This window comes from Pontibacter aquaedesilientis, assembly GCF_014773225.1.
Classification (GTDB): domain Bacteria; phylum Bacteroidota; class Bacteroidia; order Cytophagales; family Hymenobacteraceae; genus Pontibacter; species Pontibacter aquaedesilientis.
This window is the reverse complement of the sequence record NZ_JACXAJ010000001.1, coordinates 230,442-287,474: the sequence shown is the minus strand read 5'-3', so window position 1 is coordinate 287,474 and position 57,033 is coordinate 230,442. Positions and strand designations below refer to the sequence as shown.

Sequence of the window (57,033 nt, the reverse complement as noted above, 5' to 3'; positions counted from 1 at the left end):
TATACCTCCGGCACCACCGGCACTCCCAAAGGGGTTATGCTCTCGCACTTCAACATGCTCAGCAATGTGTTCAGCAGCGCCCTGGTCATACAGGAGATCGGCGTTTTCAAAAAGCGGGCGATCAGCTTCCTGCCCCTCAACCATGCCTTCGAGCGTATGGCCACCTACTGTTATTTCTACTCCGGTGTGTCTATTTACTATGCCGAGAGCATGGAAGGTATAGCCGGGAATTTGCGCGAAGTAAAGCCTACCCTGTTTACCACCGTGCCGCGCCTGCTCGAGAAAATCTACGAAGGCATCGTGGCCAAAGGATCACAGCTGAAAGGCAACAAAAAGCGTCTGTTTTTCTGGGCGCTGGAACTGGCAGAAAAGTTCGAGATCAACAAACCCATGCCGCTCAGCTACAAATTACAGCTGGCGGTGGCCGACCGGCTGGTTTTCAGTAAGTGGCGGCAGGCATTGGGCGGCAACGTAAAAGCAATTATCACCGGGGCCGCCGCCTGCCAGGTACGTCTGTTGCGCGTCTTCACCGCTGCCAAAATCATCATCATGGAAGGCTATGGATTGACTGAGGCATCCCCGATCATCAGCGGTAACCGTTATTCAGAACAGAACCGCATGTTCGGCACGGTGGGGCCGCTGCTGGAGGGCGTGGAAGTGAGAATTTCGGAAGACGGTGAGATTCTTTGCAAAGGCCCTAACGTGATGGTAGGCTACTACAAGCGACCTGACCTGACGGCTGAGGCCATCCGGGACGGCTGGCTGCACACCGGCGATATCGGCACACTGGTAGACGGCAAGTTCCTGAAGATAACCGACCGGAAAAAGGAGCTCTTTAAGACAAGCGGCGGCAAGTACGTGGCCCCGCAACCGATTGAAAACAAGATGGTGGAGAGCAACTGGATCGAGCAGATCATGGTCGTGGGCGAATCGCAGAAGTATGTGGGGGCGCTCATCGTGCCGGCTTTCAGCAAACTCCGGGCTTGGTATACCCAGCAGGGCAAAACCTACCCCGGCAACCAGGCTGTGGTAGAAGACAAGGACGCCTACTCCCTGATAAAGGAATCGGTTAACGAATTCAACCAGCTTTTTAACCCGGTGGAGCAGATCAAGAAGTTTGTGCTTATACCTGCCGAGTGGACCACCGAAGGCGGTGAACTGACCCCTACCCTGAAGCTGAAACGAAAGGTAATACTGGAGAAGTATGGTGCATTCGTGCAATCGCTTTATAACTAAACTTTCAAACAACTTAAGCCCATGGACAAAGACCAGGTACTGCGCGACCAGTTAGTCAAGCTTTTGCAGGGCGGACAAGCCTACCAGCCGCTGGAGGTATACCTGTCAGGTATAAGCGCCGAAGTGGCCGGCAAGACTGCTGCTGATCTACCCTATACCATCTGGCAACTGATCGACCACATGCGCTTTACGCTGCACGACATCCTGGACTTCAGCCGCAACCCCGGCTATGTGGAACCCAACTGGCCCGATGACTACTGGCCAAAGGAGAAGTCCCCGAAAAGCCAGCAGGCCCTGGACGAATGTATCAAAGACTTGAAGGAAGGTATGCAGGAAATGATCCGGCTGGTGCAAGACCAGAATCACAACCTGTATGAACCTTTTCCGCATGGCAGTGGCCAGAACCTGCTTCGAGAAGCCATGCTGGTTGCCGAGCATAATGCCTATCACCTGGGCCAGATCATGGTGTTGAGAAGGTTGCTGGGAGATTGGGAAGTTTAAGAGTTTAGGAGTTAGAAAGTTTGGAAGTTAGGAAGTTATACTTGCTGTGGACAGTTGTTTTCTGTCTTGTATAACTCTTATAACTCGCATAAAACAGTCTCGTTTCGGAGGCCTTTTTTAGAGTGTACCACCTCATCTGCTCTAACTGTACAACCCCCTTCCCTGCGCTGAAGTATTATAATTATGGAACACCCTGAAAAAACGCTGGAAGAAACCGGCACCGTCATGCCTGACCCCAAAACCCTGGTACCGAATACTCTAAAGAAAGACAATGTTTTGTTTATGGGCGCCGTCGAAGACGGCTATTTTATGCCCGTACCCGACATCAAGCACAGTCCGCCCCGCTGGGAACCGGGCAGCTACCGCATTGCCGCCGGCAAGTGGCCTTCGCCTAACCTAAGCGCCGACCTGGTGGACCTCACGCATTATAACGGACAATCGATCATGCTCATCGCTTCGAACTGGAACGAAGAAGTGATCAGTGAGGCGCGCATTTTTGGTGTGCTGGACAGGGTTAGTTGCGATGTGCTCCAGAAGTTTGCCTACGAACACATGCAGGAGACGGAAGAAGAAATTGCCTCTTACATCTCAGGTATAAGCAACTAGGAATGCTTCGGCTGTATAGGGCAATTTTTAAATGACCAATAGGCTGTTAGTGCCTCCGTATTCATTGGACGTCTCCCCGTCGGCGTCTGGGTCGTTGCGCCATTCCGAACCATTTACAAGGTATTTAAACTCGTGCTGGCTATTCTTGGGCAAGGTCTTCACACATTCAAAGATGTCGCCTTTCTTTTTGCCCATGGCCACCGGATTTGACCAATCGTCATTCAGCCCCACAAGCTCGATTTTTTCTGCATTTTCCATGCTGATGGTAAACTTCACCTTGCACTGGTCCTTGGTTTTCAGGTAGGTTTTCTGAATCATAATCCTCAGTTTTAAATACTTAGCATTCTATTAATGCTAAGTATTTCTTTTTCTCCAGAAGGCGGGATTTTGTTAACACTTCTTATTCATTTTGTCTGAGTCAGGGTGTGTTGCTGTACCAAGTCCAACCACCCCTAGCCCCTCCTTGTCTAAGGAGGGGAATTTTTGTTTCGGAGCCGTTGTCTATAAATAGCAAAATCTATTGAACAATGAAGCTGCACAACAGGCAATACCTAAAGGATTTTAGAAGGGGGTTACGCAACAATTCTACTAGTGCTGAAAGCGAACTTTGGAAATATTTGAAAGGTGCTCAACTTATGGGCCGCAAGTTCAGGAGGCAGCACAGTATCGGAAACTTTATCCTTGATTTTTACTGCCCTTCTGAAAGGTTAGCTGTAGAATTAGACGGACAAGTTCATAACCATGCAGCGGCAGAATTAGCAGACCAGGAACGCGAACAAGCGCTATATAGCCTAGGCATTAAAGTCATTCGTTTCGAGAACAAAGAGGTATTCCAACAATTAGAAGCCGTTTTGCATGAGATCAGCGATAACTTTAGTAAGTAAGAAAAACTCCCCTCCTTGGACAAGGAGGGGCTGGGGGTGGTTGGACCCGGCACTGCCTAACTAAACACCAAAAGCCAGACACTCACAGGCATAAAAGACGCTGTGAGGTCTGACTTTCTAACTTTCTAACTTAAAGGCCCCTCTCCCACTCCACTTCCGGAAACACCACTTCCAGTTGCCTTTTGATAACCCTATAATTCCCCTTCCAGAAGCTAGCCAGGTCTGATACAGTTGTGATAGGCTTTAGCTCTGGGGTTAATAAAGCCAGCTCTACGGTCATTTCGCCTTCGTCTACGGTTGGGCTTTGCTCCCAGCTTAGCACATCTTGCAGGCGAATTTCCAGCTTTGGCTGTGCGCCATCGGGTTTATACTCCAGTTCTATACTTGAGCCATCAGGCAAGGTCAGAAAAGCCGGGGCCAGTACGTCCAGCCTGGTGCGTTGCTCTTCATTCAGGTATTTGGCTTCCAGAATCGGTTGGAGGTCCAGCTTCATCAGGTCGTCGGGGTGCTCTATGTCGTAGAGGTGTGGGGTTAGCCAATCGGCATTGGTCATGAGCAGCGTGGAGGTGCTAACATCGGGCCAGAACTCGGAAGGGCGCCACTTACGCAGACTCAGCACGCGGTTTTGCCATTGGCTTAGGTCGTGGTTGAAGTCCAGGAGGTGCTCGCCTTCGTGCTTGATGGCTTCGATCATAGCCGGCACGCGGTGCTTCTCGTCGGGGGCTGGTAGCGGTTTGCTTTGCAGCACAATGCTTCCAATCCGAGTGTCCATGGAGGCGGTAAGCTCTCCGTCGTTCACATCCCAATGGTAGCTTACCTGCTGTTTTACGAGCGGGGCCAGGTCTTTGGGGTTAAGCGGTGATGCCATAAAAATACGGCCCGGATTATCCTCTCCTCCGGCATGCAGGTGCGCGATGGCCAGCCAGGGCTCGTAAGCCAAATCATCGCGGTGGCCTGCAGAGGCATACTTGCCGTTTGCCAACTGGAACTGCGCGTTGTTTCCGGGGCGTGCATAGGCAATGCGCTCGGGGTAGCAATGCGTTAGCAGCACACCAGTTTCATACTCATCAAAAGTACTGTTATCGGCCTCTATGCTAAACATGCTGCGGTACGAGCGGGCTACCTTCTCTATCTTCCCGAAACGCTTGCCCTGCCCCTGCTCTTTTCTATACCTGCGAAGGGCTTCTATTCTTAGATTAATGTCGATGCCGGCGTTGCGGTCCAGGGGGTCGCGCTCTTCCAGGATAGCGGCAATATCGGAGGCCAGGGCCACCTGATCGGTTTCCTCGGCTTTGAGCAACATGTGGGCAATACGCGGGTGACATGGTAGGGCGTGCATTTTTTTTCCATGCTCGGTAATACGGCCATGCTCCAGTGCCTGCAGTTGGTGCAGCATTTCGGTGGCAGACTGCAGGGCCGCTCTCGGAGGAGGATTCAGCCAGGTAAGGCCACGGATATCCATAATGCCCCATTGCGCCATATCCAGCACCAACGACGACAGGTCTGCTTCCAGAATTTCGGGGGTGCGGTGGGGGGCCATGCGCTCGTGCGTGGTTTTGCTCCACATGCGGTAAGCCGTACCTGGGCCTAAACGCCCTGCACGACCTGCACGCTGGTCGGCTGCGTCTTTGGAGATGCGCACGGTTTCGAGCCGAGACAAACCGGACTTCGGATCGAAGCGGGAGGTTTTGCCAAAGCCTGTATCCACTACCACCGTAATGCCTTCTATGGTTAAGCTGGTCTCGGCAATGCTGGTGGCCAGCACCACTTTGCGTTTGCCTTCGCGGTTGGGCATAATGGCTGCGTACTGCTTATTAAAAGGCAGCATACCAAACAGCGGATGTATCTTAAAATCGCGCAGTTGCCTGCGGAGCAGTTCTTCTACTTTCCGGATGTCGTTTTCGCCGGGAAGGAACACGAGGATATCCCCTTCCCGCTCCTTTGCTGCCTGCTGCACAATACGGGCCGTCATTTCGGGCAGCATTCTGTCGTCGGCATCGCCGGTGTAAATGGTCTCGACGGGGTATTGCCTGCCCATACTTTGCGCCACCGGTGCCTGCAGCAGTTTGGTAAGCTGGGGCATATCCAACGTGGCCGACATCACCATAATGCGCAGGTCCGGGCGAAGTGCGTGCTGCGCCTCCCGGCTCAGGGCCATGGCTACATCTGCATGGATGCTGCGCTCATGAAACTCATCAAAAATCACAATGCCCACGCCCGTAAGTGCCCTGTCGCTGTGGATCATGCGGGTAAGGATGCCTTCGGTTACAACCTCGATGCGGGTTTGCTCCGAAATGCGCGTCTCGAAACGGATGCGGTACCCCACGGTCTGGCCTACCTCCTCGCCCAGCAGTTGCGCCAGGCGCTCGGCAATGGTTTTGGCTGCCAGGCGCCGTGGCTCCAGCATGATGATCTTCTGGCCCGAAAGCCAGGCCTCGTCCATGATAGCCAGCGGCAGCAAGGTGCTTTTACCAGCTCCGGGAGGGGCGTTCACGATCAGCGTGTTCTGTGCCGAAAGGTGCTCCCTAACGGCAGGTATGATTTCCCTAACGGGAAGGTCTATGTTAAATGGGTTGAAGGGCAAAATTCAGTTGAGAATTAAGAATTAATAATTAGGAATTAAGGGTTTGGCCTTATGGTATCAATGCCCTATAGGAATAGTTAAGTGCCCTGAGGTTCGCCTGATACTGCTCGAGGTATAGGGCTTTTGTTTCGTTATCCAGAAAACAACGCGACACCAGATCACTGATGGCTTCCTTTTCTTCCCGATATGAATTTAAAAGCTTGCTGACTCTTGATTCCCTGATGCCGATTCGCATCCCGAACTCATAAAAGTCGTCGTAGGCATAGTAACCGTTCGCTGCAAAGCTAGCGGTTTCATACTCGTCTTGAAACAAGCCTCCCTTCAGAGCCAGGTACGAATCATCTACGTGAATCCGGGTGTTGATGAGATCATAGGCAGGGCTCAGCATAAAGTCGCCATTTGGTGTTTCGATGATGCTGAAGTTTTTCAGGTGTGCATCTCCGTTCGAGAACAGATAATTGAACACGACCAGCGAAAACAGCTTTTCCAATTCTACGACAGCCGCCGCTATGTAACGTTTGACCAAGGCGGCCAGGGCTTCGTAGGTATAATCGTACTTAAAATCCGGGCCGGCTGTTTCGGAGGTTCTGCCGGCCAGCGAGGCGAAATCTTCTACGGCATACTTACTTCCGCCCGGCTTCACATCGAAGCGTTTGGTCAGGTAAGCAGGCTCTCCGTTCTTGAAAAAAATGAGTGCATTCTCCGCTGTCTGTATACCGTATACCTGCCGCGCGATCTGCATGGTCAGGTGCTCGTTGGCAGGCACTTGATTCACTTTTCTGAGGTCGCGGGGAATGGGTTTTAAAATATAAGTGCCCTGCTCGCCTGGCTGCGTCAGCCGCAGTTTATTTTTGTCCAGCACCAGCGATAGTTTCTCCTGCACACCCGAAATGGAGATACGCTTTCGGTTCTCTATAAACTTCTGCGCGTCTTCTTCGCTCGTCTGCGGCGCGTTGTAAGGTAGCACATGACTTACCTTTTTGCCGTCGAAAACGCGTACCAGACAGGTGCGGCTGTAGGTATGGAAACCCGCTGCCAAAGTACCCGGACATGTATTTATTTCAGGAAAGGCCATAGGGGTTTAAGAAAGTGGTTTTACGGTAACCGCCCCGATGGTATCGGCCCCGGCGGTGGCTAACAGCAGTCCGAAATAGTCCTTCTCATCGATCTTCAGCTGGCGGGCCTGCAGTTGCCGGTTGACACCCTCCGACAGCATGTTGAAGAAGAAAGGAAACAAGTGATCGGACAGGTATACCTGCTCCGTTTTAGGCAGCGTCAGGCTGATGGCAGGCAAGGCACTGTTCTGAAACCACTCATCGGTATACCTGAACTCATATCGCCTGTCTGGGTACTGGGTGAGTAATCCGGCTAAGGTCCCATTTCTATAAACTCCCGCTTGCCGCATCGCTTAAAAGTTTGGTTTCTTTACCTCCAACTTCAGCTCCATACCGAGCACTTCTGCCAGCTTATGCAAGACCTTGAGCGTCGGATTGGCTTTGCCCGTTTCAATCCGATACAGCGTATTGACGTTGATATCGGCTAATTCTGCCAGATCGGGCTGTGTAATGTGCAGCATGTCGCGCCGGCGTTTGATCTGTTCCCCAAGTTCCTGAGCTAACATTATAATGTGATTTAGTGTGTATAGCTTTACAAAAATAGTAGATTTTAATTAATTATCACATTATAATGTGATTTCAATAAAATTAAAGCAATACATCTGATGAAATATACTTAATATCACACTATAATGTGGAACAAATATTAGTTTACTACATCTTGCAGGTATGCCACGCTATAGATCGAATTGCATCGTGCAGTTTTAGCAAGTGGTTTGCAAAGGTATAGCAGCATGAGAAAGTATAGCTTGGGTATAGGTATAGCGCCGGAAATCTGCCTATACCTCCTCGCCCAGCAGTTGCGCCAGGCGTTCGGCAATGGTTTTAGCTGCCAGGCGCCGTGGCTCCAACATGACAATCTTCTGGCCCGAAAGCCAGGCCTCGTCCAGCAAAGCCAGCGGCAGCAAGGTGCTTTTACCGGCTCCGGGAGGGGCATTTACGATCAGCGTATTCTGGGCCGCAATGTATTCCCTAACAGCAGCTATGATTTCCCTAACGGGAAGGTCTATTGTAAATGGGTTGAAGGGCAAGGGGATATCCTACTTGATGTATATGAAATTTTAGCTATAATGAGTTACATTATAAAATATTACTTATACAAAGGTAGGTGAAAAGTATAATGTAAAGGGTATAGATCAGGTTAAACGTAAGAAATGAAATCATTAATGCTTCGAAAAACCTTTTTATATAATATATGTAACTAATAAAATTATATTAGATTTGAGGGCTAAATGAAAACCGAAATTAACATAAATACGGATATTCTTGTCTGGGCTATAACTCGGGCGGGATATCAGTTGCATGAATTTGCCCCAAAATTTCCTAGAATTTTAGATTGGCTTGATAATAAAAAAACACCAACGGTTAAGCAGCTTCAAGATTTTTCTAATAAGGTTCATATACCTTTTGGTTATTTATTCTTAAAGGAACCGCCTAAGGAAGATATTCCGTTTCCTTTTTTTCGTACTGGAAATACTGAGACCACTAAAGTTAGTCTCAATGTATATGAGACAATATTAATTGTTCAGAGACGACAAGATTGGTTGAAAGAATATTTGCAAGAACATGACTTCAAAGCCTTACCATTTGTTGGAAAGTTTGAAGAGGTCAATGATTATTTAAAAATTGTAGAAGACATAAGATCTACACTGGGCTTAGAGAACGATTGGGCAAGTAATTTTAAAAGGTATGAAGATACCTTAGAATTCATTACTCAAGCCATTGAAGAAATTGGCATTATTGTAAATTTCAATAGCATTGTTGAGAATAATACAAGCAGGCCAATCAAAGTTGAAGAATGTAGGGGCTTTGTTTTAGTTGATGACATAGCTCCTTTTATGTTTATAAATTCTGCCGATGGCAAAGCTGCTCAGCTTTTTACCATCATTCATGAATTGGCACATATATGGACAGGTAAAAGTGCCGGTTTCGACTTCCGACAGCTTTTACCAGCAAATGATCCCATAGAGCAATTATGTGACAAAGTTGCCGCTGAATTTTTAGTACCAGCCGAATCTTTTAATGCTATTTGGCAAGTAAAACCAGATATAATATATATAGCAAAACATTTCAAAGTAAGTCCTATAGTAGTTGCAAGAAGAGCTTTAGATTTAAGCAAGATTACAAAACCTGCTTTCTTTCAATTTTACAACTCTTATGTTAGTGAGGTGAAGTTTAGAAAAGAAAACCAAAAAGGAGGTGGTGACTTTTATGCAACACAAAAGAAAAGATTAAGTCTGAGTTTTGCTGCTCACGTAGATCGAGCAGTAAAAGAACAATCTCTTTTATATAGAGATGCATATAAAATAACTGGACTTAGAGGCGAAACTTATCAAAATTTCATTAACCAAAAGCTTTATTCTAACTGATGAGTGTTTTTGTAGTAGATAGCAATTTCTTTATTCAAGCTCATCGGGCTGCATATCCCTTTGATATATTCACAAGCTTTTGGGAAAAAATTAGACAACTAGCTGTAGAAGGTAAGATTATCAGTATAGATAAAGTTAAAAGCGAGCTTTTTCAAAATGAAGATGCTTTAAAACAATGGTGTGAGCAAAATTTACCTGATAGCTTCTTTGAAAATACTGAAACTATTATTACATCATATTCAGATATAGTCAATTGGGCAGCCTCTAAGAGTACCCATTACTTACAAAAAGCACTAGATGAATTTTTAGATGCTGACGAAGCAGATGCTTGGCTAGTTTCATATGCACTTGCAAAAAATGTGACTATTATAACTCATGAACTGAGCCAACCAAATAGGAAGAATAAAATTAAAATACCTGATGTATGTGAACCATTTGGAATACGCTACACCAATACAATTGAAATGCTTAGACATTTAGGTGCACAACTATAAATTACAATTTAACCACAATCACACTTACACTTTTAGCCCAGACTTCCTAACTTATCAAAGTATTTGACTTATTATAAACAAAGTTAAAATGCAATTCAGTTATCCTCAGAATATTAATGAATAAATCAGAACATCAGCAAGAAATTGCTGAAAAGATGAAAAGTACAGCTTCAATCGGATTACTAATTACAACTTTAATTCTTTTTTGTACTTTTTGGGTTTGGCTATGGTATAAAGATGCTCCTATAGATAAATTGGGTGATTATATGGGTAATGCTGGCCCGATTGGCGACGCAGTTGGAGGATTAACAGCTCCTATAATAAATCTTACAGCAGCAGTACTAGTATATTTATCATTTCAAGAACAACTAAGGGCCAACAACATTCAAATTAGGAACTTCAGAAAAGACCACCAACAAGCGCAACTAGCCTTTATTAGCCCTCAGATTTCTGAGATATTATCCGAAATCAATTCTTTATTGGATACTATTAGTTTCACCGCTAGCTTAAAAGAGAAATTTGATGACAAAGCTATTGGGAAAACCTTTGATAAGGAAATTGAAAACTACTCTGATAAAAAAGAATTCGCAATAAGTATTGCTGCAAAAGTCCTGACTCCACTTGCTAAAAAATCATACTACCATAGAGGTAAGCTTTACGTGAGGTACTACAGTTATGATGAAAAAAAGCTGTATAAGATTTATCTTAATACTACTTATGTACTAAGTCTGCTTGAAGTTCTAGTAGAGTTAACAAAAGTAAACTCTGATGCAGATTTCAACTTACATAAAATTAGAGTTAAAATCTTTTATGAATCTAAATTACAAAATCAGTTATTCCACTTTCAAAGAGCACTAACAAGTACTGAAAATCCTCTTTTTAAACCTTTTGCTGAGGACTTCAAAGTAAAGTTCGATAAAATAGAAATGTATCTAAATCCTAATAAAGCAACCGTTTAGCCTCCCCCCGCTGGCGCGAGCTTGTAGCTCGTGCCTTTTCTTTTCCACGCAGCTATACCTTCAGCTAAAGTAACAGTACGAGCTGCAAGCTCGCACTAGCAATTTTTACTTGCACTAGCGTACAAATACCTACATCTGCAAACTGCTATTTAAAGTATAAACCTTACATGAGCAGGAAATATAAATTCCATAACAAGGAAGGGCTATACTTTGTGAGTTTTGCCGTGGTGTACTGGATAGACGTATTCACGCATGAAGAGTACTTTGCCATACTTACAGACAGCCTGGACTATTGCCGCAAAAACAAAGGGATGGAGATATATGCCTGGTGTATTATGCCCAGCCACGTGCAACTCATCTTCCGGGCCAGCGATAAAAACCCGAGCGCGCTGCTGAAGGAGCTGAAGACTTATACTTCAAAGCAAAACATCCCCCTACCCCCTTCAAAGGGGGACTGAGTATTGCCGAACACAATCAGGAGAGCCGGAAGGAATGGATGCTATGGCTGATGGAACGGGCTGGCCTGAAGAACAGCAACGTAAAGCACCGGCAGTTTTGGCAGCAGCACAACAAGCCTATCGTGCTTTGGAGCGCTGCCGTGATAAATCAGAAAATCGACTACGTCCATAACAACCCTGTAGAAGCTGGCTTTGTATCGGAGCCGGAGCATTGGAAGTATAGCAGCGCGATAGATTTTAGTGGCGGAAAGGGTTTGCTGGAAATTGCTATTGCTTAATAGTGGAGATACGAGCTACAAGCTCGCACCAGCATGTGCTTGCACTAGCATGCGTTTACTTGAGTTTGATATTACCTGAAAGAGAAGATACGAGCTACAAGCTCACACCAGCATGCTTAAATTCAGCCACAGCAAAAGACTGCTTACCCTCGCTGGCCCTTCGCTGGCGCGAGCTTGTAGCTCGTGCCTTTATCTTTTCCACGCAGCTATACCGTCAGCACAGGTAACAGCTTGAACCACAAGCTCGCATTAGCAAGTACTAGGTATAGCTAACGACATTGGAAGCAGACCCTGAATTACGATAAATCCAATCTTATAAATCCTTATTTGGTTTTCCACAGCTACACTAATCCTTAGTAATTCATACCTGTATTTTCATCACTTCTTAGTCATATCCCATATAGATTATAAGGATTTTAAAGGTTGCTATTTGCGTGTAAGTATCAGTAAATGAAATCGTTTATATTGATGCAATCGTAGGTAACTATAGAGACATAAATAACATATTATGAAAGAACTTACACATAAATCTATTTCATCTTTTTGTTTCATATTGCTGTTCCCGCTGTTGTTGGGCTGCTCCACCTTCGGAGGTAGTCAGGTATCTGACGACCCTGCTATAGTGACGCAGCAACAGGAGGTAGATCAACTGAAAAAAGAGGTACGCGAGGCAGAGCGGTTATCGGAAGAAGCCAGGCAACGTGAAAAAGCCGCTAAAGACAGGCTTAATGCCGCTGAGCATGAACTAAAAGCGCTAGAGGAAAGAGCTAAAAGAAGAAGCGAATACTAGCAATTTTACTCCTTCGCTGGCGCGAGCTTGTAGCTCGTGCCTTTTCATTTTCTACGCAGCTGTATTATCAGCTAAAGTAACAGTACGAGCTACAAGCTAGCACTAGCATATTTACTCTCCGCTGGCGCGAGCTTGCAGCTCGCGCCTATACCTTTCCACGCAGTTATCCCTTCAGAAAAAGCAACAGTAGGAGCTACAAGCCCGCACCAGCGAACATACCGGATGGTCTGTACATAGGCCAGAAGTACTTTATCAGGCCATTCCAAAGCCTTAAGCCAGGTGCTTACTGCAACTGTAACTTTGGCCTGCCGTTTAGAAAGAGCAGTTACACTGACATAAGCGTGTTAAATAAAAGCTGCGCTGGTTGGTAGTAACTGCTGTCTCAAACCAAACACCTTGTATATGCAAGACGCCTACCGCAATTCTTCCGCTGATCTGATCTCGGTGATTAACTACTACTGGGAAAAATTTCTGTTTCTGCTTCCCAACATTCTGCTCACCATCCTCATCTTTGTGGTGGCGGTGTGGCTGGCGGGTAAGATCAAAAATTGGCTGGAAGGTCGGCTGACCACCAAATCCCATGACAAGATCACGGGCCGGTATATCGCGATGGTCACCCGGTGGATTGTCATATTCATTGGGCTACTGCTGGGCTTGCAGGCGCTTGGCCTAAGCGGTGTGGCGGGTGGCTTGCTGGCGAGCGCAGGCTTATCTGCGTTTGTGATTGGTTTTGCATTCAAGGATATTGCCGAGAACTTCCTGGCCGGCCTGATACTTGCCTTCGACCGTCCCTTCGAGATAACGGACACCATCGAGGTAGAAGACACCATCGGGAAAGTACAGAACCTGCACCTGCGCTCCACCCACCTCCTCACCTTTGATAGCCGGGATGTGTACATCCCGAATGCCAAAATACTGAGCTCCAAAGTAACTAACCTGACCCAAAACGGCCGTATCCGGATGGACTTTGTGGTGGGTATAGATTACAATGATGATGCACAGGCAGCCATTGACCTGATTGAGAGAACAGCCTTGGGTGTACCTGGCGTCTTGCAGGAGGACCCTCCCTATGCCGCAGTAGACTTACTCGACGTGAGCACCTTAAACATCAAAGTGTTTTTCTGGGCCGAAACCAAGGATTATAAGAAAAACGTCGTGCTGCTGAAAGGCCGAATCATGCAGGCCGTTTCAAAAGCCCTGCTGGAAAATGGCTTCGGGCTCCCGGCCAACATTCAGGAACTCAAGCTGTACGATTACCAGAAAGACCTCCCCATCCGGATGGTAGAGAAGTCGGCGCAGGAGTAAACCTCACTGGCGCACCGCTAGCCTCGCTGGCGCGAGCTTACAGCTCGTGCCTATACCTGTCCACGCAGCTATACCTTCAGAAAAAGTAACAGTACGAGCTGCAAGCTCGCACTAGCACATCAACTCGCACTAGCATAGTTACCGCACCAGCATAGTTAAGCACTCCTCCGCTGGCGCGAGCTTACAGCTCGTGCCTTTTTCCCACGCAGCTATACCTTACCTTTTACAACATAAAGCCCACGCCAGAGGTAAAGTTCAGGATACGGGTACTCTGGTCTCCTGCCACATAGATTTGCTGTTTGCCTGCATAATAATCGGAGGAGAGCATCAGGCTCCAGCGGTTTGCAAATTTCCTACGATAACCTATCCCGATCGAAGTGCCGAGTGTTCTGTTTTCGGAGGTATACACAAGTGTTTCGGAAGTTCTTTTTTCGGAGGTATAAAATGACCCCAAACGTAACCTGACATCCAAAGCATCTACATCCGTCAGATTCAAGGTATACATCGGGCCAATCATCAGCACACCGTAGTTTACCTCAACGTGTGCCGACGATGTGGAACTGCTTCCATGGTGATGTCCTGCGTCCTCCACATCAAGGGCATGCGCTCCGCCCACCCATGTGCCCGTTATGCCAAATCCTTTGCCTATGGTGTAGCCAACATTCAGCAGGTTCAAATGCAGCCCCGTGCCGGTTTTAACCTCCTTGCTGCCCAGTAAGAAACTTGGCCCCAGCCCTACCCCGATATACCCCTTGCGAGGGCTGTCCTGGGCTTTTAACGAAACTTGAATAACGGCCAGCAGCAGCAGCGTAAGGGCGATAGCACGACAAAGTGTTTGCATGATCTTAACTCGGAAAAGTATAGCACAAGTATATATAATTTAAACTATTCTAATGTGATCCTGAACATTTATTTTTCACCGATAACCGGTTTCTCTTTTCCGTAAGCCGTTCCCTCCAGCCTGTGGCACAACCTCAATCAATGCAAACCTGACCTTCTGCCGATACTGGTACAGCCCGAGCGGTAAATACGCTGTTCCGATGGATTTATCACTAGCCCCAAACAAGCTGCAACCAACTGACTAATAAGCAGATAATATTAGCCCATCTGTACCGGGCACTCGTAAATCATAGGAACAACTTGTGTTACATAAAACCAATTACAACCATGAAAAACCACTTCAACAATCTAAAGCGATACTTCAGGGCAGGATTGACCCTATTCGTATTAGGGGGCTTGGCGGCCTGCGGCGGCAATGATAAAAAAGATATGGCAGAGGACACCGCCGCTGTGCGAACCGAAAAAACAGGGAGATTTGCAGGTACAGCCAGCGCGATAGACGGCACCCGAATGTATACTGATTTTGCTGCCACCGACTATTTTACAGGTTGGGACGCCAACAATGACAATATGCTAAACAAAGAGGAGTTTGCTACATCCTTTTTTAGCACTTGGGACACAAATGGGGATAACACCCTGGACAAAAGCGAGTGGAGCACGGCCGCAAACGACTTCGGCTTTAAAGACAACCCCAACTGGGACTGGGCGGCATGGGACAATAACAAAGACAACAAACTCAGCATGAACGAGTTTAATACCCAACTTGCCAAGGCCCAGTTATTCGAAAACTGGGATAAGAATAACAACAACTTGCTGGACCAAAGAGAATATGCCGACGGGCTGCATACCATGTGGAACGAGGCAGACGCCGATGGCACCCTGAACGAAGAGGAATACAAGGGCAAATTCAACAAATACTACGATAGTAGCCAAAAGAGAATGATGCCCGAAAGAGGCTAGTTCAGGGTGTAAGGGCTGGTATTCGGGTAGGAGTTTATGCGCCCTAGCCTCATCTACACAACCACTGCCTATACCGTCGGAAAATCGATCACGATGTTGGTGCCTTCGCCACGCTCGGCCACTCTGGCCACTATGGATGCGCCGTGACTGTGTACGATGTTTTTGACAAGGGCCAGTTCCAGCCCGCTGGAGTGCTCATTCCCGGTTGCTTTGCCTTCCAGGGTCGCATAGCGAAAGAACATTTTGCTCAGGTCGGCTTTGGTCAGAGTGCTGTGCTCATTGCTGATCTCGACGATAAACCGCTGCTCGTCCTCAAATATGTCGATGGCGATGGAGCTCTGCTTTGGGGTGTATTTGATCAGGTGATTGAGAAGCAGGAATATTGCTTCGTATACCATGTCTGGGTCTACCAACAGCTCACGACGGCTGGCTACCGTAAAGAAAACCTCCAGTTCTTTGGCATCCGCCAGTGGGGTCAGTTCATCCACCACATTTTTGGCAATCGTAGCGATGGGCACCATTTCGCGTTGCAGAATAAGCACATCTTCCTCTTTCAGGGAGGAAGCCTGAAGCATTCTCACGTTATCGCTCATGTCGTCTACCAGTTGTATGGCCGTTTTGAGAATGTTAACGGGCTTTGGCACGTGGAGCGCCTCTTTCAAAAGCAATTGCTGCTCCCTGAGGGGAACCTCCACCTCCCGCACCAAACCCGCATACAGTTCGTCGTGCTTGCGTATTGCCTTGCGGGCCATCGCGCGCATCTCGATGTGGTTCATGACCAGATTGGCCAGATCCAGAAGAATTTTCTGCTCCTCTTCGCTGATGGTTCGGGGCTTGCCGTCTATTACGCACAGCGTACCCAGGTTGTAACCGTCATGTGTTATTAGCGGAGCGCCGGCATAAAACCGGATGCCGTTTTCGCTGCTCACAAAAGGGCTGCTCAGCAACGAGGGGATGTCGTGGGTGTTCTCAAAAACAGTTACCTTCTCCTCGTTGATGATGGTGAGCGAGCAGAGGCTGTCTTCCCGGTCTACGCAGGGCACATCCAGCGTACTGAAATTGGCTTTGTACCATACTCTGTCTGCATCCACAAGCGAGATAAAGGCACTGGGCGTATTCAAAAGACGGGCTACCATGCGGGTTATCTTCTCGAAAAACTCTTCCGGGGCCGAATCCAGTATCTCGTACCTGTAAAGCGCCCGCAGGCGGGCCTGATCATTTTCAGGTATAATGGATGCTGGCTTTTCGTAGGGCAATGCCCCTACCTGGATATCGTTCTTCATCATTGTCTAACATGTCAGCCGGTAGAATGTTATCCGACAGGGGTTTCAAATTGGAGGCTTACAAAGCTACCATTATTTCACTGATAATTACCAGCCTTTTTTATTTGCCAACGCCTTAGGCTAGCTTCTGCCTTTCAGGCCACCGTTTGACCACCCTAAACAGGCGCTACACTACGCTTAGCCGTTGCAGAATGGCTTTGCAGGGTATAGCCGATGTTACGGTCAGTTGATGGGGGGCGTGCAGTGGCACTTCAAAAAAATCGCCGGCGGCCAGGTTATAGTTTTTTTCTCCGGCGCGCATCAGGCAGGTGCCCTCCACGATCAGGAAGCGTTCGTGCTCGTCGTGGTGTATTTCCTCTTCGGTTTGTTCCCGTACCCACACAATGGCGGTGGTGGCGGTGGGGGTATAACCGATGATGCGGGCATGGATCTGTTCGGCATCGGCGGGGTGCACGGCGTCTTGGTGCAGCAGCCACTTGTCAAAATCGCTGCGGCGGGAATGCGGCGTCAGCACCGGGGGCGACTCCGGCAGTTCCCCTTTCTTCATGCGCTCCAGGTAGTCGATGGTGGCCATCAACAGTGTCTTGACCGTGGCGCGGGGCTTCACGGCGCGTGACTGGGCATAGTGCTCCATGGCCCGGCTGATCTCGCTGATCTCCTCTTTTACTTCGGGGTGGGTGGCGGCCATCTTTTCTACGGCAAGCACATCTGCTTCGCTGGCAGCCCCCAGTACATATAGCTCCAGTATACCTGATTCTATAAACTCTGCAACTGTGTTCATGCTGATTTATCTGCCTTTAAATGGGTGAATGCACTTTTGAGCACTTCCTTCAATGCTGTCTCGGACATGTGGAGCTCCCCTGCCGTTTCGGCGCAGCTGCGCCCCTTCAGGTATAGCAGTTCGAGCGCTCTCTTTTCCAGTGGGGCAAGCGAGCAAATATCTTCGCGACCAAGCTGTCCGTTCAGCAAAGGTACATTTTTATTTGGCGACGGGTTAGTTTCGTTTTGGGCAAAGGATGTGTAACGATCCGCTTTCACGGCTTCCAGGGCTATGCCCCGGGCGATGGCCAGTCCCCAGGTGAGCAGGCGCTCTTTGGAGGCGTCGTATACCCCGATGCGTGTCCAGATGGCGACAAAAGTTTCCTGGAGCACTTGCTCCGCCACTTCCGTATCCGCCACAATCCGGGAAATCACCCCCATCATCACGGGCGCGTAAGCGTCGTACAGTTTCCCTAGCATTTCCTGCCTGCCCTGCCTGAGCGCGGCAACCATGCTTTGCTCCGTCTCATCCTGAAAAAAAAATCCTGACATATAGTTTGATTTCACCGATTAATGGCTTTGCAAGAGTTGAACGGCAAAACAACTTTTTAGTTAAAGTACAATTAGTCGCTCCCCTGTGCTGGCAATACTTCAGGTTAGGTTTGCAGTTAGCTTCATATCCATCAACCTTTGTGGCAATGGCAGGCAAGTAGCCGGTTCGCTTTAAGCCACTTCCCGTACCGATTGGTTTAGACCTTTCACCCTCGCTGTCCGTTTGTTGACTAAGTAATTCGCTAAAATATAATTATTAAAATATTATTTGTTATTTTAGCGTAAAAAAATTTACCTCTCACCTAATACTCAGAACTATGAAGCGGATACATTCTTTCATCGGTTGCCTGGCAATAGCCTGCATCGCATTGTTTGCCCAATGCTCCGAAGCCCGTACTGAGCAAAACAATGATGACATCAAAGTCACCCAGACGTCAGGGCAGAACGACCAGCTGCTGAAACAGGGCGAGCACCTGGTGCTCATCGCTGGCTGCCACGACTGCCACACACCCAAGAAAATGACGGATAAAGGGCCTGTAGATGACATGTCGCGGGCACTCTCAGGACACCCAGCCAATATGCCGCCACCTGATGTAGACCGTGCCGAAATGGAGAAGAAAGGTCTGGCCGTTACCCAAACCCTGACCGCCTGGGTAGGGCCCTGGGGCATTTCCTACGCCTCCAACCTGACCTCCGACAAAACCGGTATCGGCAACTGGACCGAAAAAAACTTTTTCACGGCGATACGGCAGGGCAAGCACAAGGGGATGGAGAACGGACGCATGCTGCTGCCACCCATGCCCTGGGAAATGATCGCACACATGACGGATGAGGAGTTACGGGCTGTTTTCACCTACCTCAAATCAACCAAACCGATCAGTAACGTAGTACCGGCCCCGCAACCTCCCGTGAGCGCAGCACCAGGTAAGTAAGGTGGTAGTGAGCCGGCATTGCCCGGCTACCTGCGTTCAGGCTCTGAAGAAGCATTTTATTTGCGCTCTGACACAAGCCGTTTTGCCCAGGGCCAGCCATCGGCCTCGGGCCGCGGTGTCACCCAGCTTTTGGCACCCCAGGTATAAGGCACAGCCGCCAGATCGACGGTTGGGTCTACGATGGGGTGCGGTGGGTAGCCGTTGAGACTCAGTTGGGAGATAGCGTATACCTGCGGCCTCTCCATCCCCTGCCGCTGGTACTCGGTTTTCAGGAACTGGGCGAATTGCCAGATCATGTCCGGATGCTTGGGCAGTTCCCGCATCTGCTCCCGCACCAGGTAGGTGCCTGGGTTCACATAAACGGTGTGCTGTGTGGCCCCATCCTTTACCAGAAAATCTACGCTGCCTCTTTTGGTGCGCAGCATCATGCGCCAGGAGAAGCGATGTCCCTCTTCGGTCCAGTTCACGTCACCGGGAATAAAAAAGTGCCGCAGCGGAAAAAGCAGTTGCCAGGTCAGGTATACGATGCAGAACTGCGCGCCCAGTCGTAGCTGCCAACGGGGCTGCCTAAGCGGTGCAAGTGTCCATGTTTCAGGCGATATGCGCTTCTTGAAAAACCAGCGGGCGATCTGTTCCGGGCTGAAAAATAACACATTGGCCGCGATCATAAAATAAGGAAACACCCCCACATGGAACACAGCCGAGTTGAAAATGTGGAAGGCAAAGGCCACCCAAAAGGCAACTAGCCGCGTGCGAGGCCAGAGCAGGGCAAAGCCAATGGAAAAGTCAAACACGATGCCGCCCCACACCACCAGCCAGATCATGGCGGGCGTGTCGAGGTAGGGCCCGATCACGTAAAAGTGCGTCTTGGCGGCCATCCAGATGCTCACGGACTTGGCCGCCAGCCAGTCGGGTTGCAGTTTGGCCACCCCGGCGTAGAAGTACACCAGCACCAGTTGCGCCCGGAAAAGCCAGAGCGTCCACTGCGGGGCCACCTCGCTTTCGAGTTCGGGCTGTCGCCGCACATCCAGCGACAGTTTGCGGTGGGCGGGCAGAATGACCATCAGGCCACTGATGAGCCATATCAGGTAATGGTGATTGAGGTAGTGGGTTTTCTCGCAAAAAAAACTGTAGCCAAAGAGCAGGAAGAACAAAAAGGAAGTGACCTTATAACGCCAGCCCACCATGATCAGAAAGCCTAGCAGGGCCATTGTCAGGTATAGGTATACCATGCCATAGCCGGGCAGCGGCTTTAACCACTCCAGTCCGATGTAGCCAAAATGGATGGTCGGCTCCACGTAATGCTCCTGCACCCAGTCGATCAGTACAGCGCCTATACCTTCGCAGAACATCAGCAACCCGAACAGGATGCGGAAATATACCAGTGGGTAAATGCCGATCGGCTTGAGGAGCTGCTGCATAGTGGTCTTAGTTTAAGCTACCTACGGCGTTGGGAGAGTTAAGGTATAGCGGAGCTGCTGCATTATACCTGCGCGGAAAATTAACTGCTAACAAGAGGTATAACCGGAAACAGCCCCCTACACCCATTCTGACAAGACTACCTCCCATCGGACAGGTATAGCACGTAATAACTGACCTGCGCATGCCAGTTGCAACCCTAAACAGAGGATGCTGCCTGTACCGCACTACCCCATTTATCTGCTTACTTCAAAAAACGCCCGGCAACCTGCATCTTTCTGCTTAAATTTACCAATTAACACTATCATTTTCAGCTATTTAATAGGTATTAACGAGGCTGGTGAGATAGAAACCATCCTATTATTTTATAGAAATAAGGCAATTTTGCATCTGTATTTTCAAACAATTGAAACTAAATATGGGGAGTGCAGTACCTTATATAAGCCGAGCACCCCTAGGCGGGGCTGGCATTATCCCTTCTAATGCGTGTGGGGTCCTTCCCAAATTTTCAATCTTGTAAAACACAACGATTATGGATAAACACGAAGACTGGCAAGAATGTAACTCAGAAACATTTTGGTGTGAAGTTGGCAGTTGCTCGCATGTCGTGCAACTGTATGAGAACGAGGAAGCACTCCTCAGTATGCTGGAGGATTTCGTGGTGGGAGGCATCATGGCGGAGGAATCCGTTATTTTGATCGCCACCAGTGAGCACTTGCATGCCCTGGAGGAAAGATTGCACAACTACGGGCTGCATGTAAGCGCTTTAAAGGCTGCAACACGTTACATTCCACTCGATGCACAGGAGACACTCTCTAAGTTCATGCTGGATGACCGCCCCGACTTCAACCGTTTTTCAGCTGTCATCACCGAGCAATTGGACCGCGTGCAGGCAACCGGAAGGAAATTGCGCGCTTTCGGGGAAATGGTCGCCATCTTGTGGGAGCAGCAAAACAAGTCAGGTACCATTTTGCTGGAACAGTACTGGAATGAGCTTCTGGAGAACACAGCCTTCCCTCTGTTCTGCGCTTACCCCCGAAACACATTCCAGGCTGATGGCAACAGCGAGCTTTCGGCTATCTGCCATGCCCACTCCAAACTAATCAAGCATTCGGAGGTGTCCAAGTTCGATCTGTCTTACCAGGATGTCACCTGACCGTCAGGCTTCAATTCGCTAGGTTATACTTGGCCTTAAATTCTGGCCTGGTAGGTATACAATTGGTAGTATCTCCCTTTCTTTTCCAGCAATTCCTCGTGTCGGCCCTGCTCTACTATGTGCCCTTGCTCAATAACCAGAATCTGGTCGGCCTGGCGAATGGTGCTGAGTCGGTGGGCAATCACGAAAGTTGTGCGCCCCTGCATCAGGTTTTTCAAACTGGCTTGTATCAGGCTTTCGCTCTCTGTGTCGAGATTGGAAGTGGCTTCGTCCAGAATCAGGATGCGCGGATCGGCTAGTATAGCACGAGCGATGGCGATGCGCTGCCGCTGTCCGCCTGAGAGTTTCACGCCCCGCTCCCCTATCAGCGTGTTCAGTCCATCAGGAAATCGATCGGTGAACTCCTGCACGTGGGCGGCTTCCACGGCTTGCATGAGTTGGTCATCTGTGGCGTTAGGGCGCGGAAAGAGGATGTTGTTCCGGATGGTACCCTCAAACAGAAAGTCGTCCTGCAGCACCACTCCCAGCTGGCTGCGGTAGCTCTGCAGGCTGATGGTTTGCAGGTCGTGGCCGTCCACGGTGATGGTGCCACTCTCCGGGTTCAGGAACGAAGCTGCCAACCCGGCGATGGTGGTTTTGCCTGAACCGGATGTCCCGACCAACGCCGTAACAGAACCGGCAGGCGCTTTAAAGCTGATCTCCTTTACCACATCCTTCCCTTCCTCATAAGCAAACGAAACCTTATCGAAAACCACATCCCCATGGATCGGCTCCAGGTTGAGGGTACGCTGTCCGCCGGCATTCTCCAGCGGCATATTCAGGATTTCCTCCGTACGGTCCAGACCGGCAAAGGCTTCCGTAAACTGGCTCCCAATATTGCTCATTTGCAGAATAGGCGCTATCATAAAACCCAGGTATAGCGTAAAGGCCAGAAAGTCGCCGAAGGTCATTTCGCCACTCATGATCTGGTAACCGCCAATGCCCATGATGCCCGCCGAAGCGAGGCCCAGCAGCAGGGTAGCCGAAGAAGTAACCAGGCTGGTGGTGATCAGGCTCTTCTTCACGTTCAGGAAAAGTCGGGTCACGCCATCTTCAAAGGTTCTGATCTCCTGCTCCTCGGCATTGAACCCCTTGATCACGCGCACGCCTCCGAGCGTTTCTGTGAGCCTGCCCGTTACTTCGGCATTGATGACGCCACGTTCCCGGAAAATAGGCCGTATCTTGCCAAAGGCCTTCAGGGAAATGAAACCGAAAATCGCCACGGGCAGCAAGACATAGGCCGTCATGAGCGGACTGATGTAGATAAGCAGCACCAAACAGATAAGTGAGGTCAGCACCCCGCCGATCATCTGGGCAAAGCCCGTCCCGACCAAATTGCGCACGCCCTCCACATCGGTCATGATGCGCGACACAAGCTCCCCGGTTTTGGTATTGTCAAAAAAGCGAATGGGCAGTTGGATGATGTGTCGCTGTACTTTGGCTCGCAGCTGCGAGATCAAATGCTGCGCCTCCACGCTCAGTATCTGCGTCAGTGCAAAGGACGTGACCGACTGAATCACAATAGCCCCAACCACAGCCCCGATCAACCACTTCAACAGGGTGCTGTCTCCGTTCGGGATCACGTCGTCGATCAGGAATTTGCTGGCTCCCGGCAACACCAGTCCGGCCAGGCGGCTGATGATGATCAGGACCAGGCCAATGGCCAGGTAATTCTTACGGGGCAAGATAATGGTTCTGAAGACCTGGCCCAGGGTCACATTGTTAAGCTTTTTGGATTTCGACATGGTGCGCTGCTTGAATCCCAAAATTAAGCTTATTAATCCGTAGCGGAAACTTTAAAGCGTCCGCAATTCTTTGGATGGCATCCGTTCTGAGTTTTTGCACTACCTTGTATACCTGATTTCAGCATAGTCTAATCCTAACAATTGCATGCGTTATTTCTTCCATATTGGGTATAGCGGTACCAACTACCGGGGCTGGCAGCGGCACCCTTATGGGGTAAATGTGCAGGCAACGATAGAGGCGTGCCTGGGCAAAATCCTGAGAGCGCCGGTGGCCATTGTCGGATGTGGGCGCACGGATGCCGGTGTGCATGCCAGCCAGTTTTTCTTTCACCTGGATGTCGCCCAACCCTGGGAATTCGACATGTTGTTCCGGCTCAACAAAGTACTGCCTCCGGACATTGCTGTGTTCGACATCATACCGATGGAAGGCCTGCCCCATGCCCGCTTTGACGCCAACAGCCGGAGCTACGATTATTTTATCCATACCTATAAAGACCCTTTTCTGAGCGATGTGAGCTCCCTATACCTGATCCGGCACCTGAACCTGGACCACCTGAAAACCGCTACGGCCCTGCTCCCCTTTTATAAGGATTTTAAGAACTTCTGCATTACCCCGGCTGCACACGAGAGCACCCTCTGCCATGTAACGACGGCCCAATGGCTGGCATCTGAAAATGGAGACAGGTTGCGTTTTCAGATATCCGCCAATCGGTTTTTGAGCAGGATGATCCGTATCATCGTCGGAAAACTGCTGCAGGTTGGTACCGGCGCACTAAGCCTGGATGAGTTTGAGAGCTATCTGGCCACCGAACACACCCCCAAAATCCTGAGCCCGGCTTTTCCGCAGGGGTTATACCTTTCTAAAGTCACCTACCCCTACCTCAACCTCGCGCCCCGAAGTTCCTCTTCAGGTATAGGGCAGCCCAGCATAATTTCCGGCTGGCAAACCGTATAGGACGCTCCGGGCTATACCTTCTGCCGAATATCCGTATACAGCATATTCGCAATCGGTCAGGCTGCGAAAAGTAACATCTTGTATGGCTGATGTAAATGGACTTTTCAAAAGAAATCATGTATGACCAGAACAGTATCTTAATCGTTACTACCCTGTTTGTTTTGATCCTGTTGGCAAACGAACTGGGCTACCGGCTGGGCCACTACTACCAGACCAAAATTGATGTGGATGTCAAAACGCAGACCAACACCATACAGGCCGGCACCCTGGGTTTGCTGGCCCTTATACTTGGTTTCACCTTCAACATGGCCCTGCAACGCTTCAACAACCGCAGCGAGGCCGTGATCCACGAAGCGAATACCATCGGCACCGCCCTCCTCCGAACCAACCTGCTCCCTGCCCCACTCGATACACTGGCTGAACAGCAACTGCAACGCTACATAGACCTTCGGCTTGCCGTGAGCGCAAGCGGTACTGTGATGGTGAGTGAGCTCCATAAGCTAGAAAATGAGACCAAGAAGCAGCAACACGAAATTTGGCTCACAGCGGTTAAGGCCGCCCGTGTAGACCCTCGAAACGTAACGACAGGTTACTTCATTGACGCCCTCAACAACATGATCGACGCCTTCGGGAGGCGCAACGCGATCCTGGCGCTGCATGTGCCGGAGGTGATCCTCTTTCTGCTGTTCATCGTCTTCATTGTGTCAGGTGCCCTGATGGGTTACGCAAGCGGACTGGGCAAGAAGAGAACCACCGTACCGGCCATGATGATGACCCTGTTGATCTGCCTGGTCGTTTTTATCATCATCGATCTGGATCGGCCCAAGCGAGGAATCATCAAAGTAGACCAGTCCAGCATACTCCAGTTGAAAGTGCCGACGGAAGTGGAGTAATTTCCCCCATCGGGGTTGGGCAACCTCCTGAAAACGAATCCCAATCTGCATGTGACAGGAACATTTCCATGGAAACACAGTTAAAGGAAAAGACCTGAAACGGCAGGCTTTTTTTCCTATTTCTAACACCAAAACAAACTTAAAACTATGTCATTTATCGAAACCGAGGACATCCAGAAAGGCGAGAACGTGTACATCAATTACCAGGATTATGGTGAAGGGCAACCCGTTATCCTGATACACGGCTGGCCACTGAGCCACAAAATGTGGGAGCACCAAATACAGGCTCTCGTGAATGCCGGCTACCGCTGCATTGCCTACGACCGGCGCGGCTTCGGCGATTCGGATCACCCCTGGCACCACTACGACTACAGCTCCCTGGCCCTTGACCTGCGCTCCCTGATCGAGCAGCTGGACCTTTACCATTGTGTGCTGGTGGGCTTTTCGATGGGTGGCGGCGAGGTGGTGCGCTACCTTTCGATGTTCGGTGATGACAGAGTTTCCAAGGCAGTGCTCATCAGCTCCATTATTCCGAAGGTGAAGAAATCGGACGATAACCCGGATGGTGTGCCGGATGAGAAACTGGAAGAAATCATCGACTCCCTGAAGACCAACCGGGTTTCTTTCCTGGCAGAGTTCAGCAAGCTGTTTTACAACTACAGCGACAACAAGGGTAAATCGAGTGAGGAACAGCTGCGCTACGACTGGACAATCGCCTCGCTTGCCTCCCCGCGCGGCACCATCGAAACAGCCAAAGCTTGGGCCTACACCGATTTCAGACAGGAATTGCGAAACGTGCGGGTACCGACCCTGATCATGCACGGCGATGCGGACCAGATCGTGCCCATTAAACCCAGCAGCGAGAAAGCAGCCGAAGGGATCCGGGAAAACAAGTATGTCGTGATCAAGGACGCCCCGCACGGAATGTTCGTAACGCACAAAGAGGAAGTCAACAGTCATTTGCTGGACTTCCTGCGGCGATAAGGTATAGATTGGAATTTCCGGAACAGCCGCTGCCAAATGGCAGCGGCTGTTTTTTTTAGGTTTCACGCACCCGGGAGGCCAGTACTTTAAACAGGATGTACAGCAACCCAAAAACAGCCATGGCGATCAGGGTCCAGAACTTCTGTCGATTTTTCTCCTGCCAAAAGTCGCGTTCCGCTTCGGTGGATTTGAGTTTTTTACGGATGGCCTGGTTGGCAAGCAGCTCTATCTCCAACTCTCTGTTCAGTGAGTCCAGCATCACCGTGTCTGGCAGGTATAGGGTTTCTGTTACGATCGTAGGCTCACAGGCAGGGCATTCCAGGGTATAGGCAGGACGAGCGACTACCGGGCTTCGTTCCAACACAGGGACAAGAACCGACCTTTTGGCTACAATCGGACGCGGTACAGCAATGGCGGGCGGGTAATACTTAGGTATCTTTTTGTCAGGCTGCTTTTCTGCCTCGCGTTGTGCGACGCAGGAGCACAGCAACAGCAGCAGTAATAGTGTCCATCTCATCTTGGATTATGCTCGTCTTTCGATTTCCCGACTGCAGCCGGGTACTTTGACCTACTTCCTGAGTACGTACGAAATACAATGCTTTCTCGCTGCTTCTCTTTCGGAATATACCTCTGCAAACTTACTGTCGGCAACATAACCCGAGTTTGCAGGGTAGGGCCATTTGGGGTGCGCAGCTATTTACCTGGCAGTTTCCAGGCAGCTAAGGCGGGAACGGTTGCAGATTTATTTAAAAAATCCGATATTCACAGAATATAAAAAACTGGCCTATCCCCTCCGAAACCAAGTTCCTGAGATGAGCCAAACCGGCTTAACCGATTTTCGTACTCCTCATTAATTTTATGCTGATTGTGCGGGGAGTTACCTTTTATATTTCGATTAAATGACATGACAAAGATTGCTGCCTTGCCAACAGAACTACTACATTTTATAGAAGCAGTACCTGATCTATACCTGCTCCTAGCTCCTGATTTCACCATCCTGTCGGCCAGTAAACCTTATCTGGCAGCTACACATCGTACTCTGGACGAAATAAAAGACCGTTACCTCTTTGATGTGTTTCCAGAAAACCCAGCCCTTTCTGCCCCAGATGGTATTAAGAATTTACAGTACTCCCTGAATTGGGTGCTGCAGCACAAGAAGCCCCACCAAATGGCTCTGCAGCGCTATGATGTACAGCTGCCACTAGGTTCAGGTGAATTCAAGGAAAAATACTGGCTTCCGACCAATACCCCCATCATGGATGAGGCGCAAAACATCCAGTATATACTTCACAAGGTGGTGGACGTGAGTGAGCAGGTGCTTACCCAGGAAAAGCTGGAGCAAAGCGAGCATTTGGTGGAGGTGCTCTCCGGTGAGCAGAAAATCACGAAGGCCCAGTTGGTTTCGGCCAGAGCAGAAGCTGAGCTTGAACGCCAGAAACTCTACAACACCTTCATGCAGGCCCCCGCGCTGATCTGCCTTTTTGAAGGCCCGCAGCATGTATTCAAGTTCGTCAACCCCCTCTATCAGGAACTTGTGGGGGACCGCCCCCTGCTGGGGAAACCGATTATTGAGGCCATGCCTGAGCTAAAAGGGCAGGGCATCGTGCACTTGCTGAACCAGGTATACGAAACCGGTGAAAGCGTGTACGCCGTCGAGATGAAGGTGCAACTGGACCATGCCAACACGGGCCATTTAGGCGAGAATTACTATAACTTCACCTACCAGCCCGTCCGCAACCTACAAGGGATCATAGAGGGCATTATGGTGTTTGCCTACCAGGTAACCGCGCAGGTAGAAGCCCGCCTCGAACTGATGCAGGCCAATGCGGAGCTCTCCGCTGCCCAGGAAGAACTGAAGAAACTCAACATGGAGCTGGAGGCGCGCATAGCGCTCCGGACTCAGGAGTTGGAGCGCTCCAAAGCCTTAACGGAATTGCAGCATAAGCGTCTCCAAACGTTGTTTGTGGATGCCCCTATCCCATTTCTGTTGCTGGATGGACCAAAGCACGTTTTCCAATTGGTGAACCCGGCTTTCCAAAAGATCTTCCCGGGCCGTAAAATGCTGGGCAAACCCTTGCTGGATGCGCTGCCTGAATTGAAGGATTCAGCCATACCTGGCATTTTGGATCAGGTATATGAAACGGGCAAACTCTATGAAGGCAACGAGTTTCCGCTGATGCTGGCGCGCCACGAAGGGGATGAACCAGAGGAGATCCTTTTCACCTTTACCTACATGGCACGCCAGAACGAGCACGGCAAAGTGGATGGCGTGATGGTGTACGCGCAGGATGTAACAGAGCAGGTGCGGGCCCGGCAAAAAGTAGAGCAGAGTGCGGAGCAGCTCCGTCTTATCACCGACGCCCTGCCTGTGCTGATCGGCTACCTCGACAAGGAAGAAAAGTACCGTTTTGCCAACAAGGCCTACGAATCCTGGTTCCCTATCAAATCTGCTGACCTACTGGGTCGCTCTGTCCGCGAGGTGGTGGGCGAAAGTGCCTACGAGGGCGTGAAACAGTATATCGACCGGGCTCTAGCCGGCGAACGGCTCGATTTTGAGAGTGAAATGCCTTATCGAAAAGACTTCGTCAAGTACATCAGGACCAGCTACGTGCCGGATATAAGAGATGGACAAGTCGCCGGTTTCTATACCTTGGTATCAGATATCACAGACCAGGTAGAAGCGTTTCATCGGGTAGAAGCAAGTGGGCAGGAAGCAAAGGCACTTTCCAGGAAACTGGCTGCCACGAACCTGCAGCTAAGCGCCGCCAACGAACAGCTGATACGCACCAATGTGGATCTGGACAATTTTATCTATACGGCCTCTCATGACCTGAAAGCGCCGATTTTCAACATTGAGAGACTGGTGCAGATCCTGCTGGAGTCTATGCCACCTGAGTTACTGAAATCAGAAGAACTGACGCAGGTCGTCAGCATGATCGAAGATTCCATCAGGCGCTTTAAGCGAACCATCGATCACCTGACCGAGGTCATCAAGTTGCAGAAGGAAAATAGCCCGGAAGCCACCTTGATTGACCTGGCAGAAGTGATCAACGATGTCCGGCTGGACCTATCTTCCCAGATGGATGTGGCCGGGGCGGAGCTGGATATAGACATTGTAGCCTGTCCTTATCTTCACTTTTCGCATAAAAACCTGCGCTCCGTCATCTACAACCTGCTCTCCAACGCTATCAAGTATAGTTCGCCGGACCGCAAACCCAAAATCCGGATCACCTGCCATCCAAAAGGAAGCTTCTATTTGCTGATGGTCCAGGACAATGGACTGGGGATGAACCTGTCAGGGAGTCAAAAGCTATTCACGATGTTCAGCCGCATGCACAATCACGTGGAGGGCTCCGGTATCGGGCTTTACATGGTGAAAAAGATCGTGGAAAACGCCGGTGGCCACATAGAGGTGGAAAGCCAGTTAGGGGTCGGCTCCACCTTCCGGGTATACCTGAAAAAGTAAAACAGCTCGTCTGCCTCTCCGCCCAATACCCATGAACCGATTTCTGCCCAAAGACAAAGCCGCTGAACTGCTCCGAACCCTCGAGGCCTCCGCTGTGCGCACAGAGTATGACCCCGACAAGCACCGGCTCGCGCTTCTGGATGAAGGTGGGAATGAGCAGGTATACTTCAGGTTGCCGCTACCGTTGCCATACACAGGTATTGCGTTGGAGAAGCACATGAACTACGTGATCCTGCTAATACAATCGGGTAGCTGCGCATTGGGTTATTTTGAGAACGGCCGCTGCCTGGACCATAAGGTATTCCGTTCGTACATGGTGCGCAAAAAACAGGGCAAAAGCCAGATCAAGTACCTCAAAACCAAAGGCAAGTCCCGGGCAGGTTCACGGGTGCGGTTAGGCGAAACATTAGAATTCTTTGAAAACATCAACGGTCGGCTGCAGGAGTATTTCGAGGAGCATGAGGTACAGCGCATCGCCATCAGCTGCTCCAAAACGCTTATTCCTTACCTGTTCAATTCCAAAGTCAGAACCCCTTTCACCAAAGACGACCCGCGTCTGTACAAAATCCCAAAGCACATCCATACCCCCATCTACGACGTGCTGCTCGACACCAACCGCTTTCTGCAGTGCGGGGAGCTGATTAGCCTCACCGACACCGGGTTTGCCGCTGTGCCTGTGCTGCAGGATTTCCTGGACCAGCTTTCCTCCACCGCAGCTGCTGAGGAGGATCTGAACGATGCCTATACCTTAGATGATGAGGTTTATATAACAGACGATTGGGAAGATGATTTCACTGGCCATGACCCGGATGATGAGGAAGATACCATAGAAGACTGGTAGGCACCACAACAACTGCTGCTTTCCTATACCTGTTGCTTCGTTTCTGAGATAGTTTTACCGGATTTTGCGTATACGCACCCATTCACTGTAGCGGTTATTGTATACCTGCGCCCTACCTGATACCTGAACCTGCTCATGACAAAAGACAATAAAGCACAACCCAAAGAGTTTACCGGCTTCGTAGAGATACGCGGTGCACGCGAACATAACCTGAAAAACATCAGCCTGGCCATACCGCGCGATGCCCTGGTGGTATTCACGGGCGTATCCGGCTCGGGCAAATCGTCGCTGGCCTTCGGAACGCTTTACGCCGAGGCGCAGCGCCGCTACCTGGAATCCGTTTCGCCCTATGCCCGCAGGTTGTTTCACCAGATGGCCGTGCCGGAAGTGGACGCCATCAATGGTTTGCCACCGGCCGTAGCCTTACAGCAGCAACGCGGCACACCTACCACACGCTCCTCGGTTGGTAGCGTAACCACGCTCTCTAACCTGCTGCGCATGCTTTATTCCCGCGCAGGCGACTACCCACTGGGGCAGTCCATCATCTATGCAGAGGCATTTTCGCCCAATACCGCCGAGGGTGCCTGCCCTACCTGCCATGGCCTGGGCCGCATCTATGAAGTCACCGAAAAGTCGATGGTGCCCGACGACTCGCTCACGATCAGGGAGCGGGCGATTGCGGCATGGCCCACTGCCTGGGGCGGACAAAACCAACGCGACATACTGGTAACGCTTGGCTACGACGTAGACAAGCCCTGGCGCGACCTGCCCCAAAAAGACCGCGACTGGATACTCTTCACAGAGGAGCAGCCCGTTGTGCCAGTATACCCCGGCTATACCCCCGAGCAAACGCAAGGCGCCCTCAAACGCAAAGAGGAGCCAAATTACATGGGCACGTTCAGCAGTGCCCGTCGGCACGTGTTCCATACCTTCGCCCATACCAACAGCCCGCTCATGAAACGGCGGGTGATGCAGTATATGCTGAGTACCGACTGCCCTACCTGCCAGGGCAAGCGCCTGCGCCCCGAGTCCTTGTCTGTAAAGTTTGCCGGTCTTGATATCACTGAGCTGTCCAGGTTGCCGCTGAAGCGGGTGGCAGGTATACTACGCCCATTTGCCGACGGTACAGCCAAAGGACACGAGCAGCAGGAAGCTGACCATCCGGAGCAGACCATTGTGGCGCAACGCATCGCCGAGGATCTCTGCGCCCGCATTAACGTATTGCTGGATCTGGGTCTGGGTTACCTGTCGCTGGAGCGCAGCACCCCTACCCTGTCGCCGGGAGAACTACAGCGTTTGCGGCTGGCCACCCAACTCTACTCCCATCTGTTTGGCGTGGTTTACGTGCTCGACGAGCCTTCGGCAGGTCTGCACCCCGCCGATACGGTGGCGCTGCTCAAGGCACTGGACGGGCTCAAGCAAGCGGGCAATTCGCTCTTCATCGTGGAGCACGATATGGAAGTGATCCGGCATGCTGACTGGATTGTGGACGTTGGCCCGGCTGCAGGTGAGAAAGGTGGCGAGATTCTGTATAGCGGACCGCCGGAAGGACTGCGAAAAATCAAGGCTTCCCGCACCGGCGCCTTCCTGTTTGGCAAATCTGCAGGACTCAACAGCCAGCCTAGAGCACCTAAAGCCTGGCTGCGGCTGGAGGGTGTGACCCGGAACAACCTGCACAACCTGTCTGCTGCGTTTCCGTTGGGCGTATTCACCGCTGTAACAGGCGTGTCGGGATCGGGCAAATCGAGCCTGGTCAGCCAGGTACTGGTTGAGTTAGTGGCCGCGCACCTGGGCCATGAACTACCCGTGGAGGAAGAGGAAGGCGATGAACTGGAACGGGCCGCCCCAATCCACTCGGCAGGGCATATCACGGAAGGGCTAGAGCACATAAAACGAATGGTGCGCGTAGACCAGAAACCAATCGGGCGTACCCCGCGCTCCAACATGGCCACCTACACCGGCTTGTTTGACCATGTGCGCAAGCTGTTTGCCGCAACACCCATGGCGAAGTCTCGCCGCTATGACGCCGGTCGTTTCTCCTTCAATGTAGCCAAGGGCCGCTGCGAAAACTGCCAGGGGGAGGGCTTTGTGATGGTGGAGTTACTTTTTCTGCCCAGCGTATATGCCCCCTGCCCGGTTTGCCAGGGTGCCCGCTACAACGCCAAAACCCTGGAGGTAACCTACCGCGACAAGAACATAGCCGAAGTGCTGGACATGACCGTGGATACCGCCTGGCAGTTCTTTGACGAGGAACCGGCCGTGCATCGGGCTCTTACTGTGCTAAGGGAAGTAGGCTTGGGCTATTTGAGGCTCGGTCAGCCAGCCACAGAGCTTTCGGGCGGCGAAGCGCAACGCATCAAACTGGCCACGGAACTGCAACGATCGCAGCGCGGAAACACGCTCTACATACTCGATGAGCCCACTACCGGTCTGCACCCAGCCGACGTTGAAAAACTGATGACCCAACTGAACAAATTGGTAGAGGCCGGCAATACCGTGATCGTAGTAGAGCACGACATGCGCGTAGTCGCCGCCAGCGACTGGGTAATCGATATTGGCCCGGGAGCAGGTGAGGAAGGTGGCAACGTAGTAGTAGCCGGAACACCGGAGCAGGTGGCCAGGTCCGGAAAAAGCAAAACTGCCCCGTTTTTGAAAAGGTGACCGTTTGAAAAAGTGACCGAAAGCATAAAATCCTGCGTGCGAATAATTCCTGTGTCCTAGGCTGGCTATCTCCTTACAGTGTAAAGAGCACGTTGGCCTGCAAAATCGACTCATTAAGCCCTGCTATACCGACTACGTTGTGCCAGTAGCGCCACTCCGAACCAACGTATACCTTGCCGGGCTTTTCCCAGAAATTACCCATATCCACGAAAAGTTGTGGCTGCGTGAGGTATTGCGTGGTACCCGGCCCGCGATCTCCTATAAAATCCATGAAACCCCGGAAACGAAAACGGGCACGCGCTGCTATAGGTATAGGAATGTCCCAGCTCGGCGTAATCTGGTAGGTGCCGTGGTATTCAGCGCCATGCTGTTTGTAGTAATAAGTTTCGAGTTGCAGTAAGCCCTGGCCAGGTATACGGAATTTGAACGCCGGACCTGCCGTGTAGGCGAAAAAGTCTTCTGTGCCGCCGAACAGCACGTTAATGCCGCCGCCTACCAGCACATCGCTTATCGGCCCCAGGCTCACCTCACTTTTCGTGGCACGGCTCAGGCTGAGTTTCGGGTACCACTCTAGGTACAGGTTGGGAGCAGCCAGGCTGGCATCGTTGAACAGGTCTGCAAAACCGAAGTGCTCAAATGCACCGACATCCCCAAAATGCTCCAGGGTGATGGTAGCGAGCTGCCCCGACTGATTGAGGTTGCGCCCGTAAAGGAGCTGCACATTGGAGCCTCCCTTGTAAATCACCTGCGCCTCTGCCCGGAAACTCACCAGCATCGAGAAGGCAACAAGCCACAGCAGCGTACAGAATCTTTTGCCGAAATATTGGACCGGCCAGCGGTTATCAGGAAGCATATATGGTTTAAGTTAGGTTAAGATTGCGTTCTGTTCACAGAATACGGACTAAAGCCGCCAGACAGGCAGATTTTTTATGGTGAACTAGCCCTTGTCTGGCGCCGGTTCACGGTATAGTGTAAGTCTCTCACAAATTGAAATTACGTGAATGGCAACTTAATAGGTATTTCCTTAGTTTTGTAAGTAGGGAAAAGCTGTAGGGAGAAATCAATGGAATACAGATTTGTTCATCACTGGAATTATGAACTGGGCGAGCAGGAGCATGCCACACTGGAAGCGGCGATTTCGCTCACGTCCAAAGCCAGGCACGATAACTTCTTGCACGAGGTAGGGGTTTTTATTGCAGAGCACACCGGAGCCCTGTACGTTCTGATCGGTCTGCTGTCTGACGACAACCAGCACATCACGACCTGCATTTTCCTGAAAAACAAAAAAGTGGTCGATAACTTCACCTACCCGCTTCAGCATACGCCCTGTGACTCAGTGCTCACCCAAAAGTTCTGCTATTACCCTTTCAATGTTTCCAAGAATTTTCCGGAAGATGCCGAACTGCAGGAGTTAAATATCGAAAGCTACCTGGGCAGTATTTTTTTAAGTGAAGAAAGCGAGCCGATTGGCCTTATCGCGCTGATGGACGCAAAACCGCTTGAAAACCCCGCTTTCTCCGAGCACCTCATCCTGGTGCTGAGTCCGGCCATAGAAGAAGAACTGAACAAACTCAAAAGTAATATTTAGGGCTTTTATACCTGCCCATTACAAAACCACCTCCCATATCTGGCTAAACTGACAGCCAGGTATAGGAGGTGATTTATTTGGTGGCTACCCTTTCAGGTATAGTGCCTAAATTTAAATAGCCGGATCGTTTGGCGTGTTCGGGTTGTTACGGCGCTCCTGGTCCGGGTATGGGTAAAAGTTGCGGTTACGCTCAGTGGTGTTGCTCGGCGGGCCAGGGCGACCGAAACGACGGCTATCCTCCCACTTCTGACCGCTCAAATACATTTCGGCGGAGCGTTGCTTGTATACCTCCAGCAAAAGCGCCTCTCTTGTAACCGGACCTGTGTAAGCCGGAAGCCCGGCATGCACCCCAAAGGGATCGCCAGCTGTCTGTGTCCGCACCTGGTTGATCAATGCCAGCGCCTCGTCCAGCGAACCGTTCGAACGCAGTATTGCCTCTGCTTTTATGAGTTTCATCTCGTCGGGCAGGTATACCGGTATGCTGGCCGTTTGTGTGTTGAAGAAACCAGCCAGTGTTTTCACAAGGTCGCCCGCCACATCGGCACTCGGATCGGTCATGTAAAAAGGATAACGCATATCTGCTGCCTCAAACAGAGCATCCGGAAGACCGAATTTATCGCGCGGTCTGAAGTAGGCCAGTATGAAAATGGTATTGTAGATCGGGTTGGGGCTCAGCGTGCTGTACACAAATTCTGATTTTTTGCTCAGGTCCACCTTATTGGCATTGGCAATAGCCGCCTCGTAGTTACCGGCATACAGGTTATACCTGGCGTTGTAGGCATACAGCGTATTGCGTAGGTCGAAGGCAGTACCGGTCACCTGTGTCACAAACTCCTGCGAGATAGGGGTGGCCTCGATCAACGCTATACCTTGGTTCAGATGGAAAATGGCCTCTGCCAGTACCTCGGCTCTTGGCCTGAACGTCACCTTATCGGTTCGGCTGGTTTCAACATTGGCCTGCTCGAATGCATTGGCCAGGTTCGCCAGCGCGATCGCATTGAACAGGTGTGCATGCGCCATCACCCCGCTTAGGGTACCGCCCGTCAGCGTTTGGATCTTCGGGGCATTCTCCAGAGTCTGCTCACTCATGAGCATGGTGCGCTGCATTCGCGCCCAGAGCCCCAGGATGTTGCCGTTGAAGGTAGGCAATGAAGTACCGCCCGCTTCCAGTTCCAGCACATTGGTAAAGGTCGCCACGCCTTTCATCTCTCGACCTGTCACACCAGGGTATAGCAAGGCCGCCTCTAACCCGGAAGTGGAGTAAAACTGTCGCATGCCCACACTCAGGGCAATTATACCTTCGCGTGAATTGAGTACTTCGATGTCGCTGGCCGCATTGGGGTTCGGTATGTCCAGTTCGCAGCCGCTCGTTAGCAGCAAAGCGCCGGATAACAGACCTATTTTTAAATAAGAAGCTATATTTTTCATGTTATGATTCCTTTTGATGGTAGAAGATTAGAACGTGAGGTTAAGGCCCAGTGCGTAGGTTCTTGGTATCGGCACCTCCACAAAGTCGAAGCCTCTTACCGCGTTGCTCTGGCCGGCGGCATTCACTTCCGGATCATAGCCACTGTAATCGTCAATCGAGAACAGATTGCGGCCTGCCAGGCTGAGGCGTACGTTATTGCCACCCAGAAAAGCGGGTTTGAAGTCATAGGCCACCGAAACCTCTCTTAGCTTAATGTAAGAACCGTCTTCTATGAAATTCTCGAAAATACCGAACAAAGCGGCCGACGTACCTTTTGGCACCTCACCTCTCAGTTCCGGCTCATAACCGGCCAGGCCACCGTAAAGGTCGCGCTCTCCCACGCGGCGCGTGAAGTTGAACACGTCAAAGCCATAGGCTGCGTCAAACTGGGTACGGAACGACAGGCTATTGCCAACCATCAGTTCGTTCACCCACGATCCTGTCCAGTCCGGGTTCGGGTCACCGATCACTTTCGGTTTGGTGGCTCCGGTAGGCTGACCGGTTTCGGGGTTGCGGCCTACACGGTCGGCTTGCGGCAGGCCGGCTGGATTAAGGAGCAGAGACCCATCAGCGTTGCGGGCAAAGTACGTGCTGTAGAAGGAGCCCAACGGAAAACCGTTCACGGCTGCTACCTGACCAAATCCACCCGGGAACGTCAATACGCCGCCCGGTATGTCATTCACCTCATTCTTGTTTCGGGAATAGATCAAGGTGGAAGTCCAGCGGATTCTCTCTGTTTGCACCGGTGCACCGGTCAGCATCAGTTCGAATCCTTTGTTGGTCATGGTACCGATGTTCGCAAATTGATTCAGATACCCGGTAGAAGGCGTCAAGCCAACGAACAGCAACAGATCCTTCACATCTTTCTTGTATACCGAGAATTCCAGTCCCAGTCTACCGTTCAGGAGGCTCATGTCAGCTCCAACCTCGGTTTCTACCTGCCGCTCCGGTTTAATGGATGCATTACCCAACAGAGTGGACGGTATTACGCCAGGCTGACCAGGTAATGAAACAGGGTTATAATTGGTATAGCGCTCATAAGCACCAATGGCCGTCAGGTTACCGGCTTGTCCATACGATGCCCGCAGCTTGAAAATAGGAACAATGCTGCTTAAGCCCTGCCAGAATTTTTCGTTGGAGACCAGGTAGCTACCACTCACTTTCGGATAGAACTGCCACCTGTTGTCCACGCCAAAAACCGAAGACACGTCGTAGCGCCCGGCTCCTGTCAGGAATAGTCGGTCACCAATGCCAAAAGTCTGCTGCGCAAAGAAACCCATGATATTGAGGTCTATGCGGCTATCATTTGAGACAACGGTCGCGCCGCTGGTACTGGTTTGGGCAATCGGGCCAAGCTGCGTACCTGTTATGCCTGTGGTATAATATTTTTCGGTCTGCACCGTGCCCCCTATACCTGTCGTGGATTCCAGCCAGTCGGCCAGGAAGGTGCGGTACGATGCATTCAGGTCATTGTTAAGCAGATAGGCGGTACGGTCGGCGCGGCGTGAGTAACCAGCGTTGTAAGATGGCGTAGTGTTCCCTACCGGTATGAAGCCTGTACCGATCTGAGTGGAATTATCGTAACCGAGCACATAGTTGATATTCAAGCCATTGATAGGTGTCATGTTTGCCTGAAAGTCGCCGATGAAACGGTTGGTGCGCTGCTCAAACTCAAACCGGTCGATCGCTTCCAACGGATTCGTTCTTCTTAGGATGGCGGTCGGTGCGGTAGATGGGTAGACCCCGTCCACCGGCTCAGGGTTGATGAAGTTGTTACTGAAGATAAAGCCTGTCAGGGCCCCGTAGGCCTCGCTCAGTCCACCGTTCGGAATCTCCTCACTCGTGCTCAGCACGTAGTTGGCGCCCATCGAAACAGATAGCCAATCCTTAATCGTCTGGTCAACCCGCAGGCGGGCTCCTCCCCTTGTGAAATTGGTGTTATCGACAATACCCTGGTTTCTCAGGAAGTTGCCGCTCATGTAATACTGCGTGTTGGCGCTACCACCCGAAACAGACACGTTGTTTTCGGTGCCAAATCCTGTCCGGAAAATCTTGTCCTGGTAGTCGTAGCGCTGCACGGGCTCCTGTGTGAGGTCACCAGGCAGTGTGTTCACGAAGCGGAACGGGTATTGGTTATAGTCCAGTGTCTTGCGCACCTCGCTCACTCTGAACTGGGTCGAAAAGTCTATTTTCGGTTTTCCTTCCTTACCGCGTTTGGTAAAGATCTGCACTACCCCGTTGCTGGCCCGTGAGCCGTAGATGGCCGCCGCCGCAGCGCCTTTGATGATCTCAATGCGGTCGATGTCGTTCGGGTTGATATCGACAAGGCGGTTCTGGGCATAGCCACCCAGGTCAATCAGCTCCGGGGAGCCATTGTTGATGATCACACCATCCACGATGTAAAGCGGGTCACCGGAACCTACCACCGTGCTGGTACCGCGCAGACGCACGCTGATACCGCCAGCAGGGTTACCGGAGTTTTGTGAGATCTGTGCACCTGCCACTTTACCCGCCAATGCTTGGTCGACAGAAGTGGCCACACTGTTTTCGAGGGAAGCCGCAGAAACCGTGGAGATGGCATTGCCAAGTTGCTTTTTACTCGTTGCCACCGAGGTACCGGTTACCACCACTTCCTCCAATCCCACGATGTCTTCGCTGATCTGGGCATCCACCGTTACGTCGTTCTGGCTGCCTAGCACCAATGATCTGGATTCCGGCTTGAATCCGATGAAGGAAAAGTTGAGCTGGTATGTACCGGCCGGCAGGTTAGCCGACAAGGTATACTGCCCGGCGCCATCGGTGGCCGTGGCGATGTTTTGGTTCTGAAACTTAACCACAACACCCGGCAACGGGGATTTGGTGCGGGCGTCTGTTACAGTTCCCGTTACGGTGTAGCGTGTGACCTGTGCCCATGCAATCTGGCTTACCATGGTCAGCAGGAGCATACACAAGAGGACGCCCTTCACGGCGACTCCCCTTTCTAAGTAGATTTTTCTCATAGTGCTAATTGTTTTGTACTGTACATAATAGGTGATCTAGGTTTTCAATTTCATTCCGGCAGACTGATCTTTCCCATGAGCACGGAGGGCACGCGGGTCTGGCCCGGCCCAAAATCGATGGGCTCGCCCACCAGGCACTCATTGGCCAGCGTGGCAAACAGCACAGCCTCCTTCGCGTCGGGCGAAACGCCCAGTTCTTCGGTGTTCCGGACAGTCACGCCGGGCAGCATTTCCTGTATGTTCTGGATCAGGAGCGGGTTGTGCATGCCGCCGCCACTCAGAAAGATCTCAAATTTTTCTCCTTGCAACGTTCTGCTTAGCGCCTCGCAAATGCCGCTGGCCGAGAAGCGGTTAAGGCTGGCCATCACGTCTTCCGCCGAGAGATGCTGGGTATCTGACTTGCGCTGGGCTTCCTCCAGGTAGGCGAGGTTAAACAACTCAGGTCCGGTGGTTTTCGGGAAGCCCTGCTCGAAGAACGGATGGTATAGCAAAGCTGCTACCAGAGCCGGGCTATACCTTCCCTTCAGGGCGATGGCGGAGTCAGCGTCGTAATAAGTGCCGGGGAACTGCTGCTGCACATAGGCATCCATAAGCGTGTTGCCGGGGCCTACGTCGGTCGAGAAAATACGGGTGGTGTCCAGGTCGCCGGGCAGGAACGTGAAGTTGGCGATGCCACCGATATTGAGCATGATGCGGTTCTGACCTTCTTCTGAAAACAGCAAATAATCCCCATACACCGCCAGCGGAGCGCCCTCGCCGCCTGCGGCAATGTGCTTCTGCCTGAAATCGCTTAAGGTGATGATGCCCGTTTTCACAGCAATGTGGTCGCCGTCCCCTATTTGCAGGGTAGCGTCCGGCATGCTGGCTATACCATGCAGCGAGGCCGGCGCATGGTAAATGGTCTGACCATGACTGGCAATAATATCTACTTCACTTTGTGCTATACCCCAGTTCTTCAGGCATTGGTTGATGAGGTCGGCATGAAAGCGGCCGATGTAGGCGTTCATGACGCATACCTTTTCGAGGTCTACCTGGCGCTTTGAGAAGATGGCTTTCACCTCCTGCTTAAAGGTTGAGTCGTAAGACATGGTCGTGAATTCACGCAGGTTCATGCGGGTTTGGGTGCCGTGTCCCGTAAAATCACAGAGCGCAATATCCAGCCCATCCAGCGACGTACCCGACATCAGACCGATGATGGTCCTTTTCTCTTTGTTGGCTATCTCAAAAAGTTGCTGTAGACCTTTGTTCATAAGTTAAGAGTGGAATTTTAAACGGATCAGAAATGGTTTATACCTTGCCCGAAAGGTATAAAACTATCGCAATATAACTTCTAAACAATATAAAGCTTAACGTTCCCCAGCTAAATCAGGCTGTGATTCGGAAAGCTTTTTTTGCTTGAAAACATGAGGCAGGTTCTTATTTACAGGACTCACACCCATAAACGATTTTAAACTAACCTGTACTTCTTGAGGTTTTCACAGTCACATAATCAGTGCCGGATGATGCGCCCATCTTCCATTTCGATGATGCGGTTGCTGTTTTCTGCAAACTCCGGGTCGTGCGTCACAATGAGCAGGGTTTGGTTGTGCACCTCGGTCAGCTCCTTAAAAATATCGAAGACGATATCGCTGTTGCGCTTGTCGAGGTTGCCGGTGGGCTCGTCGCCCATGATGATGTGCGGGTCGTTGATCAGGGCACGGGCAATGGCCACCCGTTGCTTCTCCCCACCAGATATACGGTAGGCCGATTGGCTTGCCAGCTGTTCTATGCCCAGCATTTTGAGGCGCTCCAGGGCGCGGTGCTCCACTTCCTGTTCGCTATACCTGCCTAGTTTCATGCCAGGCAGCATCACGTTTCGCAGCACCGTAAACTCGTTGAGCAGATAATGGAACTGGAACACAAAGCCGATCTTCTCGTTGCGGATACGGGCCAGCTCTGCGTCAGGCCGTCCTGTCATCAGTTCCTTGTCGATGTGCAATTCGCCAGAATAGTCTGTGTCCATGGTGGACAGGATATATAGCAACGTGGACTTGCCGCAGCCCGATTTGCCCATGACGGACACAAACTCACCTTTGTTCACCGTAAAGGTGATGTCGCGGAGCACCTGCACCGTTACCGGGTCATGAAACTCCTTGTTGATGTTCCGCGCTTCGAGTATGACTTCCTGCATGAGATTTCTGCTTTGGTTCGGTTGGGCGGCTATACCTATTTGCCCCTGATGATTTCAACGGGATCTACCTTGCTGGCCTTGCGGGCCGGAAAGAAACCGGCCAGGTAGGTCGTAATCAGGGAAAAAGAGCCGCCTATGAGGTAAAACACCGGACTGTAGTTGATCGGGTATGTCTCGATCGTAGGCAGTGCCGCCGTGTTGAAAGGGATGTTATCGATGATGACGGAAAAAATGAATCCGAAAACAAGGCCCACCATTCCCCCAAAAAAACCAATGCTCATGGCAATCAACAGAAAGATCCGGTTTACGTCGCGACCTGAGAAACCAGTGGCCTTCAGAATGGCGATCGAGTCCATCTTTTCGTAGATCATCATGTTGAGGATATTGAAAATACCAAAACCCGCCACCACGAGCAATGTCACACCCACGGCGTAGGAGATGAGCGACCTTATATTGCTGCCTGTCTCAAACTGGGCATTGGCTGTCTGGATATCTTCTGCATCTATCCCGAATAATTGCGCGTATTCCCTTGCCACCGCAGGAGCCTGGTTCAGGTCGTGCAGTTTCACCTGTATATCGGTCATGTAATTGGCTGGCTTGCCAAGCAGTTTCTGGGTAGTGGCAATAGAGGCATAGCACTGTACCTTATCATACTCCTGTATACCTGACTGAAAGTAGCCCACCACCTTGAGCGGGAAGCGCTCGCCCTGCGCTGTGGTTACCTGCACCACATCGCCTAAATCCGCCACGAGAATATCGGCCAGCCCTTTGCCCAAAATGATGCTGTTGGCCACGTTCCTGGCGTCGATAGCGTTGCCGGACGTCACGTAATCCTGAAAATTGAACAGGCGACTCTCCTCCTCCACATCCACGCCATTGATCACGCCGGTAATGTCGATGGTGCCCTCGTTAAAGAAGACTTGTGCCGTGAGTTTGGGGGCAGCGCCCAACACCCGATCATCTGCTTTCACGGCCTGCATAATGGGGCCGCTGTTGTAAATCTCCTGACGGGTTATACCTGCCTTCACCGAGCTGATGAAATTGTAGGAGTCCTGGTACTCGGTCGCCATGTTCACGGGCTGGTTCTCGCTGGGCTTTACCTGGTTGTAGAGCCGCACATGCGGGGTACGGTTCAGGATCAGGCTGTCGAGCATGTCGTTGAGTCCGTTCATAAAACTGAGCAGCGTGATGAACATGGCAATGCTGAAAGTCACGCCCACGGCCGCCACCAGTGTCTGCCGCCAGCGGGCCAGCAACATGGATTTTGCTATACCTAGTATCAGTCTGCGGTTCATGAGCCTGGTTTCACAATTTCGTCCTCTTTCGTCAACCCCTCCAGTATCTCCACTTTCTGATAGTCCTTGAGGCCGGTCTTCACCGGTACCCGTTCCTCCTTTTCCTTTAGCACAAAGCCTCCGTCCACCAGGTACTCCCGGGGAATGGTCAGGGCATTCTTTTTGGCCTGGATGACGATGTTGGCCTCTATGGTGAGATTAGGGTACAAGGCCTCGGGCTGTGTCACAAATTCGGCTTCCACGGTAAAGGAGCGGGTGCGCTCGTTCATGGCCGGGTTGATCTTGGTGACTTTGGCTTCAAACACCTGCCCTTGGTAACTGTCGAGGTTGAGCAGCACCTGCTGGCCTGGCTTCACACGGGCTATGTCGTATTCGTCCACCTGCAGTTCCAGTATAAACTCATGGGCGTCGCCGATCACGGCCACCGGTATTTGCGGACTCACCAGTTCGCCCTTCTCCCGCAGCATGCTGTATACCTTGCCGTTTGTCTCGCTTTTCACGGTATAGTCGTTGCTCATCGTCTGGCTAATCTGCAGATTCTTCTGCGACTGGCGTGCGGCAAAATCCAGTTGTTTTTTGAGGTCATTGTAACGCAAACGGGCTGAGCGAAAAGCTGTAACAGCGTTTTTGTAGGCGAGTTCGCGCTGCTCCAGTTCCACGCGGGTACCAATTTGGTTGGCCCACAGGTTGCGCTGCCGTACCAGTAGCAGCGAGTCGTTGCGCATTCTGCTGCGGGCCAAGTCGATGGCTTCCTGCAGTTCGGTCAGTTTCTCAGTGTTGGCGCTCACACGGGCGTAGTCAGCGGCTAATCGGGCGTTCTCGGTATTCAGGCGTGCCGCTTCGTTATCGATCTTCACCAGCACATCGCCTTTTTTCACGGTATCGCCCTCCGTCACCAGTATTTGCTGAATGATGCCACTCACCACCGGAAATACCTGGTACTGATTGCGGCTTTTCACCACGCCAGAGGCATACACGGATTCTGAAATATCCTCCACGGTGGGCTGAGTGGTCTCCTGTTTGCCTGAGCACGAAGTGAGATAACCCACCACACCCCAAAGTAGCAGGTATAGCTTCAGGTTTATGCAGGGTATCCATTTAGTTGACGACATATACGAGGTTGTTTTATGCTGAACCGTGCCTTTGGGCAACATCGCCCTTTACCTATGCTGCTCCTGATGCAACGCTGCCGGAGCGTTGTTTGCTGATGCACGGTATGCTAATATAACGAAAGTACATCTACAATCGCTCGTAGACAGCACCAACTATTTAAACCGCTTTGTATTAGTGATTGGTTTGATATACTTGGTATACCCTTAAAACGCCAACAGATTCCAACTCAAGGCTAAAGATTCTGCCAGACTGTTCACCGGATGTGCCCTGCCTGGCATCTGCCTGCCACAGCAGCATACCTGCGGAACATGCCGCGCAACCTGTTTCTTTTCCATCCGGGTACTTACTTGATTATAAATGAACAGAAAAGCAACCACCTGATGGTAAGTTGGCTAGCTTAACTACCTGTCCGTAAGATAAGTAAAGAACACCAACAAGTAGCGCCACCTTACCATGCATGTGACAAAGGAAAAACAACAGATCAAAGAACCCATTTCACAGGACAGGCACCACAGCTGGCACAGCATAGCCGCTGAGGAGGCGCTTGAACTGCTGGATGTCTCGGCCCAAGAAGGCCTGACGGAGGAGGAAGCACAGCAGCGACAACAGCGCTATGGCCTCAATGTGATGACGCCCAAAAAGCAACAGAGCGCATTCGTCAGGTTCCTGCTGCAATTCCACCAGCCCCTTATCTATATTCTGCTGGCCGCAACTGTTGTCACGTTTACCTTGGAGGAATACATTGATTCGGCCGTAATTTTCGCAGTCGTTTTCATAAACGCCATCATCGGCTATGTGCAGGAGACCAAGGCCCTGGCAGCTATTGACGCCCTGGCCCGCAGCATGACGGCCAAAGCTCAGGTAATTCGAAATGGCAACAGACAAAATATAAAGGCGCAGGAGCTTGTGCCCGGCGACATCGTGCTGGTGCAGTCCGGCGACAAGTTCCCGGCAGATGTGCGCCTGCTACAAGTACGCGACCTCAAAGTGGATGAGTCGGCGCTTACAGGCGAGTCGGTGGCAGTGGAAAAGAAGACACAGCCTGTAGCCAAGGACGATGTGCTGGGCGATCGTTTTTCGATGGGATTTGCCTCTACGGTCGTAACCTACGGACAAGCCAGGGGCCTGGTCGTGGGTACCGGCGACCATACTGAGGTTGGCAAAATCCAAAAGGCTATTTCCGGAGCCCAGGACCTGGAGACTCCCCTCACCAAGAAGATAAAGGAATTCAGTCAACTCCTGCTCTGGGTAATTTTGGGCCTGGCGGCGGCAGTATTTGCCGTCGAAATCAGCCGCGGCGCAGATTGGGCTGATACGTTTATGGTGGCCGTAGCCCTGGCCGTAGGTGCCATACCGGAGGGTTTGCCGGTGGCTGTTACCATTATGCTGGCGCTGGGTGTTTCCAAAATGGCCAAACGTCGCGCCATCATCCGCAAACTGGTGGCGGTAGAGACGCTGGGCAGCACCGATGTCATCTGCTCAGACAAGACGGGCACGCTCACCGAAAACCAAATGACCGTGCAGCAGATCGTGGCGGCAGGCAAGGTATACGCCGTCCATGGACTCGGTTATCGACCGGAAGGCCACATCCTGGAGCAGGATCAGAAAGCAGACTTAAGCACCAACAAAGCCCTGGAACAGCTGCTGATTGCCGGCCTGCTTTGCAACGACAGTGCGGTAAAGGAGGAAGCCGACAAATGGACCATAGAGGGAGACCCGACAGAGGGAGCTTTAGTAGTGGCCGCACAGAAGGCTGGCTTTGAACGGAAAAAACTAGAGCAGGAATGTCCACGCAAAGATGCGATCCCATTTGAATCGGAGCAACAGTATATGGCTACCCTGCACGATGGGGCACGCCATGTCATTTACCTGAAAGGCGCTGTAGAGGCCGTGCTGGACCGCTGCCGGGGCATGTTGCTGGCAAATGGCCAGGAGGGGCCCTTGGATACGGACGCCATCAACAAACAGGTGGAGGAAATGGCCAGCGAGGGGTTGCGCGTGCTGGCTTTTGCAATGGCAGAAGCCCCGGACGGCCTGTCAGGTATAAGCCACGAAGATACCCGCTCCGGACTTTTGTTTCTGGGTTTGCAAGGTATGATAGACCCGCCGCGCCAGGAAGCCGTGGAAGCTGTGCGGCTGTGCCAGTTGGCAGGTATAGAGGTGAAGATGATCACAGGCGACCATGCCCTGACCGCCTCCGCCATCGCCAGCAAGATCGGACTGCGGGGTGAGACACGAAACGGGAAACTGGTCGCGATCACCGGCAAGGAGTTGCAGCAGATCGAAGACAAGGACCTGGAAGATGTAGCAGCGCATATTTCTGTGTTCGCCCGTGTATCGCCTGACCAAAAGCTGCGCCTCGTCAAAGCACTGCAGGCGCGGGGTCATGTGGTGGCCATGACCGGCGATGGCGTGAACGACGGCCCGGCTCTGAAACAGGCCAACATCGGTATTGCGATGGGTATAACCGGTACGGATGTGGCCAAAGACGCCTCCGACATGGTGCTCACCGACGACAACTTCTCTTCCATAGAAGGAGCCGTGGAAGAAGGCCGCAGCGTGTTCGACAACCTCACCAAATTCATTGTCTGGACACTGCCCACCAACCTGGGCGAAGGTTTGGTTATTCTGGCCGCCGTCGTACTGGGCACGCAGCTGCCTGTGCAACCCGTGCAACTGCTCTGGATCAACATGACGACTGCCGTGTTGCTGGGTCTTACGTTGGCCTTCGAGCCCAAGGAACCGGGCATCATGGACCGACCGCCCCGCCCGCCTCATGAGCCCATCATGACGCGGGACCTGATCATGCGCACCTTGCTGGTAGGCACCCTTTTGCTCATAGCCTGCTTTAGCCTATACCTGTACGAGCGGCGCATCCTGGGCACCAATATAGCAGAGGCCCGCACGGTAGCCACTACGGTGTTTGTGGTGCTGGAGTCTTTTTACCTGATCAGTTGCCGCTCCCTGGTGCGCCCTATGCGGGAAATCGGATTCTTCACCAACAAATGGGTATATTATGGGATAGCGGCCATGTTCTTCTGCCAGGCACTCTTCATCTACCTCCCCCTTATGAACACCCTTTTCAGCTCGGCTCCGCTGGACATCATGCAGGTACTGCGCATTCTTGGGGCTGGCGTTATCCTGCTCCTCATCGTGACCATAGAAAAGACTATCCGTTTCAGGATAAACAGACGTAAAGAAAAAGAGAAAGCGGTGACCGAAAGCTAGGCTCCGCTTATACCTCAACGCATGTTTTTAATTCGCTTTTGCAAGCGTGACACTATCGGATGATACAGGACCGATTTGCAGCACACAAGAGTGAAATAAACCATGCACGCACAGAAAGGGCTTTGAACACTATTATTAGGACAGCGATTATACTGGTTTCTATTTACCTGTTGCTTATGGGCTTTCTATCTTTTCAGCAAGAGAGTCTGATCTTTTTCCCGGATAAACTCCGGCCTGACTACCAGTTCAGTTTTAACCAGGAGTTTGAGGAGGTGTACATACCCGTGGAAGATGGCATCAGGCTGCACGGCCTCTACTTTAAGGCGGCTACGCCCAAGGGGATGGTATTTTATCTGCACGGCAATGCCGGGTCTGTTGACCTTTGGGGCTGGATCGCCGATACTTACACCAATCTGGGTTACGATATTTTTGTGCTCGACTACCGGGGCTATGGCAAAAGTGAAGGCAACATCAGCAGCGAGAAACAGTTTTATGGGGATGTTCAGGCCGCCTATGACCACCTGAAGGCAAGGTATAGCGAGGCGCAGATTGTCATCGCCGGTTATTCCATCGGCTCGGCGGCAGCCGCCAAACTGGCTGCAGAGAACAAGCCAAAACTCCTAATCTTGCAGGCACCCTACTACAGCCTCGGCGATTTAATGCAAAGCCTCTATCCTTTTGTGCCGACATTCCTGCTCCGGTATAAGTTCGAGACTTTTCGGTATGTAGCCCAAACCAAAGCCCCCATTGCCATTTTCCACGGTGTGCTGGACGAGATCATCTACCCGGGCTCCTCCGAGAAACTGAAGCCTCACCTCAAGCCCACCGACAAAGTGATTCTGCTCAAAGGACAAGGCCACAATGGCATGAATGACAATCCCGCTTTTCAACGGGAACTGGCCCGGCTACTAAAAGGACCTGAATGACAGGTGAATGCTACCTCCGGACAGGGATAAATTTGTACATACCTGCCGGAAAAATTGCTTTGCCATACCTGATATAACAATTGCGCAACAGACGGAGTACCTATGGAAAGGAGAATCAAAAAATAACTGATGGAAGGAGTTTTCAACACAACGGGCAGGTCCGATATACCTGACTTCTATACCTACGCGCCTCAAAACGAGCAGGAGGCTTGGATTGCGATCATGCATGCCTGCATCGCGGTGGACGACGATGTGGCCGATGTGGAACTGGATGAACTGGCCCAGACGCTCACCAGCAAGCGTCTTTTTGAGGGGCACGATAATATGGCCTATAGCCGAACCGTCTTTTATGCCCATACCCAGGTGGGCAGCAAGGTACTCATCGATAATTCGGTTGATAAAATAGCGCCCGAGAACAGGCCTGATTTGTTTGCGCATACCATCCAACTGGTGCTGGCGGATTGTGTGGTGACCGAGAAGGAGGAAGAACTGATTCAATACCTTTACTCCGCCCTGGACCTGGATAAAGAGATGGCGCTGCAGATCGTGAAAGATGTGCTGATCCAGAACAATAAAAACGCCGCCCCGCCCCCCGCTCAGTGAAATATGAAAGCCGTGAGCAGTCTAACACATGACAGTTAAGCCATCAGCTCAAATTTTAGGTCCGATGTGCCTGATCAGCGTTTGCAGGGTGGCGGGAGCGCTTGCCCATGGCAGCGTCTATACTCCAAATACCGGCGCCGCGTGCGGCCATGTACAGAAACAGAAAGGAATAGAGCACGGCTTTCTCACCGTTGTTTAGCAGCGGGTTCCAGCCATCGGGAAAGTGCGTCATAAAAAAAGCCACCGCCATCTGACCACTGGCAACAAAGGCCGCCCAACCAGTAAACAGCCCAAAGGCAATCATCAGACCGGCAACCAGTTCGACCACGCCTGCCACGCCCATCATAGAGGCAAGATCAACGGGTGTACGGTCACCGGGCCACGCAAATAGCTTCTGGGTGCCGTGCATGGCAAACATCAATCCTGAAACAATGCGCAGTATCGCATAAAGCTGCGGGCTAAAGGGGCCGAGAAATCTTTCCATGGTTTTCAAGCATTTACGCCCATATACATAACAGGCTTTTGTACACTTAGTTACACAAGATTCTTAACGTATTGAACACCGTTATGTTGATTTCGCTATACATATGACATGTGCCGTGTTGCAGGTATAGCGGCATCCACTCTTAACCTTTCGTACGCTGTAACTCGTACTAATAATAGACCGCAGCCTGTGCTGCTGGTAAAATTTTATGTACTACTTAAAGAAAACAAACCATGAACGACAATAAAGAAAAGCACAACGCCAACCAGAAAAACAACCCTGAAAACACCAAACAGGACAAGGACAATCCCAGACAGCAGAAAGGCCCACAGAGTACCCACGCCAACCTGGCTACGACCAGCCGGGGCGCGGACAGTACCGACAAGGAGTTCCGCAACGACCAGCCAAACCCCAGCACCGTCACCGACCCTGACATGAAAAGCAAAAAAGGAAATAGCTAATGCTATACCTTACTTCAACTCATCCAGCACGCCGTACATTTTTTTGACAAGCGTCGCTGCCGATCCATTGCAGTTGTTTACCACAAACGCAAATATATACTCGCGGCCATCACGGGCTTTGTGATAACCGGTATACCCTTTCACACCGCGTATCGTGCCGCTTTTCATCTTCATGCCATTGTAGACGGGCAGCGATGCATAAAAACCACGGTACCAGTTTTGCTGGCGGGCGTACTGCAAAAGGCGCACCTGTGCATGGGTGGTCACGCGGTTGAGCGGCGAAAGGCCCGAGCCGTCCACCATCGCCAGTTCGGTCCCGGCTATACCTTGCGCGCTCCAGTGCTGCCGGATAATTTCCAGTCCTTTGGGGGTATCGCTGGTATGGGTGTTTTTGTAGGCAATGGTCTTTACCAAGGCCTCACCGTACAAGTTGACGCTCTTGCGGTTAAACCAATACACAATGCTGTCCAAAGGTGGAGATTCGACCGTGTGAAATTCGGTATAGCCTAGTGGCGATACGCTGTTGTGTTGCAAGACAGGCTGATGTGGCAGGCTTATACCTACGGTCTTGAGCGTGTCGGCCAACATACTCACAAACTGGTGGGCACCCGAAGGCAGCGCACCGGATATTTTAAAGCTGTTTTCATTCACAGGTATAGTTCCCCGAATAGCGGCCGTGTTGGTGCCCATCGGGAAATAGATATAGGCATTGTCGCCGGTGCCGACCGCGGCTGAGGTCAGTTCTGAGCGCAGCGCATAGCCGTTGAGGCTGGGCACCGTCCTCACCACCGAAACCGGATCACCGACCTGCTTGCCTGATTTCAGAATCACATCGTACTGGTTTTCGCGCCAGTTAAGTTTAGCTGCCCCCGCCCCGTAATAATTGGCGATATCCTGCCACATCCATCCATCCGGCACGGTCTCCTCGTTCCATCCTTCGTTGCTGATCACTACCTCGCGCACTGCCTTTATACCTGTCCGCTGCAAGGCTTGGGCGATACCCTTGAGCACGTTTCCTTCTTTGGTCAGGGGCCAGCGCCAGCTGCCGAAAGTGGGGTCACCACTGGGCATCACCAACAGCGAAGCATGGTCGCCTTTATGCAAGGCAAATTTCGTCTTATACCTAAAATCCTTGCCCAACAGCTCGTAGGCACTGATACTGGTGATGATTTTCATGGTGGAGGCCGGTGCCAGCCCTATTTTGCTGTTGCGGTCCAGCACGACCTGCCCGGTTTTGGCATCAATGACGTAAAGCGAGGCGATGCCGTTCTGTAGCTGCGGGTCAGCCTCGAACTTCTGAAAGGCGGTGGCGAGTTTAGTGGCGGTGTTCTGGGACCAAGCCAAGGAATGCGCCAACAGAGCCGCAGCAAGCAAGGCAGATTTTCGGGAAATTAACTTCATACCTTGAAAATAGGGAATTCCTACAACTTATGCAGCTGGAAATAGCCCAAATGCATTTCATCTTCCGGCCCATCGCCTGTCAGCACCTGCAGGCTATACCTGGCTTTGTCACCGGCAGTCAGGATATCCTTCACTTCATACACCTCGTCCACATCCACGCCAAACTTATCGTCGATGTGCGATGCCGCGCCTTTAAAACCGGTGTGCTTGTAAAACGCCGTTTGCTTGGCTTGCTGTATTGCTCCCGCCTGGTTCTCAGCCACGGCCAGCATTTTATAATGGAACTCATCGAACTCCCCTGGCTTATAGCCCCCGAGGTTCAGAAAAAACAATTTGCCTGCTCCCGGTTTTGCCGGTAAGTCCTCCTTCGGCACCACTTGGATCTGGTGCCCGTTCACCTGCCTTACTTCACGCCAGGCATCTACGTGGATATTGCCTTTCGCTTCCGGCCAAAAGGCTTTAATGGCAGGGACAAGGTCACTTACCTGTTCGCCGATGGCAAATAACATATCGTGCTGCTCGGTGTTGCGGCCCTCCGGACGACAGCCCAGCATCAGCATAAAAAGCTTCGGATTCTGCATGATTGGTTTGGTTTGAAATATTGTCTGAATCAGGATTCTCGTGCATAACTAACCCTTTACTCCCGCAAAGAGAATTAGCCGCTGCTTTGCCACAGGTATAAGTCTTACTTATACCCGATAATCGAAGTAAACGACACCTTACGCATCGGCTGTCGCGACACCGGGTTAATCGCCTCTACTATACCTTCCGCTTTCAGTGCCTCAAACGCCTCTTTGTAATTACCCCTGATGTAGTTGGTGCCGATGTTGTGGTGACGGTAAATGCTGTCGATGGGCAGGTTGTGGTAATAGCTGCGTTTCTCGGCCAGGTCTGCGATCAGGTTTTTGATGGAGTAACGGTACTGCTCCTGAAACAGGGAGAGCTGGTGCTTGATGTTGGCACCGAAAAGCGGCACACCGTCCTCCTGGTAGTCGCTGTACATGAGCATGAGCTCCTTCATTTTCATGTAGGGCGCATCGTTCTTGGACACAAAAAACAGGTAATGGCTTGTCTGGTTCTTCTTGGGTAGGCTGATCTTGAAACGGAACGTCTTGTAATCCTTCTCCCGGAAAACATCCTCAAACTGGTCCACCATAAAGTCCTCGCGCTGGCCGGCGTCCTGGTAGCGGTCGCAGAACTCGCGTATTTTCTCAAGTCGCTCCTTGCCTAACACATCGGCCATGATGCTATCTTCCGTTGCCTGCTGCACGGCGGCACGCAGTTTGGCCGGCGTGAAGAGCATAAACAAATCCAGCCCCCAGCGGCGTACCGACTGTAACAGCAATTGCTGCGAAAACTCGTAACCAAACGGATCCAGGTATAGCAGGGTGGGCGTGTCGTTGCCAAGCAGTTTCGCCAGCGCCGCCAAACTGCTATCCTCATGCAGCAGCACCGGCTTGTGCTGCAGGTCTTCGTAATAAGGCAGTTGTTGCAGGTTCTCTTTCAGTCTGGCCGTCACCGTCTTCTTCTCGTCGTTGAAGAAGGTGCGCACCACTTTGTTGAGGTTATACTTGTCGGTGGCCCCAAATATGCTGTTGAGCACACGCACCGGCGTGGCAGGCTTGCCGTCCTCGGGTTTGCCGTCGCCGGCGTACAGGTCGATAAAGGCCAGCACCGGGTTGGATTTGTAGCGCTGCCCCTGCAACTGGGCACTGCACCACGCTTTGAAAAACTCGTTTAGCAACTCCGATTTTATCTCGGCGCTGCTTCGTTGGGTAATGAAAAAATCGTTTGTATCGGCAGTAGACATGGTTTCTGTAGGGAGACTTAAGCGTAACGGCAAGGCGCTTTGGGTTCAACAACAAAGTTAAGCTGTAATTTTAAAGGGAAGGTAATAGAATGTTTGTTTAAATTATAAGCTTAATTTTGCAGCATGAAACTGACCGGCAACATTCTCAACGTCAAAAACAAGCGCGACGACCGCCATGCAGGTATAACGCTCGAGATTGACAAGATCGAATATATCACGCACAAAAAAGACGGAAAATACTACCAGCCCTTCGACCTGATGGTGGAACTGGATGAGCCCGTTACCCTTACCGGCGACTGCTTGGCCCGCAAAGAGGACAAGAACCTGCCTGAGGGCGAGTACGATTTTCTGGTGTACGACAAGGAAGGGGATGACTATGTACTCAATGAGAACAAGTTCCTTTCGGTGCTGCTGGTATACGACGACGAGGAGCATGAGCACATCCTGTCCTCGGTGGAATATACCATAACGGTTCCGAACGATGAATTTAAGGTACTCAAGGAAGAGCAGCACAAACTGCGTGCCTCCAAGAAAGGTATAGGCCGCAAGAAAAGATAGCCTGCGAAGGTATAAAAGCAGAAAGACCTGCCCTCAGTAAAGCTGAAGGCAGGTCTTTCTTTTTATGTTTCGTCATATAGGGAAGCAATTCTTCCAAAAGCTTCTACAAGCTTTTACTCAGGTTGAAACCTGTCTGAACGATAACATAGTTTTTATACCTTGAATATACGAATCCTGCTAACGGAGGTTAATACCAGGACACCTATTTTTTGTTCATGCCCAGGTATAGGCCATACCCGATCAGGGCTGCGCCGGCGGCGAACAGCACATACTGCTGTTGTTTGATGTCCAGGCCTTTATAAATATCCAGGCCATACTTCCCGGGGTTTTTCACCACGTTCAAGATTTCCATCGGGTTGTGTAGCAGGTTTTCGAGCGGATTTGTAGATGAGTTGGTCTCCATAGTTCCATTTTATTATTTACACTTCTCTACGGTTATAAACGAAAAGAAGGTTTCATACAGAACCGCTTAGCTAAGTTGGGTTTGTCTATCGCTTTTTAACCTGAATGTAGAAGATATAAGCTTGTTCTTCTGAAATCATAAAACTATTCTTATATTTAAAAAGGTGTGCCTTCATTTAAAGGCGTTTACTCCTATAAATATAGTGCAGATAGCAGGAGTAGGTACTCCTACTATACAGTAGTTGTGGCACATTTAATAAATAAAAATGGGACTTGATTGGAAACCATTAAATAAGCCTCTGGCAGGTAGAGAAGAAGAATACGAAGACATTTTTCTTACTTTATCAGGAAAAAAGAAAGCAAGCACTTCAATTCTCGGAAATTTATTTGGGAAGAAGCAGAAAAGCCAAGAAGAGTTATTAGAGCAATTTCTTGAAATATCAATACCAGCCTATGAGACGCTTGCGGCTCCAAAGGTAGGCTTTGACGATAAGGCGACTGAATGGGCCAAAAGTCAGTTTGAACAGCGGACTGACAAGAACCAATCGCTTGAAAAATTCCTACAAACAATGAATGGGTATTATGTAGTAGACCTTGTTACGGAACACGATGGAATCCCAATGTACATTGCTCCACATTACGAACCACATGTTTTCAGAGCCCAGTTCCTGCAAGATTGTGAGGAGATACTGGGAAAGGAAATGATGGAGGAGGCGTACACATCCCAACTTGCACTTGGAACGGTGGACTTTGGACAACGATTATTGAAAATAGCTGATGATTACGCGACCAGATACAATGTACAATATCTAAAAGAGCAAAGAACACCTCCAGATTCTGACGAAGATACACCTGAAAGCAAAGCCCATATAATGTTCTCGGCTGCAAAATGGCTTCTGTGGTGGGGACAACGAGGCCATGGCTATGAAGCAGACTTTTAAAGAAAAACGTGCCACAACATTGTGTAAAAGTCATGTTTCCGCCGACAGCCTCACACGTCTTTTACACGAGGCCGTTGGGGGTAATAAAAATTATAAATGTTAAGAGCAATTAAGAAACTACTTGGAATAGAAACAGACATTAAAGGGAAGGAGATTGACTTTGACAATTGCTGGATTGTAGATGAAATCAACGATAGAAATAAGTTTCTTGCGCTAATTATTAGTATTGTTCCAGAAGATAGCATTTGGTCAATTGAAGGATTAGCAGATGAAGAAATTTATCACCTGCTTTCCATATACCCAATATCAGATGATACTAAAGTATGGAAAGGAACAGTATGGCCAAAGCAGAATTCTTTTAAAGTAAAACTTTCAAAAAAGGCTAAAGAAGAAATTTTACTAGCTCTTCCCAATTGGAACTTGGAATCAAACTTCGTTCACCAGCATATTTATAAGGATGAAGAATTCTATCTCACTTCTTATGACAACTTGGACAAAGCCTGTACTTGGGTTTCAAAGAGTTTAGACCAAGGAGAATTAGAGAAATTAAAAGAGCTAAGAGTTATTGATTTCTATGATTGCAGTGAGAATTAAAAAATTACTTCCCCCAACACGGTACAGGCTCCAAACTCGGCTATGCCTCGTTCGCAGCCTGCACTAACCGTTACCTGTAAGTGAAATGAGGAAATTTTTAACAGTAATCATTCTCTTCAGTTTAAGCCATTTCGCTTGCTCGCAAACCATTGTGCAGGAACTGAAACGGAATAAGAAAACCAGGAAGGACAAAGAACTTATACTTGAAGCAAAAGAGTTTTTTAAAGTTGTAAACGATAGCTTAGGTATAGACTTTACAACAGCTGACACTCTTTACTATATAAGGGGCGTGGATATTCAAGGAAGGACTGGCCACGGAATCGTATGGACTAAAAATCATGCGATAACATATATAGACCCCAAAATTTGGGACGGTTATAGAGTCGTAAGACCAAATCCACAAATTACATTTGAGCCAAACGTTCACTTGGTGCCAGATTTTGGTCCTTTGATAAATAAGATTGAGCAAGGCAAAAAGCAAGAAGTTTTGAAATACGTCGCTGAAAGTCCTGAAGTATTAAGCGGCATAATGGGTTGGGACATCATGACCTTCATCAAAAAAGAGAAGAACTATACTATGGACTCATATAGAGTCAGAGACTTCTCCGACTTTAAGCCTAAATTAAAAAAATAGAACACGTTCTGGTAACCACGCCTATAGGTTAGCTTCGCCACCCTATAGCAACACCGTTCACAAAACCCCAGATAACAAATAGCTTCGATTAAAGCTTAGAGTTTACCTGCGGTTCGCTTCACGTCTTAACACTTCAAAGGTGGCTTCACCTCAAGTCGTGCGATAAGCAGGTTGCCGGCAAAACAAAGGCCAGCCTGTGTGCGCTACAGGCTGGCCTTAGTGCTTAGTAAAGGTATAGGTAAGCTCTGTCAGGAAGCAAACACCTCCTCCGGATTCTTGAAAGCCTTGAACTCGAGTGGGTTTTGGCTGTGGTCGAGCACGAACATGGTGCGCTGCTCCCCTACCTCTCCCTCGTAGCGGGTATAGGGCTCTACTACGAAAGGTATAGCGTGCTGCACCAGGCGTTCGCGCACTTCATCGAACTGCCCGTAAGTCAGCAAACAGCCAAAATGCGGCACGGGCACACGGATGCCGGCCACTTGCCCGCAGTAGTCCGGCTCGGGGATGTTGGTGCTGACATGGGCCGAAAGCTGGTGACCGAAAAAGTCGAAATCGGTCCAATGCTCGGTGCTGCGCCCCTCTTGGCAGCCTAAAATGTCCACGTAAAACTGGCGGGTCGATGCAATGTCCTTCACCTTGAAGGCATAGTGGAATGGGTTCATTTAGTATCCTTTGGTTTTTGAAACAACATTGATAAGGGCCTCACCGTGACGCATGCGATCGTAGTTCTCCAGAATCTGGGACACAGCCGACTCTGGATTGGTGACGCTGGCAATATGCGGCGTGACATGGATGGCCGGATGCGACCAGAAGGCGTGGTCTGCCGGAAGCGGTTCTTCCCTGAACACGTCCAGACTGGCGCCCGACAAATGCCCCTGGTCGATCATATCGATCAGGTCTTGATCCACCAGATGCTCGCCCCGGGCCACATTGATAACATAAGCGCCCTTAGGCAGCTTGCTGAATGTGTCCTTGTGGAGGATGTTTGCCGTTTGCTTTGTGAGCGGCAGCAGGCAGATCAGGATATGAGAGGACGACAGGAAGGAATCGAATTCCTCGGGCCCGGCAAAAGCCCCTACCCCTTCCATTAATTTGGGAGAGCGTGACCAGCCATGCACTTTAAAGCCCAGTTTGCTCAATTGCTGCGCCGCGTAACTGCCCAACTCTCCCATTCCCATCATACCGATCACGACATCCTTGGTGCGCAGGTAGCTGTGCTGCTTCCAGGTGTGCTGGCGCTGCGCTTCTTTATAGCTGTGTAGTCCACGCACCTGGTTCAGTACAAGGGCCGTCA

General features: G+C 50.7%; 55 protein-coding genes and 1 pseudogene (2 of these 56 running past the window's edge). 29 read left to right on the top strand and 27 right to left on the bottom strand.

From position 1 onward, the window contains the following. The 3 genes from H9Q13_RS01230 to H9Q13_RS01220 form a co-directional block, all read left to right on the top strand. A protein-coding gene (locus H9Q13_RS01230; protein ID WP_317173861.1) for an AMP-dependent synthetase/ligase crosses the window boundary here: on the top strand, positions 1-1,236 show its 3' portion. It extends 579 nt beyond the left edge of the window; 1,236 of the gene's 1,815 nt are visible here — the last part of the coding sequence; its start codon lies beyond the left edge, outside the window; it ends in the stop codon at positions 1,234-1,236. Positions 1,237-1,257: 21 nt separating this feature from the next. Continuing rightward, positions 1,258-1,737, top strand: coding sequence for a DinB family protein (locus H9Q13_RS01225; RefSeq protein ID WP_191181937.1), 480 nt, complete (start codon positions 1,258-1,260; stop codon positions 1,735-1,737). Between the two features lie 183 nt (positions 1,738-1,920). Continuing rightward, positions 1,921-2,343, top strand: a complete 423-nt coding sequence (locus H9Q13_RS01220) for a hypothetical protein (protein ID WP_191181936.1) — start codon at positions 1,921-1,923, stop codon at positions 2,341-2,343. Between the two features lie 27 nt (positions 2,344-2,370). Here the strand turns inward: H9Q13_RS01220 and H9Q13_RS01215 are convergent, their stop codons facing one another. Beyond that, positions 2,371-2,661, bottom strand: a complete 291-nt coding sequence (locus H9Q13_RS01215) for an isoamylase early set domain-containing protein (protein ID WP_191181935.1) — start codon at positions 2,659-2,661, stop codon at positions 2,371-2,373. Positions 2,662-2,870: 209 nt separating this feature from the next. On the opposite strand from H9Q13_RS01215, the gene H9Q13_RS01210 reads away from it, so the two are divergent. After that, the gene (locus H9Q13_RS01210; RefSeq protein ID WP_191181934.1) at positions 2,871-3,227 is read left to right on the top strand and encodes an endonuclease domain-containing protein; all 357 of its coding nucleotides are present in this window, start codon (positions 2,871-2,873) and stop codon (positions 3,225-3,227) included. A 130-nt stretch (positions 3,228-3,357) separates the two neighbouring features. Here H9Q13_RS01210 and hrpB read toward each other — a convergent pair whose 3' ends face one another. The 5 genes and pseudogenes from hrpB to H9Q13_RS01185 form a co-directional block, all read right to left on the bottom strand. Beyond that, positions 3,358-5,811: an ATP-dependent helicase HrpB gene (gene hrpB / locus H9Q13_RS01205; protein WP_191181933.1), complete on the bottom strand. Its 2,454-nt coding sequence runs from the start codon at positions 5,809-5,811 to the stop codon at positions 3,358-3,360. Between the two features lie 49 nt (positions 5,812-5,860). Further along, complete coding sequence (locus tag H9Q13_RS01200) at positions 5,861-6,886, bottom strand: type II toxin-antitoxin system HipA family toxin (protein WP_191181932.1); 1,026 nt, start codon at positions 6,884-6,886, stop codon at positions 5,861-5,863. A 6-nt stretch (positions 6,887-6,892) separates the two neighbouring features. Continuing rightward, positions 6,893-7,216, bottom strand: coding sequence for a HipA N-terminal domain-containing protein (locus H9Q13_RS01195; RefSeq protein WP_191181931.1), 324 nt, complete (start codon positions 7,214-7,216; stop codon positions 6,893-6,895). 3 nt (positions 7,217-7,219) lie between these two features. Further along, positions 7,220-7,432 carry a helix-turn-helix domain-containing protein gene (locus H9Q13_RS01190; RefSeq protein WP_191181930.1) on the bottom strand — a complete coding sequence of 71 codons (213 nt, stop codon included), beginning with the start codon at positions 7,430-7,432 and terminating at the stop codon, positions 7,220-7,222. Between the two features lie 276 nt (positions 7,433-7,708). Further along, a pseudogene (locus tag H9Q13_RS01185) lies at positions 7,709-7,957 on the bottom strand (ATP-dependent helicase HrpB); the annotation flags it as partial. 201 nt (positions 7,958-8,158) lie between these two features. Here H9Q13_RS01185 and H9Q13_RS01180 point away from each other — a divergent pair. The 7 genes from H9Q13_RS01180 (at position 8,159) to H9Q13_RS01155 (ending at position 13,579) form a co-directional block, all read left to right on the top strand. Further along, positions 8,159-9,295: an ImmA/IrrE family metallo-endopeptidase gene (locus H9Q13_RS01180; protein ID WP_191181928.1), complete on the top strand. Its 1,137-nt coding sequence runs from the start codon at positions 8,159-8,161 to the stop codon at positions 9,293-9,295. Continuing rightward, entirely contained in the window at positions 9,295-9,789 is a 495-nt protein-coding gene (locus tag H9Q13_RS01175) for a DUF4411 family protein (protein WP_191181927.1), read from the top strand. The genes H9Q13_RS01180 and H9Q13_RS01175 overlap by 1 nt, the downstream gene beginning before the upstream one ends. 116 nt (positions 9,790-9,905) lie before the next feature. Further along, positions 9,906-10,748, top strand: coding sequence for a hypothetical protein (locus H9Q13_RS01170; protein ID WP_191181926.1), 843 nt, complete (start codon positions 9,906-9,908; stop codon positions 10,746-10,748). Positions 10,749-10,915: 167 nt separating this feature from the next. Then, the gene (locus H9Q13_RS17940) at positions 10,916-11,206 is read left to right on the top strand and encodes a transposase (RefSeq protein ID WP_224743994.1); all 291 of its coding nucleotides are present in this window, start codon (positions 10,916-10,918) and stop codon (positions 11,204-11,206) included. 50 nt (positions 11,207-11,256) lie between these two features. Next, on the top strand, positions 11,257-11,484 hold the full coding sequence (locus H9Q13_RS17935; protein WP_224743993.1) for a hypothetical protein: 228 nt from the start codon (positions 11,257-11,259) through the stop codon (positions 11,482-11,484). A 508-nt stretch (positions 11,485-11,992) separates the two neighbouring features. Next, complete coding sequence (locus tag H9Q13_RS01160) at positions 11,993-12,274, top strand: hypothetical protein (RefSeq protein ID WP_191181925.1); 282 nt, start codon at positions 11,993-11,995, stop codon at positions 12,272-12,274. A gap of 402 nt (positions 12,275-12,676) precedes the next feature. Next, positions 12,677-13,579: a mechanosensitive ion channel family protein gene (locus H9Q13_RS01155; RefSeq protein ID WP_191181924.1), complete on the top strand. Its 903-nt coding sequence runs from the start codon at positions 12,677-12,679 to the stop codon at positions 13,577-13,579. Between the two features lie 223 nt (positions 13,580-13,802). Here the strand turns inward: H9Q13_RS01155 and H9Q13_RS01150 are convergent, their stop codons facing one another. Continuing rightward, a complete protein-coding gene (locus H9Q13_RS01150; protein ID WP_191181923.1) occupies positions 13,803-14,420 on the bottom strand; it encodes an outer membrane beta-barrel protein in 618 nt (205 codons plus the stop codon). Between the two features lie 326 nt (positions 14,421-14,746). Between H9Q13_RS01150 and H9Q13_RS01145 the strand changes: the two genes are divergently transcribed. Beyond that, positions 14,747-15,379, top strand: a complete 633-nt coding sequence (locus H9Q13_RS01145) for an EF-hand domain-containing protein (protein ID WP_191181922.1) — start codon at positions 14,747-14,749, stop codon at positions 15,377-15,379. 68 nt (positions 15,380-15,447) lie between these two features. Here H9Q13_RS01145 and H9Q13_RS01140 read toward each other — a convergent pair whose 3' ends face one another. From H9Q13_RS01140 to H9Q13_RS01130, 3 genes are all read right to left on the bottom strand, one after another. Then, positions 15,448-16,665 carry a GAF domain-containing sensor histidine kinase gene (locus tag H9Q13_RS01140; protein ID WP_191181921.1) on the bottom strand — a complete coding sequence of 406 codons (1,218 nt, stop codon included), beginning with the start codon at positions 16,663-16,665 and terminating at the stop codon, positions 15,448-15,450. Between the two features lie 163 nt (positions 16,666-16,828). Continuing rightward, positions 16,829-17,443, bottom strand: coding sequence for a cupin domain-containing protein (locus H9Q13_RS01135; RefSeq protein ID WP_191181920.1), 615 nt, complete (start codon positions 17,441-17,443; stop codon positions 16,829-16,831). Next, the gene (locus H9Q13_RS01130) at positions 17,440-17,973 is read right to left on the bottom strand and encodes an RNA polymerase sigma factor (RefSeq protein ID WP_191181919.1); all 534 of its coding nucleotides are present in this window, start codon (positions 17,971-17,973) and stop codon (positions 17,440-17,442) included. Before H9Q13_RS01130 ends, H9Q13_RS01135 begins: the two co-directional genes overlap by 4 nt. Before the next feature lie 317 nt (positions 17,974-18,290). Here H9Q13_RS01130 and H9Q13_RS01125 point away from each other — a divergent pair, with 317 nt between their 5' ends. Beyond that, entirely contained in the window at positions 18,291-18,905 is a 615-nt protein-coding gene (locus H9Q13_RS01125) for a c-type cytochrome (RefSeq protein WP_191181918.1), read from the top strand. 56 nt (positions 18,906-18,961) lie between these two features. Here H9Q13_RS01125 and H9Q13_RS01120 read toward each other — a convergent pair whose 3' ends face one another. After that, a complete protein-coding gene (locus H9Q13_RS01120; protein ID WP_191181917.1) occupies positions 18,962-20,326 on the bottom strand; it encodes an HTTM domain-containing protein in 1,365 nt (454 codons plus the stop codon). Between the two features lie 530 nt (positions 20,327-20,856). Between H9Q13_RS01120 and H9Q13_RS01115 the strand changes: the two genes are divergently transcribed. Beyond that, complete coding sequence (locus H9Q13_RS01115; RefSeq protein ID WP_191181916.1) at positions 20,857-21,480, top strand: MEDS domain-containing protein; 624 nt, start codon at positions 20,857-20,859, stop codon at positions 21,478-21,480. Between the two features lie 35 nt (positions 21,481-21,515). On the opposite strand, the gene H9Q13_RS01110 is transcribed toward H9Q13_RS01115, so the two are convergent. Further along, positions 21,516-23,264 carry an ABC transporter ATP-binding protein gene (locus tag H9Q13_RS01110; protein WP_191181915.1) on the bottom strand — a complete coding sequence of 583 codons (1,749 nt, stop codon included), beginning with the start codon at positions 23,262-23,264 and terminating at the stop codon, positions 21,516-21,518. Positions 23,265-23,409: 145 nt separating this feature from the next. Here H9Q13_RS01110 and H9Q13_RS01105 point away from each other — a divergent pair, with 145 nt between their 5' ends. From H9Q13_RS01105 to H9Q13_RS01095, 3 genes are all read left to right on the top strand, one after another. Continuing rightward, complete coding sequence (locus H9Q13_RS01105) at positions 23,410-24,219, top strand: tRNA pseudouridine synthase A (RefSeq protein ID WP_191181914.1); 810 nt, start codon at positions 23,410-23,412, stop codon at positions 24,217-24,219. Between the two features lie 95 nt (positions 24,220-24,314). Beyond that, positions 24,315-25,112: a bestrophin-like domain gene (locus H9Q13_RS01100; protein WP_224743992.1), complete on the top strand. Its 798-nt coding sequence runs from the start codon at positions 24,315-24,317 to the stop codon at positions 25,110-25,112. A gap of 147 nt (positions 25,113-25,259) precedes the next feature. Continuing rightward, positions 25,260-26,096, top strand: a complete 837-nt coding sequence (locus H9Q13_RS01095; RefSeq protein WP_191181913.1) for an alpha/beta fold hydrolase — start codon at positions 25,260-25,262, stop codon at positions 26,094-26,096. 55 nt (positions 26,097-26,151) lie between these two features. Here H9Q13_RS01095 and H9Q13_RS01090 read toward each other — a convergent pair whose 3' ends face one another. Further along, on the bottom strand, positions 26,152-26,613 hold the full coding sequence (locus H9Q13_RS01090) for a hypothetical protein (protein ID WP_191181912.1): 462 nt from the start codon (positions 26,611-26,613) through the stop codon (positions 26,152-26,154). A 387-nt stretch (positions 26,614-27,000) separates the two neighbouring features. On the opposite strand from H9Q13_RS01090, the gene H9Q13_RS01085 reads away from it, so the two are divergent. The 3 genes from H9Q13_RS01085 (at position 27,001) to uvrA (ending at position 33,064) form a co-directional block, all read left to right on the top strand. Continuing rightward, complete coding sequence (locus H9Q13_RS01085; protein WP_191181911.1) at positions 27,001-29,562, top strand: PAS domain-containing sensor histidine kinase; 2,562 nt, start codon at positions 27,001-27,003, stop codon at positions 29,560-29,562. Between the two features lie 31 nt (positions 29,563-29,593). Continuing rightward, positions 29,594-30,403: a hypothetical protein gene (locus tag H9Q13_RS01080; RefSeq protein WP_224743991.1), complete on the top strand. Its 810-nt coding sequence runs from the start codon at positions 29,594-29,596 to the stop codon at positions 30,401-30,403. Between the two features lie 135 nt (positions 30,404-30,538). After that, positions 30,539-33,064 carry an excinuclease ABC subunit UvrA gene (uvrA, locus tag H9Q13_RS01075; protein WP_191181910.1) on the top strand — a complete coding sequence of 842 codons (2,526 nt, stop codon included), beginning with the start codon at positions 30,539-30,541 and terminating at the stop codon, positions 33,062-33,064. Between the two features lie 73 nt (positions 33,065-33,137). Here the strand turns inward: uvrA and H9Q13_RS01070 are convergent, their stop codons facing one another. Next, positions 33,138-33,917 carry a hypothetical protein gene (locus H9Q13_RS01070; protein WP_191181909.1) on the bottom strand — a complete coding sequence of 260 codons (780 nt, stop codon included), beginning with the start codon at positions 33,915-33,917 and terminating at the stop codon, positions 33,138-33,140. Between the two features lie 210 nt (positions 33,918-34,127). On the opposite strand from H9Q13_RS01070, the gene H9Q13_RS01065 reads away from it, so the two are divergent. Beyond that, positions 34,128-34,652 (top strand): hypothetical protein, encoded by a 525-nt coding sequence (locus H9Q13_RS01065; protein WP_191181908.1) that lies wholly within the window; start codon positions 34,128-34,130, stop codon positions 34,650-34,652. Between the two features lie 111 nt (positions 34,653-34,763). Here H9Q13_RS01065 and H9Q13_RS01060 read toward each other — a convergent pair whose 3' ends face one another. From H9Q13_RS01060 to H9Q13_RS01035, 6 genes are all read right to left on the bottom strand, one after another. Beyond that, the gene (locus H9Q13_RS01060; RefSeq protein WP_191181907.1) at positions 34,764-36,080 is read right to left on the bottom strand and encodes a RagB/SusD family nutrient uptake outer membrane protein; all 1,317 of its coding nucleotides are present in this window, start codon (positions 36,078-36,080) and stop codon (positions 34,764-34,766) included. A gap of 27 nt (positions 36,081-36,107) precedes the next feature. Beyond that, positions 36,108-39,119 (bottom strand): SusC/RagA family TonB-linked outer membrane protein, encoded by a 3,012-nt coding sequence (locus H9Q13_RS01055; protein ID WP_191181906.1) that lies wholly within the window; start codon positions 39,117-39,119, stop codon positions 36,108-36,110. A 50-nt stretch (positions 39,120-39,169) separates the two neighbouring features. Next, entirely contained in the window at positions 39,170-40,369 is a 1,200-nt protein-coding gene (locus H9Q13_RS01050; protein WP_191181905.1) for an anhydro-N-acetylmuramic acid kinase, read from the bottom strand. A gap of 239 nt (positions 40,370-40,608) precedes the next feature. After that, on the bottom strand, positions 40,609-41,289 hold the full coding sequence (locus H9Q13_RS01045) for an ABC transporter ATP-binding protein (protein WP_191181904.1): 681 nt from the start codon (positions 41,287-41,289) through the stop codon (positions 40,609-40,611). 35 nt (positions 41,290-41,324) lie between these two features. Beyond that, positions 41,325-42,584: an ABC transporter permease gene (locus tag H9Q13_RS01040; RefSeq protein WP_191181903.1), complete on the bottom strand. Its 1,260-nt coding sequence runs from the start codon at positions 42,582-42,584 to the stop codon at positions 41,325-41,327. Then, positions 42,581-43,696: an efflux RND transporter periplasmic adaptor subunit gene (locus tag H9Q13_RS01035; protein WP_191181902.1), complete on the bottom strand. Its 1,116-nt coding sequence runs from the start codon at positions 43,694-43,696 to the stop codon at positions 42,581-42,583. The genes H9Q13_RS01040 and H9Q13_RS01035 overlap by 4 nt, the downstream gene beginning before the upstream one ends. A 460-nt stretch (positions 43,697-44,156) precedes the next feature. Between H9Q13_RS01035 and H9Q13_RS01030 the strand changes: the two genes are divergently transcribed. The 3 genes from H9Q13_RS01030 (at position 44,157) to H9Q13_RS01020 (ending at position 48,454) form a co-directional block, all read left to right on the top strand. Continuing rightward, positions 44,157-46,925 carry a cation-transporting P-type ATPase gene (locus tag H9Q13_RS01030; protein ID WP_394367968.1) on the top strand — a complete coding sequence of 923 codons (2,769 nt, stop codon included), beginning with the start codon at positions 44,157-44,159 and terminating at the stop codon, positions 46,923-46,925. A gap of 176 nt (positions 46,926-47,101) precedes the next feature. Beyond that, on the top strand, positions 47,102-47,851 hold the full coding sequence (locus tag H9Q13_RS01025) for an alpha/beta hydrolase (RefSeq protein WP_191181900.1): 750 nt from the start codon (positions 47,102-47,104) through the stop codon (positions 47,849-47,851). A gap of 129 nt (positions 47,852-47,980) precedes the next feature. Then, positions 47,981-48,454, top strand: a complete 474-nt coding sequence (locus H9Q13_RS01020; protein WP_191181899.1) for a tellurite resistance TerB family protein — start codon at positions 47,981-47,983, stop codon at positions 48,452-48,454. Between the two features lie 55 nt (positions 48,455-48,509). On the opposite strand, the gene H9Q13_RS01015 is transcribed toward H9Q13_RS01020, so the two are convergent. Beyond that, complete coding sequence (locus H9Q13_RS01015; protein ID WP_191181898.1) at positions 48,510-48,938, bottom strand: DoxX family protein; 429 nt, start codon at positions 48,936-48,938, stop codon at positions 48,510-48,512. Positions 48,939-49,171: 233 nt separating this feature from the next. Here H9Q13_RS01015 and H9Q13_RS01010 point away from each other — a divergent pair, with 233 nt between their 5' ends. Beyond that, a complete protein-coding gene (locus H9Q13_RS01010; RefSeq protein WP_191181897.1) occupies positions 49,172-49,399 on the top strand; it encodes a hypothetical protein in 228 nt (75 codons plus the stop codon). Between the two features lie 9 nt (positions 49,400-49,408). Here H9Q13_RS01010 and dacB read toward each other — a convergent pair whose 3' ends face one another. The 3 genes from dacB to tcmP form a co-directional block, all read right to left on the bottom strand. After that, positions 49,409-50,800, bottom strand: coding sequence for a D-alanyl-D-alanine carboxypeptidase/D-alanyl-D-alanine endopeptidase (dacB, locus tag H9Q13_RS01005; RefSeq protein ID WP_191181896.1), 1,392 nt, complete (start codon positions 50,798-50,800; stop codon positions 49,409-49,411). A 20-nt stretch (positions 50,801-50,820) separates the two neighbouring features. Next, a complete protein-coding gene (locus H9Q13_RS01000; protein ID WP_191181895.1) occupies positions 50,821-51,381 on the bottom strand; it encodes a DUF1543 domain-containing protein in 561 nt (186 codons plus the stop codon). A 104-nt stretch (positions 51,382-51,485) separates the two neighbouring features. Beyond that, complete coding sequence (gene tcmP / locus H9Q13_RS00995) at positions 51,486-52,643, bottom strand: three-Cys-motif partner protein TcmP (protein ID WP_224743990.1); 1,158 nt, start codon at positions 52,641-52,643, stop codon at positions 51,486-51,488. 90 nt (positions 52,644-52,733) lie between these two features. Between tcmP and H9Q13_RS00990 the strand changes: the two genes are divergently transcribed. Then, complete coding sequence (locus H9Q13_RS00990) at positions 52,734-53,168, top strand: hypothetical protein (RefSeq protein WP_191181894.1); 435 nt, start codon at positions 52,734-52,736, stop codon at positions 53,166-53,168. 202 nt (positions 53,169-53,370) lie between these two features. On the opposite strand, the gene H9Q13_RS00985 is transcribed toward H9Q13_RS00990, so the two are convergent. Beyond that, positions 53,371-53,571, bottom strand: a complete 201-nt coding sequence (locus H9Q13_RS00985) for a hypothetical protein (protein ID WP_191181893.1) — start codon at positions 53,569-53,571, stop codon at positions 53,371-53,373. 265 nt (positions 53,572-53,836) lie between these two features. Between H9Q13_RS00985 and H9Q13_RS00980 the strand changes: the two genes are divergently transcribed. The 3 genes from H9Q13_RS00980 (at position 53,837) to H9Q13_RS00970 (ending at position 55,739) form a co-directional block, all read left to right on the top strand. Beyond that, the gene (locus H9Q13_RS00980; protein ID WP_191181892.1) at positions 53,837-54,511 is read left to right on the top strand and encodes a hypothetical protein; all 675 of its coding nucleotides are present in this window, start codon (positions 53,837-53,839) and stop codon (positions 54,509-54,511) included. A gap of 96 nt (positions 54,512-54,607) precedes the next feature. Continuing rightward, positions 54,608-55,105: a hypothetical protein gene (locus H9Q13_RS00975; RefSeq protein ID WP_191181891.1), complete on the top strand. Its 498-nt coding sequence runs from the start codon at positions 54,608-54,610 to the stop codon at positions 55,103-55,105. 151 nt (positions 55,106-55,256) lie between these two features. Further along, positions 55,257-55,739 carry a hypothetical protein gene (locus H9Q13_RS00970; RefSeq protein WP_191181890.1) on the top strand — a complete coding sequence of 161 codons (483 nt, stop codon included), beginning with the start codon at positions 55,257-55,259 and terminating at the stop codon, positions 55,737-55,739. A 248-nt stretch (positions 55,740-55,987) separates the two neighbouring features. Here H9Q13_RS00970 and H9Q13_RS00965 read toward each other — a convergent pair whose 3' ends face one another. After that, positions 55,988-56,401 carry a VOC family protein gene (locus H9Q13_RS00965; protein ID WP_191181889.1) on the bottom strand — a complete coding sequence of 138 codons (414 nt, stop codon included), beginning with the start codon at positions 56,399-56,401 and terminating at the stop codon, positions 55,988-55,990. Next, positions 56,402-57,033, bottom strand: the 3' portion of a protein-coding gene (locus tag H9Q13_RS00960) for a 2-hydroxyacid dehydrogenase (RefSeq protein WP_191181888.1). 298 nt of this gene lie beyond the right edge of the window; only the last 632 of its 930 coding nucleotides appear in the window; its start codon lies off the right edge, out of view — the gene reads right to left on this strand; the stop codon is at positions 56,402-56,404.

Bases quoted from the DNA above. Each gene is read 5' to 3' on its own strand.
- H9Q13_RS01225 (WP_191181937.1), top strand. From the start codon at position 1,258: ATGGACAAAGACCAGGTACTGCGCGACCAGTTAGTCAAGCTTTTGCAG.
- H9Q13_RS01220 (WP_191181936.1), top strand. From the start codon at position 1,921: ATGGAACACCCTGAAAAAACGCTGGAAGAAACCGGCACCGTCATGCCT.
- H9Q13_RS01215 (WP_191181935.1), bottom strand. From the start codon at position 2,661: ATGATTCAGAAAACCTACCTGAAAACCAAGGACCAGTGCAAGGTGAAG.
- H9Q13_RS01210 (WP_191181934.1), top strand. From the start codon at position 2,871: ATGAAGCTGCACAACAGGCAATACCTAAAGGATTTTAGAAGGGGGTTA.
- H9Q13_RS01200 (WP_191181932.1), bottom strand. From the start codon at position 6,886: ATGGCCTTTCCTGAAATAAATACATGTCCGGGTACTTTGGCAGCGGGT.
- H9Q13_RS01195 (WP_191181931.1), bottom strand. From the start codon at position 7,216: ATGCGGCAAGCGGGAGTTTATAGAAATGGGACCTTAGCCGGATTACTC.
- H9Q13_RS01190 (WP_191181930.1), bottom strand. From the start codon at position 7,432: ATGTTAGCTCAGGAACTTGGGGAACAGATCAAACGCCGGCGCGACATG.
- H9Q13_RS01180 (WP_191181928.1), top strand. From the start codon at position 8,159: ATGAAAACCGAAATTAACATAAATACGGATATTCTTGTCTGGGCTATA.
- H9Q13_RS01175 (WP_191181927.1), top strand. From the start codon at position 9,295: ATGAGTGTTTTTGTAGTAGATAGCAATTTCTTTATTCAAGCTCATCGG.
- H9Q13_RS01170 (WP_191181926.1), top strand. From the start codon at position 9,906: ATGAATAAATCAGAACATCAGCAAGAAATTGCTGAAAAGATGAAAAGT.
- H9Q13_RS17940 (WP_224743994.1), top strand. From the start codon at position 10,916: ATGAGCAGGAAATATAAATTCCATAACAAGGAAGGGCTATACTTTGTG.
- H9Q13_RS17935 (WP_224743993.1), top strand. From the start codon at position 11,257: ATGGAACGGGCTGGCCTGAAGAACAGCAACGTAAAGCACCGGCAGTTT.
- H9Q13_RS01160 (WP_191181925.1), top strand. From the start codon at position 11,993: ATGAAAGAACTTACACATAAATCTATTTCATCTTTTTGTTTCATATTG.
- H9Q13_RS01155 (WP_191181924.1), top strand. From the start codon at position 12,677: ATGCAAGACGCCTACCGCAATTCTTCCGCTGATCTGATCTCGGTGATT.
- H9Q13_RS01150 (WP_191181923.1), bottom strand. From the start codon at position 14,420: ATGCAAACACTTTGTCGTGCTATCGCCCTTACGCTGCTGCTGCTGGCC.
- H9Q13_RS01145 (WP_191181922.1), top strand. From the start codon at position 14,747: ATGAAAAACCACTTCAACAATCTAAAGCGATACTTCAGGGCAGGATTG.
- H9Q13_RS01140 (WP_191181921.1), bottom strand. From the start codon at position 16,665: ATGATGAAGAACGATATCCAGGTAGGGGCATTGCCCTACGAAAAGCCA.
- H9Q13_RS01135 (WP_191181920.1), bottom strand. From the start codon at position 17,443: ATGAACACAGTTGCAGAGTTTATAGAATCAGGTATACTGGAGCTATAT.
- H9Q13_RS01130 (WP_191181919.1), bottom strand. From the start codon at position 17,973: ATGTCAGGATTTTTTTTTCAGGATGAGACGGAGCAAAGCATGGTTGCC.
- H9Q13_RS01125 (WP_191181918.1), top strand. From the start codon at position 18,291: ATGAAGCGGATACATTCTTTCATCGGTTGCCTGGCAATAGCCTGCATC.
- H9Q13_RS01120 (WP_191181917.1), bottom strand. From the start codon at position 20,326: ATGCAGCAGCTCCTCAAGCCGATCGGCATTTACCCACTGGTATATTTC.
- H9Q13_RS01115 (WP_191181916.1), top strand. From the start codon at position 20,857: ATGGATAAACACGAAGACTGGCAAGAATGTAACTCAGAAACATTTTGG.
- H9Q13_RS01110 (WP_191181915.1), bottom strand. From the start codon at position 23,264: ATGTCGAAATCCAAAAAGCTTAACAATGTGACCCTGGGCCAGGTCTTC.
- H9Q13_RS01105 (WP_191181914.1), top strand. From the start codon at position 23,410: ATGCGTTATTTCTTCCATATTGGGTATAGCGGTACCAACTACCGGGGC.
- H9Q13_RS01100 (WP_224743992.1), top strand. From the start codon at position 24,315: ATGGACTTTTCAAAAGAAATCATGTATGACCAGAACAGTATCTTAATC.
- H9Q13_RS01095 (WP_191181913.1), top strand. From the start codon at position 25,260: ATGTCATTTATCGAAACCGAGGACATCCAGAAAGGCGAGAACGTGTAC.
- H9Q13_RS01090 (WP_191181912.1), bottom strand. From the start codon at position 26,613: ATGAGATGGACACTATTACTGCTGCTGTTGCTGTGCTCCTGCGTCGCA.
- H9Q13_RS01085 (WP_191181911.1), top strand. From the start codon at position 27,001: ATGACAAAGATTGCTGCCTTGCCAACAGAACTACTACATTTTATAGAA.
- H9Q13_RS01080 (WP_224743991.1), top strand. From the start codon at position 29,594: ATGAACCGATTTCTGCCCAAAGACAAAGCCGCTGAACTGCTCCGAACC.
- uvrA (WP_191181910.1), top strand. From the start codon at position 30,539: ATGACAAAAGACAATAAAGCACAACCCAAAGAGTTTACCGGCTTCGTA.
- H9Q13_RS01070 (WP_191181909.1), bottom strand. From the start codon at position 33,917: ATGCTTCCTGATAACCGCTGGCCGGTCCAATATTTCGGCAAAAGATTC.
- H9Q13_RS01065 (WP_191181908.1), top strand. From the start codon at position 34,128: ATGGAATACAGATTTGTTCATCACTGGAATTATGAACTGGGCGAGCAG.
- H9Q13_RS01060 (WP_191181907.1), bottom strand. From the start codon at position 36,080: ATGAAAAATATAGCTTCTTATTTAAAAATAGGTCTGTTATCCGGCGCT.
- H9Q13_RS01055 (WP_191181906.1), bottom strand. From the start codon at position 39,119: ATGAGAAAAATCTACTTAGAAAGGGGAGTCGCCGTGAAGGGCGTCCTC.
- H9Q13_RS01050 (WP_191181905.1), bottom strand. From the start codon at position 40,369: ATGAACAAAGGTCTACAGCAACTTTTTGAGATAGCCAACAAAGAGAAA.
- H9Q13_RS01045 (WP_191181904.1), bottom strand. From the start codon at position 41,289: ATGCAGGAAGTCATACTCGAAGCGCGGAACATCAACAAGGAGTTTCAT.
- H9Q13_RS01040 (WP_191181903.1), bottom strand. From the start codon at position 42,584: ATGAACCGCAGACTGATACTAGGTATAGCAAAATCCATGTTGCTGGCC.
- H9Q13_RS01035 (WP_191181902.1), bottom strand. From the start codon at position 43,696: ATGTCGTCAACTAAATGGATACCCTGCATAAACCTGAAGCTATACCTG.
- H9Q13_RS01025 (WP_191181900.1), top strand. From the start codon at position 47,102: ATGGGCTTTCTATCTTTTCAGCAAGAGAGTCTGATCTTTTTCCCGGAT.
- H9Q13_RS01020 (WP_191181899.1), top strand. From the start codon at position 47,981: ATGGAAGGAGTTTTCAACACAACGGGCAGGTCCGATATACCTGACTTC.
- H9Q13_RS01015 (WP_191181898.1), bottom strand. From the start codon at position 48,938: ATGGAAAGATTTCTCGGCCCCTTTAGCCCGCAGCTTTATGCGATACTG.
- H9Q13_RS01010 (WP_191181897.1), top strand. From the start codon at position 49,172: ATGAACGACAATAAAGAAAAGCACAACGCCAACCAGAAAAACAACCCT.
- dacB (WP_191181896.1), bottom strand. From the start codon at position 50,800: ATGAAGTTAATTTCCCGAAAATCTGCCTTGCTTGCTGCGGCTCTGTTG.
- H9Q13_RS01000 (WP_191181895.1), bottom strand. From the start codon at position 51,381: ATGCAGAATCCGAAGCTTTTTATGCTGATGCTGGGCTGTCGTCCGGAG.
- H9Q13_RS00990 (WP_191181894.1), top strand. From the start codon at position 52,734: ATGAAACTGACCGGCAACATTCTCAACGTCAAAAACAAGCGCGACGAC.
- H9Q13_RS00985 (WP_191181893.1), bottom strand. From the start codon at position 53,571: ATGGAGACCAACTCATCTACAAATCCGCTCGAAAACCTGCTACACAAC.
- H9Q13_RS00980 (WP_191181892.1), top strand. From the start codon at position 53,837: ATGGGACTTGATTGGAAACCATTAAATAAGCCTCTGGCAGGTAGAGAA.
- H9Q13_RS00975 (WP_191181891.1), top strand. From the start codon at position 54,608: ATGTTAAGAGCAATTAAGAAACTACTTGGAATAGAAACAGACATTAAA.
- H9Q13_RS00965 (WP_191181889.1), bottom strand. From the start codon at position 56,401: ATGAACCCATTCCACTATGCCTTCAAGGTGAAGGACATTGCATCGACC.